The following is a 57,671-nucleotide window of genomic DNA, read 5'->3' on the forward strand; positions in this document are numbered from 1 at the left end:
GACACCTTAAACGGAGTGCCGGTAACACCAGAGAATACGGATGTAACACCAGTAATAGCAGGACCATTGAGTATTGATGCCGCAGGTGTATTGACCTTAGCACCAAATACTCCATCGGGAACTTACCCTATCACCTACACCATCTGTGAGGTAAATCCGATAACAGAATTGGCGGTAAGCCCTGCAAATTGTGCTTCGGTAACCGATACTGTAACAGTATTGAACCCGATAGATGCAAAAGATGATGGAACAGCAATTTCACCATTTGCAACCATTCAATCAGCTGCAAGTGCAACTATTGTTGGTGATGTTACAAAAAATGACACCTTGAATGGAGTGCCAGTTACAGGAAACAATACCGATGTAACACCGGTAACGGAAGGACCATTGAGTATTGATGCAACAGGTGTATTGAGCTTAGCGCCAAATACCCCTTCAGGAAACTACACCATCAACTATCAGTTATGTGAAGTAGATGCAGTACCGGGTAATTGTGATACAGCAACAGCTTATGTAAGAGTCGTTCTGATTGATGCAGCTAATGATACAGGAAATCCAATAACAGGTATAACAGGAGGTCAATCATTATCAAATGTATTAACTAACGATACTCTTAACGGTATTCCGGCAACATTAGCAACTGTGAATCTAACTCAGGTATCAACTACTAATACAGGAGTAACATTAAACCCTGTGAATGGAAGCGTGAATGTAGCGGCAGGAACAGCAGGAGGAAACTATTTAGTAACATATCAAATATGTGACAAAGCAAATCCTACTTTCTGTGATACTGCAACAGTGAGTGTCTTTGTAGAAGGACCATCAATTGCAATTGTGAAAACTGCTCATTTTAACGATGAACATGCCGACGGATATGCAGTAATAGGAGAAACCATAAGCTATAGTTTTACAATTACAAATACCGGAAATGTTCCTTTGAGCAATGTTAGGATTACGGATTTATTACCTGGTATAGTGATTACAGGTGAACCGATAACATTAGGAATAGGCGAATCTGACAGTACAACATTTACAGCGACTTACCCATTAACTAAAGAAGATCTCTTGCTAGGAAGTGTAACAAATCAAGCGACTGCTTTTGGAACAAGCCCATTGAATTATGTTGTTGAAGATTTATCTGATAGCAGTAGTGTTTTGACCGATGATTCTACTGTACTTGGTGTAACTGGATGTACAATAGAAGTGTTTAATGCGATATCTCCAAATGATGATGGAAATAACGATGTCTTTTACATACGAGGACTGGAATGTTACCCGGACAACACTGTTGAAATATACAATCGTTGGGGAGTATTAGTATTCGAAAGAAGCGGATATAACAATACAGACAAAGCTTTTAGAGGTATCTCCGAAGGTCGTGTAACAATAAAACAATCAGAAGGATTGCCTACAGGAACTTATTTCTATATCCTTAAATACAGAGATAGTGAATCTAAGGGACACGAAAAATCAGGGTACTTGTATTTAAATAGAAAATAAAATAATTTTTGAGGGAGAGAAATGAATTTCTCTCCCTCAAGATTAAAAATAAAAGAGATGAGAGCAAAAATCAAAATAGCAGTTTTACTAATGATGTCGATGGCAGGTTATTCCCAGCAAGACTCACAGTTCACACAGTACATGTATAACACCATCAATGTAAATCCGGCTTACGCAGGATCACGGGAAACGATGAGCATATTTGCCTTACACCGTACCCAATGGGTAGGACTTGATGGAGCGCCGGTGACTAATACCGCTTCGATCCACACACCCATCAACGGGAGCAATGTGGGTTTAGGTTTGTCTGTCATCAACGATCGTATCGGGCCATCAGACGAGAATAATATTGCGGTAGATTTCTCCTACACAATTCAAACTTCATACAAATACAAATTATCTTTTGGATTAAAAGCATCAGCAAATCTGCTTAATATAGATTTCACAAAATTGAATAAATACGATCAGAACGATTACGCATTTGATACAAATATTGACAACAAATTTTCACCTAACATAGGTGTGGGATTGTATTTGCATTCAGACAACAGCTATATTGGCCTATCTGCCCCCAACCTATTAGAAACCAAACACTTTGACAGGTATGCCAGCACAGGGGCTAACAGCCATGTTGCGACTGAAAAAATCCATTATTATTTAATCGCTGGCCATGTGTTTGATTTAAATCCAAATGTTAAGTTTAAGCCTTCCTTATTAACAAAAATGGTTGCAGGCGCACCGCTACAAGTAGATATTTCGGGTAATTTTATGATTAATGAGAAATTTGTAGCCGGTGTTGCCTATAGATGGAGTGCCGCCGTGAGTGCTTTGGCAGGCTTTCAGGTGAACGACAACTGGTTTATAGGATATGGTTATGACTTAGAAACCACAAGATTATCCAACTACAATTCAGGTTCCCACGAAATATTTTTGCGTTATGAATTGTTCTCACGCAACAGTAGAATAGTTACACCAAGATTCTTCTAAAAAAGACCCATTATGAAAAAAATTATATGTAGTATGCTGTTTTTCATTATAACAATGAACAACTATTCACAAAAAGCAAAAGAAGCTAAAGCCGACAAAGAATATGACCAATATGCTTATGTTGATGCCATAAAAACCTATGAACGTCTTTTCGAAAAAGGCTATAAGTCGGCTGATATGTTGCAAAAACTGGGCGATTCCTATTATTTCAAGGGTGAATTAGATAACGCTGCAAAATATTATGGAGAGTTATTTTCTTTGACACAAGAAGTAACTCCTGAATATTATTACCGTTATGCACAATCCCTTAAAGCCGTAAAAGAATACAAAAAGGCCGATGAAATGTTGATAATCTTCAATCAAAAAAGCGGTAACGACAGCAGAGCAGCATTAGCTGCTTCCCAAAAAGATTATTTGGCAGAAATTAAAAAAAATTCAGGACGTTATACTCTTGAAAACACCGGAATTAATTCGAACAAATCAGATTATGGAAGTACATTTTATAATAATAAAGTAATATTTGCTTCGGCAAGAGATACCATTGGCATATCCAAAAAACAACATACCTGGACAGGCGAAAGTTTTACCAATTTATACAGTGCCGACATAGGCGATCAGGGAAGTTTATCAAACCCAAATCCATTTGGAAAAAAATTAAATACTAAATTTCATGAGTCGACACCCGTATTTACTAAAGACGGAAAAACAGTTTACTTTACCAGAAATAATTTCCTGAATGGTAAAAAAGGTAAAGATGCCGATAAAACCACTTTGCTTAAAATATACAAAGCCACTCTAGATGGAGACGATTGGAAAGACATTATCGAGTTGCCGTTCAATAGCGATGAATACAATACAGCGCATCCGGCATTGAGTGCCGATGAGAAGACCTTGTATTTTGCGTCTAATATGCCCGGAACTATTGGGCAATCTGATATTTATAAAGTAGCTATAAACAGCGACGGAAGTTTTGGAACACCAACTAATTTAGGTCGGACTGTCAATACCGAGGGAAGAGAAACTTTCCCTATGATAACTCCTGACAATGAATTGTACTTTGCCTCTGATGGACACCCTGGCCTTGGAGGATTAGATATTTTTGTGACCAAAGAACAAGCAGACGGAAGATATAAAGAGGTACAAAATGTGGGAGAGCCATTAAACAGCTCCATGGATGATTTTGGGTTTTTAATCAACAATTCAACCCGATACGGCTATGTGACATCCAACAGAGATGGAGGCCAGGGAAATGATGATATCTACCGATTTGTAGAAACTAAAAAGCTGGAATGCGAGCAGTTGTTATCAGGAATTGTAACCGATAAAATTACAGGATTACCATTAACTAATAGCAAGGTGTCTTTGTCTGATTCTAAATATACAAAACTGCAAGAAACAATGACCGACAGTCAGGGAAAATTTGATTTCGGGAAAGTAGATTGTGGAAAAAAATACTATCTAAGGGCAGAAAAGGAAGAATACACTACCATAGAAATCGCTACAGTGACAGCAGAAGAATCAGGCAAAACTTTTGTGCCTATGGAACTCGAAAAAGAAGTTTGCAAATTGGCAATTGGTGATGATCTTTCCAAATGTTTTAAAATCAAAATTATTTACTTTGACTTAGATAAATCGTTTATTCGTACAGATGCCGCAATGGAATTGTCGAAAATACTGGATGTTTTAGAACAAAATCCAACGATGGAAATAGATGTACGCTCGCATACCGATTGCCGCCAAACAGCTAAATACAATATGGCTTTATCTGACCGAAGAGCCAAATCGACTATCGCCTGGTTAGTATCAAAAGATATTAACAAATCCAGAATTACCGGAAGAGGCTACGGAGAATCACAATTAGTGAACGATTGCGGTTGCGAACCAACCAATAAATCGGATTGTACCGAAGAACAACATCAAGCCAATAGAAGATCGGAATTTATTATTACAAAATTGTAGTTTTTAATATAATGATGATGATTGGTGATTTCACTCTACAATTTTGAAAATTAAAAACTAAAAGCAATAAAAAATTCAATTGTCAATTTGCATTACTAGCTGTTACTACACCATTTTGTAGCGATTTTAGATTTGTGTGTTTTGGGGTGATTGTGATTTAAAATAATTCGTTTATCCATACAAAAATCTGTTAGAGGAATTTCTTGTAGAAATAGTTCTACAAAGCCCTATTAAGCTTTCTACAGATTGTTCGTTTCGTTGGAATTAAATTTGAAATTAGATTACTAGCTCTTAATCTTTACAATTACAGGAAACGTAAAATAGTAGCACCATGAGTAAATCGATAAAATAAAAAATATGAAAAATAAAATTCTTTTAGCAATTATATGCTTAGTTTCAATAGGTGCTTTTGCACAAGGTTCATTAGAAAAAGGAGGCCTGCAATTAAACGCCGGATTTGGAACTTCCGGATGGGGTACTCCAGTTTATGTAGGTCTTGATTATGGAATTCATCAGGATATCACTTTAGGGGGTGAATTGTCTTATCGTTCCGATAGTCAAACATACGGATCAAACAAATATAAATCTTCGGTAATTGGGATAGGTGTTAACGGAAATTATCATTTCAATCGTGTTTTAAAAATGCCAAGTAAATGGGATTTGTATGCCGGTCTAGGTCTTAATTATTATGTGTGGAGTTATGATAATGACATGTATAAAGGAAATGACCATTCTGATATTGGACTTGGAGCACAGCTGGGTGCCAGGTATTTCTTTACGGATAAATTTGGAGTCAATTTAGAACTAGGAGGCGGAAATGCTACAAGTGGAGCAAAAATTGGAATTACTTACAAATTGTAATTCTATATAAAAAATGACTTTCTTACTTACATAGCTACTATAGTTTCCCTGTAATTGTGGGTTTGGGGTTTTAAATATCGAATGTGCAATATAAACAGCTTAGATAATTATTGAAAGCTGCAATGTGTTACTGATTTATATATAAATAAGTTGGATTACTTATATTCTTGTTGTTTCAGGTGGCTCAGATTTAAGCTTTTTTGGCAGTTTAGGTCGGATATGGAAGTTTTGGGGTCTTCCTGCCTCCTGATCAACATGAATTTAACTTTAGGAATAATCCAAACTCCTACTCATAACTGAATGTATCTAATCAAAAAATCCATTCTAGAATCAAATAAAAACATTTACAGTAAATTTTTAATAAAGGATGACTATTTTGAGGAGAGGTGATGCAAAAATTTTAAAAATGAAAATGAAAAATGAATAGAAAAACAATCTCCATAATCAGCTACTTTACCATTATAGGATGGATAATTGCTTTTGCTATGTATTATAATGGTGGGTATAGGTCTTTATTGGTTCAATATCATTTAAAACAATCATTTGGATTAGGTATTTTAAGCATATTTCTGAATGTCTTATTCTTTACTATATTTCCAATTATCTCTTCCCAGTTATTAGTATTTACCCTTTTAAATACTGGGATTATAACCTTTTTGATTTTAGGCATCATGAATGCTGCAAACCAAAAGAAACAGCCGGTTCCCTTAATTGGTTCCCTATTTGTAGATCGATTTTATTTTATTTGAATTTATCCTTTTAGTATTACATCACCCACTTTAACAATTAACAATAGTATTTAAGATTTTCTAATTGAGGCTAAAATCTCATCCTGACCAAACTAAACAAATCTAAATGAGCTAAAAATAGGGTTTATGATAAGTCCGGAAGTAAAACTGTATTGATAATAATAAAACATCAATGCCGGAATATCAAAAAAATCATTAAGTGGTGAAAATTCTAAGTTACCAGAATAGTAAAGAGACATGAGGTATGGATAAAAAAAAAGGTTTAATATACGATCCCCAGAAATATTTTTCAAGATTTATAAAATATAAATTCAAAACGAATTTCACTTTTGATGTCTATAGAAATTTCAATCATTTCAATACTGATTCATTAACAAACTATTCGATAATAATATTTGTAGTTTATTCAGAGAAAGAATTATCGGACTTAAAGAAAGTGCATAAAAAGGGAATCCCTTTGATTGTATGTACATTCAATGAAGAAATATTAAAAAAAATGAAAAAAGTTGATGACATATTTCTACTTGACACTTCTGTCATTCGATCTGAATTAACTAGAGAATTAGAATATTATTTTAATTCTTGCCTGCCTCCTACTCTAGCCAAAATAAACTAAAGGGATTAAAGACCGATTTTATAATTAATTCTACATAGTGTAAGGATTTGTTCTACTATATTTTAATTTTTATTTAAACAAATTTGTCATAACCATAACAAACAAAAAAATGAGAAAATTATTTTTATTATGTATTGCCTCAGCAATATCTACAGCTTCTTTTGCACAAGAAGTAACTTTAAAAAAAACAGGAAAATTAGAAGTAAATGCCTCGCCATCTGTTGAACAGTCTAAAGCGAAAGTTGCCGAAATAGATAAAAAAGCAAAAAGGCAAAAAGACGAATTTAATCGTAAAAAAAGAGAAAATCAGGGTTTTGTAAAAGGTAACGAAGGGAAAGCAAAATCAGCAATAAATAAAGCTGATGCTAAAATTAAGGATGAAGGTAAAGGAATTGGCAAAAGAGTAAAAGAAAATATCAGTAATGAAAAAGCGCCAAAAATAGCCGATAAAATTACCGGTAATTATAATGGTAAAAAGGTATATACTGGTGCCAAAGGCGGCAAGTATTACATCAATTCGAATGGAAACAAAACCTACATTCAGGACATACAACTAAAAACAAAATAAAAACAGATATTGATGTAGGTCTAAAATTAAACAACACTAATCAACCAAAATAAAGGTCGATTAGTGTGTTTAAAATGCTATCCTCATTAACCCCCGTTATAGGATAGCGATACAAAAACTAACCTAACTAAAAACTTAGTTATTGGATAGAAACAATAACAAACTCACTTCTTCTGTTAGCTTGATGTTCTTCTTCTGTACATTCAACTCCGTCAGCACATTTATTGACTAACTGAGATTCACCGTATCCTTTAGCTGTTAATCTGGATTGATTAACACCATTTTGAATCAACCATTCTTTAGTTGAAGCAGCTCTTCTTTCTGAAAGTTTTTCATTATATGCTGCTGTATTTCTACTGTCAGTATGGGAACGGATATCGATTTTAATTGTTGGATTTTGCACCATTACATCCAGAATTTTAGACAATTCCAAAGCTGCATCCGGACGAATATTGTATTTATTCAAATCAAAATAGATGATTTTGATTCCGAAAGCCTTAGCGATATCATCTCCAACAGTTACTTTTTTAAGTGTTTTTTCAATAGTTACAGGAACAATAGTTTTCCCCGTATTGTCAGCGATTGTGGTTGAAATTTCGTCAGTATTGTAAGCTTCTTTTTCTGTTTTGATATAATATTTAGCTTCGCAGTCCACTTCGCCAAAATCAAACTCCCCTTTAGCATTTGTAGTAGCTGATTTTAAAAGCTTATAACTACTATCGTATAAACTTACTTTAGCATTTTCGATCATTTCGCCGGTTTCTACGTCAGCAACAGTACCCGCTAAAAATTGTTCACAAGGATATTCAATGGGTCTGGTTTCTTTTGCTTTATAGATATCATCTCCTCCTAATCCTCCGTCTCTGTTAGAAGTAACATACCCTATTTTAGTATTTGTATTAAATAAAAAACCAAAATCATCCTTAGAGCTGTTTAAAGGCTCCCCTACATTTAAAACTTCTTTAAAGCTTCCGTCCTGTCTGGCTTTCGAAACAAAAACATCCAGCCCTCCTAAACCGGGATGACCGTCAGAAGCAAAATAAAGTTCGTTTTTTTCTGTACTAAAAGGAAAGGTTTCTCTACCCTCAGTATTGATTGTTTTTCCTAAATTTTCCGGAGTACCGAAAGTTCCATCTTCGTTGATACTCACTTGATAAATATCTGACTGACCTAAAGTTCCCGGCATATCCGAAGCAAAATACATGGTTTTTTCATCAAAACTCAAAGCAGGATGTGCCACACTGTAATTATTGCTGTTAAAAGGCAGTTCAGTAATAGCATCCCAACTTTCCCCTTTTAAAGTCGCTTTATAAACTTTTAGCAAAGTGGTTTCATTAGCATTTTTACCTCTTTTCCCATTGTTGTAGTTATTTCTGGTAAAGTAAACCGTAGTTCCGTCTTTAGTAAAAACAGGTGTTGACTCATGGAATTTAGTATTCAAATTTTTGAATGCTCTTTTTACGTCTTTTAAAGAACCATCAGCATCAATACTTGACTGATACAAATTAGTGAATCCTTCTCCTGTCCAGGGATCCATTCTTTTTACAAAATTTCCGGTATCACGGGCAGTTGTAAAAACTAAATTTTCCTTGTAATAAGAACTTCCGTAATCAGAATACTCCGAATTGATTCCGGCATTTTCAATTATATATCTGCCGGAATTCTTTTTGATCACTTCCAGATAATCCTTTTGGGTTAAGGCTAATTTGGCTCTTAGATCATTTCCATTTTCTTTATTAAAACGGGCCATCATTTCATCGGCTTTTTCATATTCCTTAATCGATTTTAAGGATTGAGCAAAACGATAATAAAATTCCGGTTTTACGATGGTTTCGGCAGCATAAAGCTCTTTATAATACTTGGCTGCATTTTCTAAATCCCCATTAAAATAATATGCGTTAGCTAACTTTAACAACATATCCGGCGACTTATACCCTCTTTCATACATACGTTCGTATGTCTTGATGGCATCAATGTAAGCGAATCTATCGTATTCTTTATCTGCTTTATTATCAGAATTAACCTGTGCTGAGAGTTGTAAAGCAAAAAAACCAAACAACAATATTGATATGTAATACTTTTTCATAAGCTATTTTTTTTAGAAAAATCTTGGAGTTATTATTCGTTTTTGAATGTTGAATAATTCAAAACGTAAAAATATTTCGTGAGAACCTGAATTATAATTTTCTAAACTAGTAGTGTCAAAATCATAGCTATATCCTATAAGCAATCCATCAGTAACCTGAATTCCTGCCATGGCTGTTGCAGCAGCACTCCATCGGTAAGAAAGCCCCAATGTAAACTTATCCTGTAACAACACATTAGCAGAAACATCCACCTGTAAAGGCGCTCCTGATACCATTTTTGTCAAAACACTTGGTTTTAATTTTACGGTAGGACTTACATCAAAAACATATCCTCCCATTAAATAATAATGCATTCTATCCTGAATAGCAGCCGAAGCATTGTCATCAAAATGTTTTACATCTAAGAAGTTTGGAACCGAAAAACCTACATATAATTTATCCGAATGATAGTAAACACCTGCTCCAATATTGGGAGAAAATTCATTATCAATATTGTTTTGAAACACCGGACTACCTCCATTATAGCGATCTAATTTTGTATAATCTACATTCAGTAAATTAGCTGTAGCTTTAATACCAAAAGACAAATTATACTTTTCAGAAGTTGGAATGGTATAAGATAAATCCGCCGAAATATTGTTTTGATCCGAAGCTCCAATTTTATCATTTACAAAAGACAGTCCAAGACCCAATTTTGAATTTCGTATAGGTGTATTTATAGAAAATGCATTTGTAGTGGGTGCGCCATCCAGCCCCACCCATTGTGTACGATGCAAGCCAAAAATACTTGTTACACCGCGGCTACCGGCATAAGCAGGATTGATATTGATGGTATTATACATATAATGTGTGTACTGTGAATCTTGTTGGGCAAAACCAGACACCGTTACTAACAACAGAAGTATTATTATAGAATTTGTTTTCATACTATTAATTTTAATTTTATTCTAAAAGAACCTTTCTTTCTCGTATTCTGCATTTATTAATCATTAATTAAATGCAGGTAGCCTGATTTATTAAACCCTTTGCCATCCTTATCTACATAATTAATTACATAGAAATAAGTTCCGTTTGGCAATCCTTTTGACTGATTCACTGTTACTCTTCCTTCAGATATTCCTCTAAAAGCTTTAGTATTGTTATCATAACCATCTACTTCAAACACCTTCACTCCCCAACGGTCAAATATTTGAACCGAATTATCCGGGTAACAATCTATACCTCTTATGTATAATACTTTTTCAAACTCTGATCCTGAATTTGGAGCAACTGCATTAAAGACATTTAATGCACATCCATCCACACCTACAACAGTAACTCCATCTTCCAGAGGATTTGTTTCATGTGATAAATCCTGAACGACTTTACCTAAAGGACTTGTACCAAAAACTATAGCCTGATTACTAACATTACCTGCAATAATATCTGCCTGAGTAAGAGTATAAGTTGAAGAGAAAGTACTATTATCAATAGCACCAACAGCTAAACTAATTGAACCTTCACTCATTCCGTGACCAACCATTTCATCTTCAATCCATATATTTGACAATGGAACATCTCCCATATTCATTACTGTATAACTATACTTAATAGTCTCTCCTATCTGAGCCTGACCATCTTGATTTTCATCCTGAAGTATACCTTTTAACAGTAAAGCGATTTGTGCATTTTCCGGTAAATCTGTGACTGTTGCATCATCATTATTAACTGCTGTTCCTGAGATATCCTGAACATCTGTTCCTTGAGGATCCTTACCGATTGCAATAGCAGTATTGGTTACTTTTTTGGCATTAATATCAGCCTGAGTAATCGTGTATTCCTGTGTTACCACTCCTGTAGCAGATGGTGCTAAAGTGGATGGAACCAATGCCAGTGCTGTTGCTCCTAATTTGGCATCATTGATTACAATATTATTTACCGTTACGTTTCCTGTATTGGTTACTGTAAAGGTGTAGGTAATCTTATCTCCCACAACAGCTTTGGTAGCATTACCATTATAAACCGCTGTTTTAACGAAGGCTAATGATCCTGATTTTGGAATAGTCGTCTCGGTGCTGTTGTCATTATCAACTGCTGTTCCGGAGATATCCTGAACATTCACTCCTTGCGGATCCTTACCAATGGCAATAGCTGTATTGGTTACTTTTCCTGCATCAATATCTGCCTGAGTAATCGTGTATTCCTGTGTAACCACTCCTTCTCCTAAAGGTCCTAGAGTGGATGGAGCCAATGCCAATCCTGTTGCTCCTAATTTGGCATCATTGATTACAATATTGCTTACGGTTACATTTCCTGTATTAGTTACTCTAAACGTGTAGGTAATCTTATCTCCTACAACAGCTTTAGTCGCATTACCATTATAAACTGCTGTTTTAACGAAGGCTAATGATCCTGATTTTGGAATAGTAGTCTCAGTGTTGGTGTCATTGTCAACTGCTGTTCCGGAGATGTCCTGAATATTCACTCCTTGCGGATCCTGACCAATAGCAATTGCGGTATTGCTAACCACTCCTGCATCAATATCAGCCTGAGTAATCGTGTATTCCTGTGTAACCACTCCTTCTCCTAAAGGTGCTAGAGTCGATGGAACCAGTGCCAATCCTGTTGTTCCTAATTTGGCATCATTGATTACAATATTACTTACGGTTACATTTCCTGTATTAGTTACTCTAAAGGTGTAGGTAATCTTATCTCCTACAACAGCTTTAGTAGCATTACCATTATAAACCGCTGTTTTAACAAAGGCTAATGATCCTGATTTTGGAATCGTCGTCTCGGTGCTGGTGTCATTATCAACTGCTGTTCCGGAGATGTCCTGAACATTTACTCCTTGCGGATCCTGACCAATAGCAATTGCGGTATTGCTAACCACTCCTGCATCAATATCTGCCTGAGTAATCGTGTATTCCTGTGTAACCACTCCTGTAGCAGATGGCGCTAAAGTGGATGGAACTAGTGCCAATCCTGTTGTTCCTAATTTGGCATCATTGATTACAATATTACTTACTGTTACATTTCCTGTATTGGTTACTGTAAAGGTGTAGGTAATCTTATCTCCTACAACAGCTTTAGTAGGATCACCATTGTAAACCGCTGTTTTAACAAAGGCTAATGATCCTGATTTTGGAATCGTCGTCTCCGTGTTGGTGTCATTATCAACTGCTGTTCCCGATATATCCTGAACATTCACTCCTTGCGGATCCTGACCAATGGCGATTGCAGTATTGCTAACCACTCCTGCATCAATATCTGCCTGAGTAATCGTGTATTCCTGTGTAACCACTCCTTCTCCTAAAGGTCCTAGAGTGGATGGAGCCAATGCCAATCCTGTTGCTCCTAATTTGGCATCATTGATTACAATATTGCTTACGGTTACATTTCCTGTATTGGTTACTCTAAACGTGTAGGTAATCTTATCTCCTACAACAGCTTTAGTAGCATCACCATTATAAACCGCTGTTTTAACAAAGGCTAATGATGCTGATTTTGGAATAGTAGTCTCAGTGTTGGTGTCATTATCAACTGCTGTTCCGGAGATATCCTGAACATTTACTCCTTGCGGATCCTGACCAATGGCGATTGCGGTATTGCTAACCACTCCTGCATCAATATCAGCCTGAGTAATCGTGTATTCTTGTGTAATCACTCCTTCTCCTAAAGGTGCTAGAGTCGATGGAACCAGTGCCAATCCTGTTACTCCTAATTTGGCATCATTAATTACAATATTACTTACGGTTACATTTCCTGTATTGGTTACTCTAAATGTGTAGGTTATCTTATCTCCTACAACAGCTTTAGTCGCATTACCATTATAAACTGCTGTTTTAACAAAGGCTAATGATCCTGATTTCGGAATCGTCGTCTCGGTGCTGTTGTCATTATCAACTGCTGTTCCGGAGATGTCCTGAACATTCACTCCTTGCGGATCCTGACCAATAGCAATTGCAGTATTGCTAACCACTCCTGCATCAATATCTGCCTGTGTAATCGTGTATTCCTGTGTAATCACTCCCTCTCCTAAAGGTGCTAGAGTGGATGGAACCAGCGCCAATCCTGTTACTCCTAATTTGGCATCATTAATTACAATATTATTTACCGTTACATTTCCTGTATTGGTTACTGTAAAGGTGTAAGTAATCTTATCTCCTACAACAGCTTTAGTAGCATCACCATTGTAAACCGCTGTTTTAACGAAGGCTAGCGAAGCAGATTTTTGTAAAATTGTTACCGTATCATCATTATTATCAACCGCTGTTCCAGAGGTGTCCTGAACATTATCATTTTGCGGATCCTGAGCTAATACAGTAGCTGTATTGGTTACACTTCCTGCATCGATATCAGCTTGTGTAATTGTATATGTTCCTTTAATGGTTGCATTTGAAACTCCAACTCCTAAAGTAGCTATCGGATTACCTGTAATTACCAATCCTGACATTGGGTCAGTCACTACAACATTACTTAATGTTGTATTACCAGTATTGGTAACTCTAAAAGTATAGGTAACTGTATCACCTACTGCTGCTTTCGTAGCATTGCCATTATAAACTCCTGATTTTACTAAGGCGATGGCCGGAGTTTGTGTTACCGGAGTTTCTGTAGCATCATTATTATCAACCGCTGTTCCAGAAGTATCCTGAACATTATTATTCTGTGGATCTTTTGCAATTACTGTTGCTGAGTTTGTTACATTTCCTGCATCAATATCTGCCTGAGTAATTACATACGTTCCTGTGATACTTGTATTGTTAGTAAGTCCTGGTGCTAAAGTAGGTATTGAATTTCCTGTTATAGTTAAACCAACCATTGGATCGCTTACTACAATGTTCTTCAATGTTGTAGTTCCTGTATTAGTAATACTAAAATTATAAGTTATTACATCTCCTAAATTTCTTATTCCTCCTGGAACAGCAACCGCTGTTTTAACTAAAGCAACTGAATTGGTTTGATTAACCGGCGTTTCAGTACTGTCATTTGTACCAATTGTAGTTCCAGAAATATCAGTAACCGGATTATTTAACGGATCATTGGCAGTTACGGTTGCCTGATTAATTACTTTCCCGGCATCAACATCAGCCTGAGTAATAGTATACTCTCCTGTGATAGTTGTATCTTCAACTCCTGGTGCTAATGTAGCTATTGGGTTTCCAGTTATAGTTAAACCTGACATTGGGTCAGTTACTATGATATCTGTTAAGGTTGTAGTTCCTGTATTGGTTACTGCAAAAGTATACGTAATAACATCACCTAAAACTCCTGTTCCGCCTACTGAGGCAGTTTTGACCAAAGCAATTGTTGATCTTTGACCCACTGGCGTTTCAGTAGCATCATCTGTAATTAAAGTGGTTCCGGATATATCTGTAACATTATTATTCTGTGGATCCTGTGCGGTTACTAATGCTGAGTTAGTTACTTTTCCTGCATCAACATCAGCTTGCGTAATAACATAAGTTCCTTTAATACTTATATTAGTAGCTCCCGGTGCTAAAGTTGCTATTGGGTTTCCTGTTATAGTCAAACCAACTAATGGATCCGTTACAACTACATTTGTAAGTGTTGTTGTTCCTGTATTTTTTACTGCAAAAGTATAAGTAATGGTTTCACCCAATCCCCCGGATCCAACAACACTTCCGGTTTTAACCAGAGCAATTGAATGGGTTTGATTTACCGGTGTTTCTGTATTATCATCAGTTGTAATAGTTGTCCCTGAAATATCAGTTACATTATTATTTTGCGGATCCTTAGCAGTTACTAAAGCCGAGTTAGTTACCTTTCCAGCATCAACATCAGCTTGTGTTATGATATAAGTTCCTGTGATACTTGTGTTCACAGCTCCCGGAGCTAATGTAGCTATTGGGTTTCCAGTTATAGTTAATCCTGGCATTGGGTCAGTTACTACAACATTAGTTAATGTTGTATTTCCTGTATTGGTTACACTAAAAGTATAGGTAATAACATCACCTAAAACTCCTGTTCCGCCTACTGAGGCAGTTTTGATCAAAGCAATAGTATTAGTTTGGTCTATTGGTGTAGCGGTACAATCAGTACAGCCTGGATTTATCGGACAAGTCGCACAAGGTGTAGGATCTGTAGAAGTGGCGGTAATAGTAGTTCCCACATTAGTTGTGGCAGTAACTGTTGCTAAATTATACACCACTCCTGCATCAATATCAGCCTGAGTAATCATATAAGTAGCTGTATAACTTGTGGTATCATTAGCACCGGCAGCCAGACTGGCTATCGGAGTTCCTGTTACTGTGGCATTATTATCCGTCACAGTTACATTTGTTAAAGTCTCAAAACCGGTATTTCTTACATCAAAAACATAATCAATTCGGTCTCCCACATTTGCAATTCCATCATTGTTAGCATCTACATAAGTTCCGTCTTTAGTAATTGTAACTGCTGAAGAATTACATTCTAAACCACTTCCCGGTCCTCCGTCACTTTCTGAAGTATTTACAAATGCTCCATATACATCAATCGAATTAATAACACTGGCTACAGAATTCAAAGTCAGCCTTATTTCATCAAAAGCTAAACTTGTTTTAAAACCTATATTATATACTCCCGGTGTTGAACCTAAAATATCAATACCTAAAAGAGACAAATCAATTAATTGACCTGCAGTTCTGGATTCTTGTAAAACATTATCATTATAAGTACTGATGGTCAATGACTGAAGCAAATTAACCTGTGCTAAAGTTCCAAGGTCTCTGATAACATATCCTGCAAAAGTTCCTTGAGGATAAGTAAACAACTGATCTTTTACGGCAACAGATCCGGAACCAACCACTCCTGCAATCAAAGTGATATTAGCAAAATCTGTTTGATCGGCTGTCAATAAGTTATCGGTATTATTTACTGCACATGAAACGCAGGCAACTCCGTCAATTCCTGTTCTGTCTCCATTAATTACAACCGGAAAATCAGGATTTGATAAAACATAATCTTCATTACATTCAACAACAGGGTCACATAATCTCTGGAAAACAGCATTATAGACTCTTACCTGTCCTAAATTTACAGAAGCTAAATTTTCAAAAGTAATCTGAACTTCGTCAAAAGGCATTGTAGAAACAAAACCTACAGTGTTTTTTCCCGTACCAACTAACAAATCAGTACCAACAGACACTAAAGGTCCGTTTCCTGTTTTTGTTTCCTGCTGAACTCCGTTTAAATAAGTTGTTATTCTTACGGCATCCAGAGCACCTACAGTTAATAAATTGGGATTTTCTATGGTATAACCTGCAAAAGTTCCTGCCGGATAATCTGTAATTTGTTCTTTAACAGATAAACTTCCGGTTGTCCCTACTCCTACTGACAAATTCACTTCGGCATAATTAGTAAGATCAGCATCTATTAAATTATCCTGATTCACAACGGTACATAAAGCGCAAAGCACCCCATCAATACCGGTGTTATCACTATTAATATATACCGGATAGGTTGGCGAAGTCAAAGCTGTTTTTGTATTACAATCTAAAGCCGGTCCCGCACAAAATCTTTCAAATACAGCATTATAAACTCTAACCACTCCTAAATTGACTGAAACTAAATTTTCAAAAGTAATCTGAACTTCATCAAAAGCTGTTGTAGATACAAAACCAATCGTTGTTCTTCCTGATCCTCCCAGTAAGTCACTACCAATAGCCACTAATGGACCATTACCTGTTTTTGTCTCCTGTTGAACACCATTTAAAAAAGTGGTTACTCGTACCGCACCCAATGCATCAACATCAAGCAAATTTGGATTCTCTACCATATAACCTGCAAAAGTTCCTGCCGGATAATCTGTAATTTGTTCTTTTACAGATAAACTTCCGGTTGTTCCTAATCCTACTGCCAGATTAACTTCTGCATAATTATCAGGGTCAGCATCTATTAAATTATCCTGATTAACGACATCACATAAAGCACAAAGCACCCCATTAATCCCTGAATTTACATTGTTTACATAAACCGGAAATGTTGGTGCTGTTAAAGCTGTTTTTGTATTACAATCTAAAGCTGGTCCTGCACAAAATTTTTGAAAAACAGCTCCATACACTCTCGTTGTTCCAAGATTTAAACCCACAGTTTGATTCAACGATAATTTTACTTCATCAAAATCCAGAGTACTAACAAATCCTAATTTAAAACGACCTGCCGAAGGGAGTAATCCAACATTGGCAACCAAATCACTACCGCTAAATTGTTCCTGAAAAGTTCCGTTTAAATAAGTAGCAACCACAACATTCCCTAAAGCAGCTATATTTAAAAGACCCGTATTTTCTATTTCAAAACCGGCATAGGTTCCTGCAGCATAATCCGTAATCTGATCTTTGATAGCAATACTTCCTGAACCGGCCACAGCAAGTGTTAAATTAATGGTTGCATAATCAGCATCATTAGAGTTAATCGCATTTTCAACATTCGCAACACTACCCACACTTACTCCTGACATTCCTGTATTAGCCTGACTGATAGCTACAGGATAAGTAGGCAAACTCATTCTTGCAACCGTATTACAATCTAAAGCCGGACCTGCACAATATTCTCTTACTACCGCATGATATACATTAGTAGTAGTCAATAATCCTACTCCGGCATTTAATACTATTTCTACTGCATCAAAAGCTGTAGTCGTATTAAAACCTACTATATACTGACCCGGACTAGATAATAATGACAATCCTAATAAGGAAGCACCTGAAAAAGACTCTTGCTCCACACCATTGTTATAGGTTTTAATGACTGTACCATTTAATAAATCTAAACTGAGTAAGCCACCATTAGGACCAATTTTAAATCCCGCAAAAGTTCCTGCAGCATAAGTAGTCGTATTATTAGCAGTCACTCTCAATGAATGGCTGTAATTAACCGTTAACAGTCCAAAACTGGCTGTAGCTGAATTTGTTAAATCGGCGTCGATTAAATTAGATTCACCGGTTAAACTACATCCTACACAAAGAGCCAAAGGACCATTTGCAAAAGTGTTTTTTGAAACGGTAAAATCACCAGGGGAAACTGAGATTAACGGTGTCGGTTCTTCAACATTACATTGTCCGTAAGAATTAAAAGACAATAATATAAAACCAATAAACAACAAAAGAGAACGAAATACGTTTCTTGTTTTTTTAATATCGGTAAAGGTTTGATTAGATAAATCTGGGTAGTTTTTTCTCATAATCCAAAGAGTTTAATTTTGATTGAAATCTATATTTTAGGTTTATTTAATCCGAATAATAGGATTACAGAAATTATAAAACCGAACAGTAATAAAGATTTAGTGACAAAATTAAAGGATAGTATAGAGATAAATGCCTATTTTGGCTAGACATAAAACTATAAGTTAACAAAATAAAAACTATTAAAAAATCGCTAAAAATCAACTTCAAAACAGATTTATTCTTACAAAAAATACTTGATTATAGTGCTATCTTTGTAAAGAACTACAATCACATCGATAAAAATTGCTATCCATGTCATTGGATTTCTTACATTAACACCAATTAATCAAACCAACTTATTTTTTTTGAAAATTGAAACAGGGAAAAGCAAATACTATTACTTTTTTAATTATAATACTCACCGCTTGCTCAATGTTAATAGTTATCAATTTTTATACTATAAAAACATTATCAGCCGCCAGAGCCTATGTCAATGGAGAATCCCACTATTCTAAAGGACACAACATTGCTACAAACAACTTAATTAATTACATTTTTACATCCAAAGAAGCATATTGGACCAATTTTAAATCAAATCTTGCTGTCCCAATTGGAGATGCCAAAGCACGAATTGCATTAGAAGGCAAATTAGATAATGAAACCATAAAACAAGGATTCAGAGAAGGGAAAAATACCGAAGAAGACTTAGATGATATGGTCTGGCTCTATAAAAATTTTAAACATTTCTCTTTTTTTAAAGAAGCCATACAGGAATGGAAAGGTGCCGATGAACTAAATCTGGAGTTGTATCAGGTAGCTCATAAATTAAAGAAAAAAGTAGACAACAACGAAATTGATATCGCCACCAAAATTAAAACACTGGAAATACTGGACAATATCAATAAAAAAATAGCAATCAAAGAAGATAATTTTTCTAACTCTCTGGGAAAAGGAACACGGACAGTAAAATACTACCTGCTTTTAACAAACATATTCTTCATTTGTATTATAATAGGTTCCATAAGTATTTATTACAGCGCCATGCTACGCAAAATAATAAAATCCAAACAGCAGCTGAACCAGCAAAAGGAACAACTGGAAGCTATAATTAATGACTTAGAAAAAACAAAACAAGATTTACACTCTGAAATTATCCAACATAAAAAAATAATAGGAACGATAAGCCACGATATTAGAAGTCCGTTAAAATACATTCAGTTAATTGCAAAGCACCTGAGCAGCAATACTAAGAAATCCAAAGACACAACGTTAACTAAATATATAAATTCCATCTACAAATCCTCCTCACAACTCTATGAATTTACTAAAACGCTAATAGAATATTCGAAAATATACATTGAGGATCGGGATTACAATCAGACGCTTTATTCTGTTTATGATTTAATTGAAAATAAAAGAAGCTTTTTTGAAGAAATAGCCGCTAATAATGGTACCAAAATCATCAATAAAACAGATTTGAATTTAAAATCAGACCTCAACATCAGAATTATTTCTATAATCATTCATAATTTAATAGACAATGCAGTAAAAAATACTTTTTCAGGCATTATAGAAATAGGTGCTCATATCAATTCCGAAAATATAAGCTATTGGGTCAAAGATACCGGATCAGGAATGAGTCAGGATATTATCGATTATTATAATAATCTGTTTAAAAACAGAGATACTGAAAAACTAATTCTAAGCACTTATGGTATCGGTTTGCATCTTGTTTTAGAATTATTAATTATCCTTAAAGGAGATATTTCATTTTTTTCAAACCCTGACAACAAAGGAACAACCGTTACCATTGATATCAATTTAAAACAAAACAAGTCTTTAACTTAACTATTTAAGCTATGCAAAAAGAAATCCTTATAGTTGACGACCATTTAGTTGTAAGAACTGGTGTCTCCATCATATTAGAAGAGAAATTCAAAAATATTTCTATCACAACCGCCGAAAATTACAATGAAACCTTAACCGTATTAAAAGAGAAAAAATTTGATTTAATCATATTAGACATCAATATTCCGGGCGGTCGTAATACTGCTATGATTGAACAAATAAGAGATATACAGGATGGAGTTAAGATACTCATTTTTTCAGTATATGAGGAAGAAACACACGCCTGTCCCTATGTTATTGCCGGAGCAAATGGCTATCTCAATAAACTGAGTGACAAAAAAAAATTGACTAATGCGGTAGATTCTATTTTAAAAACAGGCAATTATTTAACTCCTGATATTATAAAAGATTTAGTAAAAGCTTCTACAAATAAAGAAAGTATTAATCCTTTAGACAAACTGTCCAAACGGGAAAGAGAAATATCAGAATTGCTGGTTCAGGGCGACGGAAATATTGAGATAGCGAACAAACTCAGTATTCAGCTCACCACTGTAAGTACTCATAAAAACAAGATTTTCAATAAATTACACATCAAAAATATTGTAGAACTCATTACTTTATTCAACAAATCCTTAGGATTAGACAATTAAAAAAAGCCAGGCTTCTTTATCGAAAAACCTGGCTTAAATAGTATACTAAATCCATTTATTATTGTCTGTCATCAAATTTTTCATGTTTGATGATCTTCGCTTTAATCATAAAATGAACATGCTCAGCAATGTTAGTACAATGCTCTGAAATGCGTTCTAAATGTTTTAAAACCATCACTAAATTCATTCCTGAAACAACAGCCTTTGAATTGGATTTCATTTCGTTCATTAAATTATGAATGGTATCATCAGTGCCTTTTTTAATGCTGTTATTAAGAACAAAAATCTCCCCTATTGTGGTTTCACTTCTGTCCAGAAAACACTGATTCATTTTTACAGTAATCTGTTCTACCTGCTTAGCTAATTCAGACACATTAAATTTTATTATTAAATCATGCTTGTCTTTAATATTTTTTGAGTTTTTGATAACACTCATTGCTAAATCCCCTATTCTTTCAATCTCATTACTAATTTGCATAGAAGCCATAATAAATCGTAAATCAGAAGCTACAGGCTGTTGCAGGGCAAAGATAGTCTGACAAATCTCATCTATTTTCACATCCAGTTTATCGATTTTTTCTTCTGTTTTCTTTACCTCTTTCTTTTCGGCCATAGGCTCAGAAAGCAAGGCTTTTACAGCTTCGCTCAATTGAGACTCGGCAAGATTACCTATCTTGATGATTACATTTTTAAGCTTTTCTAATTCTATTTCGAAGTGTGATGCCATTGTATTAAATTTAAAAGTTGCTAACTGATGGTAATATATAAAAATTAACCAAATCTTCCTGTTATATAATCTTCAGTTTGCTTTATTGCCGGTTTTGTAAAAATTGTTTTTGTCTTATCGTATTCAATCAGTTTCCCCATATAGAAAAAAGCAGTGTTATCACTCACACGGGCTGCTTGTTGCATATTATGCGTTACAATAACAATGGTATATTGATTTTTTAATTCGTGAATTAATTCTTCAATTTTAGAAGTCGAAATAGGATCTAATGCCGAAGTAGGTTCATCCATCAATAAAACAGAAGGCTGAATAGCTAATGCACGGGCAATACATAAACGCTGTTGCTGCCCACCGGATAATTCAAATGCCGATTTTTTTAATTTATCTTTTACCTCATCCCATAGCGCTACCTGCTCAATAGAAGTAACGACTCTTTCTTCGATAATTTTTTTATCCTCAATACCGTTTACTCTTAAACCGTATGCAACATTTTCATAGATGGTTTTAGGAAAAGGATTTGGCTTTTGAAAAACCATTCCTACGTTCTTTCTCAAATCATCTACATTCGTATTTTTAAGATAAATATCTTTCTGATCAATCAGGATACTTCCTTCCATTCGGGTATTATCAATCAAATCGTTCATTCGATTCAATAAACGCAGGTAAGTAGATTTCCCACATCCCGAAGGACCAATAAGCGCCGTAACGGTATTTTCCTTCATCGACAAAGAGATATCGTGTAAGGCCTGAGTTTCTCCGTAAAAAAAGTCTACGTTTCTGGATTCTATTTTGTGCATGTTATACTTTTTACTTTTACTTTATAAACCAGCTAATCCTGGTATAATGCCGTTGTATTATTTATTTGTTTCAATATGCTGTTGCCTTTTCTAACAAACAGTATTAATTCATTTTTACTTTTTTTCCGTAATATTTACGAAGTGCATTTGCTAATAAATTAGAAATTAATACAATTAAAATTAAGATAAGAGCTGTTCCATAAGCCATTGCACGGGACTTTTCAATATTAGTTCCACTGGTTGCAATTACATATAAATGGTACGGCAATGCCATAGCCTGATCAAAAATAGAAGAAGGTAATTTAGGCAAAAAATAAGCTGCTACGGTGAATAAAATAGGAGCTGTTTCTCCCGAAACCCTTCCAATTGAAAGAATCAGACCGGTAATGATATTAGGAAACGCAATGGGTAAAACTACTTTACTGGTAGTTTGCCATTTAGAAGCTCCTAAACCTAAACTGGCTTGTCTAAAAGTAGCATCTACTGCTTTCAAAGATTCTTCAGTTGTTCTTATCACTACTGGAAGTACCAGCAATCCTAAGGTTAAACCACCCGCCAGAATAGAATCTCCAAAACCAAGTTGATTCACAAACAATGACATCCCGAATAACCCAAAAACAATCGATGGAACTCCGGCAAGATTATTAGTCATTTGCTTAATTATTTTTTTGATCCAACCGTCTTTTACATATTCATTCATATAAATAGCGGCTAAAACACCTACCGGAAAAGCAAAAACCATACTGGCAAAAACCAGACAAAGTGTACCCACAATAGCCGGAAAAATTCCGCCTTCGGTCATTCCTTCACTTGGCATTGCTGTAATAAACTCCCAGCTGATTACACTGATTCCTTTTATAACAATAAAAGCTAATATAACAAATAAAAGAGCGACAATAGCATAACTGATAGCAGTAAAAATCCCAAAAGCAATGTTTTGACTGATTCTTTTTTTACGGGCTAATTTATTATTTTTTGAATTCATTATTAATGTTTTTTGTGTGATTTTCTGTTAGTGACTAATTCGACTAACATATTAATCCCAAAGGTGATTAAGAATAAAATACAACCTAAAGCAAACAAAGCTTCGTAATGCAAACCACCATTTGGCGCTTCACCCAGTTCGGCAGCAATAGTTGCAGGAATAGTTCGTACCGGTGCTAAAAGAGTATGCGGAATCACTGCTGCGTTTCCGGTAACCATTAAAACAGCCATTGTTTCTCCTATAGCCCTTCCGATTCCTAAAATTGCTCCGGCTGTAATTCCCGAAGCCGAATAAGGCATTACCACTTTATAAATAGTTTGCCACTTACTGGCTCCAAGTGCTAAACTGGCTTCTTTCATAGCACGTGGCGTATTACGCATGGCATCTTCAGAAATGGTAATAATGGTAGGCAAAGCCATAATGGCCAAGACCACACTTCCTGCTAAAGCTGTTTCGCCTACAGGCAAATTAAAAGTACTTTGTATTAAAGGAACAATAACTACTAATCCAAAAAAACCATAGACTACCGATGGAATTCCTGCTAATAATTCGATTAAAGGTTTTAATAAACTACGGGTTCTTTTTGTAGCAATTTCACTAAGGTAAATTGCGGCCGCTAATCCAATAGGCAAAGCCAATAAAATAGCACCAAAACTCACCCACAAAGTTCCGTAAATCAAAGGCTTGACACCCATTTGAGCAATAGGCTGGGCAGTAGGAAACCACTCTTCGCCAGACAAAAATTCCCAAACCTTGATTTTATCAATATCTAACTCTTTTCCAACAAATTGATCCGACTTATATTTATCAGAAAAAAAGGCAATTATCCCGGGTTGTTTCTGGATTAACTCGTTGATTTTTTCAGGGAAATATTCAAAATCAGGACCTAATTCTTCTTCCGTATAATAATCGGTAATATCACTTGTTCGAAACAGAACAATAGGTCTGTCATCCCCTCCTACCTGATTCCAATTCGTTATTTTTTTATCAAAAATATCTTTAATCTGTGACGGATGAAGTCCTTTAACCTGATTCGTAGCATTTACTGCTAATATAAATCCGTCATCAATTGGTTTTCTGTTAAAAACACCGGCACCTTCAATAAATAAAAAAAAGACAATCAAAACTACTGTTATACTCGTAGCTGCACCGCTCAGCATTAAAATCGTTTCAATGATTTTTTCTTTTAGCTGTTTCAAATTTGTTTTCAAATCAGTATCTTTTATTTTTCGCAAAACTACAGCGGCTTTAAGCAAACAACGTTCTGTAGTGATTATGTTTAGGTTAACTTAATGTTAAGCGATTGTATTTTTAGAAAATAATCAATAAAAAAGGCTACCGATAATGATAACCTTTTTTAATACAGAATAACAACCTTTATTAGTTTAATGGAATATATCCAATATCAGAAACTGTTTTTTGACCTTGCTCAGAAAGTGCATAATCAACAATTGATTTTACTTTAGCAGCATTGGTTTTATCAAACATGTAAAACAAAGGTCTTGAAATAGGATAGGTTTTATCTTTAGCACTTGCTACAGATGGCTCGATAAAAGTTTTACCCTGATCATAAGAAACTCCTAATTGTTTTACTTCTTTAGTTTCATAAGCTAAACCAATATAACCAATAGCACCTTTAGTCTGACTAACTGCCTGAACAATCGCACCCGTAGCCGGTAAGCTCAATACATCAGTTGCATAGTTTTTCTTTTCCATTACTTCTTCTTTAAAAAACTCATACGTTCCTGAAGATGATTCTCTTGAATAGGCTACGATTTTTTCATCAGCGCCACCTACTTCTTTCCAGTTTTTAATTTCACCCGTGAAAATTTTCTCTAATTGTTCACGTGTTAACTGTGATACTTTATTAGCCGGATTAACAATAACTGTTAATGCATCAAAAGCAATGATTACTTGTTCGATTTCTTTTTTCTCCTCAGAAAATTTTAATTTTTCTTCGGTTTTTAAATCTCTCGACGCCATAGCAATATCTGTAGTTCCGTCAACAAGGGCAGTAATTCCTACTCCTGATCCACCACCTACAACTGTAATACTTACGTTTTTGTCTGATTTCATCAAATCTTCAGCTTCTTTTTGAGCTAATGGCAAAACAGTATCACTTCCTTTTATAGTTACCGAAACAGCTGCTGCATTATCCTCTGAAGCTTTGTCTTCAGTTTTAGCCTTACCACAACTCAACATACCTATTAAAGGTAAAATCAAAAATAATTTTGTTTTTTTCATTTTGTTTTAAATTAATTTTGTTGCAAAAGTAACCTCCTAATATTAAGTCTGTGTTAATTCATTATTAAGCAATTACGCTCCATTATGGACAAACCAACTTTTATAAGGCTACTTTTTTATTTATTTATTTTTTTGATCAATTAAAAATTAAACTGTGCCTGTAAACGCAATAGATTTCCTCTTTGTCTGTTGTCCGGTCTCGCGCTGTCTTCAAAAGTTCTGTCGGCAATTACCCACTCAGCAACTAATTCAAAAGCTTTGAAAGGAGCCCATTCTATCCCTAATTCATAATCTCTTACTACATAACTTCTGGCATCTTTTTCATGTTTTTTACCTCCGTCATAATATTGAAACTTTGCAAAAGGATATATCATTTGGTGTTTTGGTAAATCCAGTTTGTAATTCAACATTACATATCCTCCTTCTAAGTCTGATACATCAACTGTATTGGTAGTTTTATTGTAACGAGGTCCTTTACCAAAGTTATATTCTGCCTGAATTCCAAATGGTTTTGGATACAAAATAAAAGAAGCAGCCACACGTTGATCTAATGTATTTTGCTTATTAGCAGTAGTAACTCCTGTAGACAATTCGTTTGTAAAAGCCCATCTTCCGGTATAAGCCTGAATTCCAGGCTCGATAATCTGGTTTCCAACAACAAAAGGATAACTGAAACGGCTTACAATATGTAAATTTCTATTGGCTTCTGATTTATTAGCCGTTTGTCCGTTGTATGCTCCAAAAGCAAATACTCCGTAATCTCCGGAACCTTTGTAACCTTCTTTAATCAACATAGCAAAACGTTCTCTAACCGCAGCAGGTGCCCAGTAGAAAAAAGCTCCTAAATCACGCTCGTTTACAACAGCACTATTCAAACCATCGTTACGATCTAATGTCAATCTGTTTTGACTGGATTGCATGTTTTCAAAACCATAAGGTACCTTACTTTGCCCCAAACGTATTCTAAACTCTCTTTTTTTATCAAATGATAAATCAAAATACGCATCTCTTAACTGCACAAAATTATTCACTCCGGAACCGGGAGAACTGGCAAAATCAGGTTGAATATACAAATACACATTCGGATGAATTTGGCCCGAAAATACGATACGGGCTCGTCTTAAAAAAAGTCCGTTATTGGATTTTGCATCCGGATCTGTAGAAGTGGTTCCCCAGGACTTATCACATTGTTCACAAGCAACCTTATCATTACTGGATAACAATCCATTGTATCTTACCTGCACATAACCTCTTAATCCAATATTATCATACCAATGTTCTTTTTTCTCGGTTTTTTCCGGTTTATCGGCAATCATTGGTTTTTCTTCTTCACTCGGTTTTTGTTTATTAGCCGAATTGATAGAGTCTAAAATACGAACTACTTCTTTTTTAATTTCGTCTTTCTTCACATCTTGCGCATTCACTAAAGCCGAAACAAAAAGTAAAGCTGTAAATAAAATTTTTTTCATTTTAACTAAAAATCAATATTATATTATTTTTGCGCAAAATTAATGTTAAACTTCTTTTTTAATATTAACCCTGAGTTATCGTTAAGAGAATATAACGTAAACTTTTGTTCACATTAGAATCCAATTAGATAAGAAAGACTTTATACAAAAATTAAAAGTTCAGTAAAATCAATACTTCGCAAGCTTTTTTTAGTTAACATTTACTTAACATTGGAACAAATAACAAAACTTTCAGAACTAAAAAAATCATGATTTTTGATTAAAAAGCATAAAAAAAGGTGTAGCTGAATGAACAACTACACCTTTTTGTAAATTATTTTTTAAGAAAATTATTTAAGCTCTTGCTTTTTTCTGGTATTTGCTTTTTCTATGGTAAAAGAAAATTCAGAACCTATACCAAATTCACTTTCCACATATATTTTCTCTTTATGTGCTTCTATTATATGTTTAACAATAGCTAATCCTAATCCGGAACCTCCTTCTGCCCGGGAACCACTTTTATTAACACGATAAAAACGTTCAAAAAGTCTTGGGATATTTTGCTTTTCAATTCCTTCACCATTATCACTGATACGGACTAATACTTTCTCTTTAGTGAGATTCACGACCGCTACTTCGGTAGTTCCGTCTTTTTTACCGTATTTAATCGAATTTACAATTAGGTTTTCAATCACCTGCTGAATCCTGTCTTTATCTGCTTTAACAAAATTAGGACGAATGTATTCATTTTCGAATGCCAGCGTGATTTTCTTTCTATCCGCTTTCATTTCTAACAACTCAAAAACATTCCGAATCAATTCGACTATATCAAATTCAGTAATGTCTAAATTTAAATCACCTGATTCTAATTTAGTAATCATATCTAAATCTTCTACAATATATATTAAACGCTCGACACCTTTATCGGCACGTTTTAAATATTTTTTTCTGATAGTCTTATCTTCCATTGCTCCGTCCAGCAAAGTAGAAATATAGCCCTGAACCGTAAACAAAGGCGTTTTTAATTCATGCGAAATATTTCCCAGAAACTCTCTTCGGTATTCTTCACGCACTTGCAGCATTTCTATTTCCAACTTTTTATCCGTAGCAAATTTTTTAACTTCTCTGGTTAAAGTCTCCATATCAGTCGTGATAGGCTGATTGATTAGCGTGCTGGATTCTAACAGGGAAACATCATCGTAGATTTTTTTTACTCTTCTGTAAATAAAACGCTCTACCCGATATTGCAAAACCAAAAAAGAAAAAAGATAGATTACACAAACAAAAAATAACCCAAAAAGCCACAAACTCTGCGTTGTAGCTTTAAAGATAACCGTGGCCAGAAAAAGGACAAAAGCAGTAGAGAAAAGACTAATGTAAAATGCCGACTTTATAGCAAACTTATATGTTTTTTTAAAACTAATTTTCATTTATTCATCTTTCTTATATAATAACAACCCTGTCTTTTTTTAACCATATAAGTCAGATAAGTTTTTTGTCTTTGGTTATTTACAAAAATAGGAATTTAAATAAGAGCACATAAGCACAAGAACAAAAAGAAAATAGTATCACCTTAATTGGACATTCCTACTGAATATAGAATGCTTAATTACCAGATAATCAAATTCAACTTATATGACTTATATGGTTTAAAAAACCAATATTATACTTCAAATTTATAACCTACTCCTTTTATAGTTTTAAAAAGTTCGTCACCTATTTTCTCACGAAGTTTTCTAATGTGTACGTCGATAGTTCTTCCTCCTACCACTACTTCATTACCCCAGACTTTATCTAAAATTTCGTCTCTTTTAAATACTTTTCCAGGTTTAGAAGCCAGCAGATAGAACAATTCAAATTCTTTTCGGGGTAAAGCGATTTCGATATCGTCTTTTATAATTTTGTATTCTTCCCTGTTAATTTCGATTCCGCCTACATTAAGTGTTTCACTATCCTGCTCGCCGGATTCTTTTAATCTGCGTAATAACGCTTTTACTTTACTCACAAGCAATTTTGGCTTAATCGGTTTTGTGATGTAATCATCGGCTCCCGCATCAAAACCGGCAACCTGAGAATAATCCTCACTTCTGGCAGTTAAGAAAGTAATGATTACGTTACTTAGTTCAGGAATGTTTCGGATGTTTTCACAAGCTTCCATCCCATCCATTTCCGGCATCATCACATCCATGATAATAAGATCCGGTAATTCTTTTTTTGCTTTAGCAATAGCATCTTTTCCATTAGAAGCAGTAACAATCTGATAGCCTTCCTGAGATAAGTTATAACCTACGATTTCTAAAATATCCGGTTCATCATCAACCAGTAAAATTTTTGTGTTTTTCTTTTTCATATATAGCAAATTTTCTTTTGCGATGGTAAATGTAATAATAAAAAAACAGCATAAAACTCGTGTTAACCGTAATTTAAAGAGATAACAATTTAGTAATACTACAGCAACATAATCGTAACAGCTGATTAACGTCAACTTTACAAAGCTAGCATTTCTTTGCAAAAAATTTAATCAATTATGAAACTTAGATTATTTATTCTAACACTTTTTATTACGACACTTAGCTTTGCTCAGAGTAAAGGCACGATATCAGGAGTAATAACGGACAAAGATGCTAACAATGAAACATTGCCTTTTGCGAATGTTTTTGTAAAAGGAACTCAAATTAATACTACTACAGATATTGACGGTAAATATACTATCAGTATTGCCCCTGGAGATTATATTATTCAATATACTTTCATAGGCTACGAACCTAAAGAAGTTCCTGTAAAAGTAACAAATGGCGCTAAACTTGTCATCAATCAGGCATTATCTTCAGGAGCTTATGCACTGGATGATGTAGTGATTAAAACGGTTGTAAACAGACAAAAAGAAACAGCCTTGTTATTAGAACAAAAAAATGCTGTTGAAATTAAACAAAGTATCGGAGCACAGGAAATGACACGAAAAGGTGTTAGCGATGCCGCAGCAGCTGTGACTAAAGTAACCGGTATTTCAAAACAGGATGGAACGGCTGGTATTTTTGTACGCGGATTGGGAGATCGTTACAACAGTACCACTTTTAATGGACTACCTTTACCATCAAATGAGCCTACAAATAAAAACGTTGCTCTGGATTTGTTTTCAACCGATGTAATTCAATCCATTGGCGTTAGCAAAACATATTATCCTGATTCATATGGAGATGTTGGAGGAGCAAATATCAACATCGTATCAAAAGAACATATTGGAAAAGGAACATTAAACATCGAAATTGGAAGCGGTTTAAACAACAATGCTTTTAATGCCGATTTTAAAATGGCAGACGGAGTTCAAAAATTAGGATTCTATAATGTAAAAAAGCCAAACAACATCAGTGTTTATCAATTCGAAAACAGATGGTCACCTACTAAAAAAAGCAATCCTATTGATGCTAACTTTGGTATTTCAGGAGGTAAAAATTTCAACATTGGAGAAAATGGAAAGTTAAGTTTCTTTGGAACAGCTTCTTTTGAAAATGGCTACAACCTGAAAAAAGGATATCAAAGAAACATTGGAAACACAAATAATAATGTTATTGAGGATTTTTATGATGTTGATAAATATGAATATGTAACAAAGTCAACAGGAATGGCTAATGTTGCTTACAAAATCAATTCGAACAATTCTGTAAAATGGAATAGCGTTTTTGTAAACTCTTCAAAAAGCGATGTAAACGAATATGGATTTATTAATGAAAACGGATCAGATAGTTTTACAAGACAAACTATTACGGAGCAAAATAAATTATTCTTAAACCAGCTTTTAGGAAAACACGAACTTTCAGAGAGATTAACATTAAACTGGGGTGGTTCTTTTGGAATCGTAAACTCGGATATGCCTGACAGGATTACAAGTACGTTAGTAGAAAGCACAAATGGCTATATTTTTAATACCAACTCACAATCAACTAACAACCGATATTTTCAGTCTTTGAAAGAAAATGAAGCTGCAGCAAAAGCAGTTTTTGATTATAAGCTATTTAAAGGTGATGGTGAAGAAGATTACAAAGGAAAATTAACTTTTGGTTATAACGGAAGAGTTAAATCCAGAGATTTTGAAGCTACACAATTCAATTTCAGAATTAACGGAGGAATAGAAACAAGTCCGGATACTATCGACGATTTCCTAAATGCTGAAAACCAGTCTGAGTCAACAAACGTCAACAATACGTTTAAGATTCTGACTTCAAGAAACGCAGGTAGTTTAAAACCTTTTACTTACAATGCTGATGTAAATATTCACTCAGGACTTGCAAATCTTGAATATTCTCCATCAGAGAAATTAACCTATACAGTAGGTGTAAGAGCAGAAAAGGTTTTACAGGAAATGGAATGGGATACCAATATTTCGTTACCAAATGTAAATTTTGATGATGCAAAAATTGACAAACTTTACATTCTACCGGTTGCAACATTAAAATATACTTTAAACGATAAACAAAATTTAAGAGTAGCTGCAAGCAAGACCTATACTTTACCTCAATTTATTGAAAAAGCACCTTTCCGTTTTGAAGTTGTTGGAGAAAGCACCGTGGGTAATGCATTCTTAAATCCATCTGACAATTATAATTTTGATATTAAATGGGAATTGTTTCCAAGTAGTGACGAATTAATTTCGGTAACTGGTTTTGGAAAATACATTATGGATCCTATTAGTAAAGCCCGATTAAATTCTGCGCTAAATGATAACACTTTTGTAAATGCCGGAGATAATGCATTTGTTGCAGGTGTTGAATTTGAAATTAGAAAAAATCTATGGAATATAGAAGATAAATCAAACCTTTCGGCAGGATTTAATTTCACTTATATGTATTCTGAACAAAAGTTAGATTCACAAAAAGTAGCAGTAGAAACAAACAACACAATTAGTGTGAGTTTCAATGATTCTAAAGACGGTTTACAAGGCGCATCTCCCCTTTTACTAAATGCGGATCTGACCTACAGAATTGAAGCAGGTAGTTTTAAACCAACTATCTCATTAGTTGGGAATTATTTCCATGACAGAATTTATTCTCTTGGAAATATCCAAACCGGAGGAAATGTTATGGAAAAAGGAATTCCAACACTTAACTTTATTTCCAGTGCAGCTATCGGAGAACGTTTAAATATCAGTTTCAATGTAAAAAATCTTTTGGATAGCAAAATCGAAAGATACCAAGAAAACGCTGAGGGCAATGCCACAACCTATTCATACAAGACAGGACTTGATTTCAGTCTAGGAATTAAATACAGTTTATTCTAAACTTAAAATATTATCAAAAAATCAAAGCAGTTTTCGGACTGCTTTTTTTGGCACCATACAGTACTGAACGCAACAAAATCAGTAACATTAAATTTACAATTACTCAATTTTAAAATAAAGATTAGATAACTCTTAGGTAACTTACGTCTAAGTAATTCATTCCATATTTGCAGTACTAAATATAAACAAAAAAATCACATTAAGAAGATGAAAAAATTAGTATTGACTCTAGCTATTTTAGGTGCAATTGTTACAGGTTGTTCAAATGACGATAACAATAATGGCCCTGAAGTTCCGGAAACAGGAGTTTTATCTGGAAACATTACAGAAAATATGACATTAAACGCTGAGACACTTTATACATTGAAAGGTGCTACGTATGTTAAATCAGGTGTAACTTTAACTATTCCTGCAGGAACAAGAATCGAAGCAGATAGCCAATTTGAAGAAGTTGCATTTTTAGGAATTGAAAAAGGAGCTAAAATAATAGCTCAGGGAACTGCAGCTAAACCGATTGTTTTTACATCAAACGCAGCATCTCCTGCACCACAGGACTGGGGAGGATTAGTAATTTGTGGAAATGCAGTTACAAACCTTGGAACAAACGTTACTGCAGAGGTTACAGGTTTAACTTATGGAGGAACAAATTCAGCTGATAATTCAGGAGTTCTTTCTCATATTATCGTTGAATATTCAGGTAACTTAATCAATGATGATGCTGAATTTAATGGTGTTACTTTTTATGCTGTAGGTTCAGGAACAACTGTTAACAACATCTTAGTTTACCAAGGTTCTGATGACGGATTTGAGTGGTTTGGAGGATCAGTAAATGCTACAAATCTTGCTGCTATTGGATGTCAGGATGATTCTTTTGACTGGACAGAAGGATGGAACGGAACTGTAACTAATTTATATTCTGATCAATCTTCTGCTACTGGTTTTTCTGCTGACAGCCGTGGAATCGAAGCTGATAACAATCAAAACAATGCTTTATTAGCTCCAATTTCTAACCCAACATTATCTAATGTAACACTTATAGGTAGAAATAATCCTGCAGTTACAAAAGAAGCCGGAGCCTGGTTAAGAAGAGGAACTCATGCTACAATCACAAACTTGTATATCACTGGTTTTAAAAGTACTCAATCTGGATCTGGATTTGGAATCAACTTTGACGGAACTGATTCTCAAACTTATTTTACAGCTAATAAATTAAACAATGTAACAATTGTAAATTCAACTACTGCAAGTAATATGATTTTAGGATTCAATGCTACAACTACTGCAACTGGTGCCGGAAATGGTGCTTCAAAAGCAACTTGGATGGATTGGATGGGACTATAATCCACAATAAATAACACTAAAAAATGCCTTCCTTTTTCAGGAGGGCATTTTTTTTGGTACAGTATTTGATTTTTCGTATATTTACTACTCAAAATCAAGCTAATGAAAAAAAACTACTTGTATAGTATCATTTTAATGGTTTTTCTTTTCTCCCTGAACACTAATGCTCAGGCAGCGAAGTCGCAAATAAACCAAAGTGCTCCTTCAGTAATTGAGGGCTTGAATTTGTATCCTAATCCTGTAAGTGACGGCCATGTATACATAACCACTAAAAATGATGCCGATAAAGAAATTATGATTTTTGATCTTCTGGGAAAAAAAGTACTTCAAACCAGAATCAGTTCCAAAGAATTGAATATTTCAAATCTGGCACCCGGTGTATACATTATTAAAATTAATGAACAAAATGCTTCGGCAACCCGTAAACTTATTGTAAGATAACAAATTCGGAAAAACAATCATAAAAGCTTCAATATTCAAATTGGAGCTTTTTTTATACCTTAGAAAAAACATTAATTTATACCTTTGCTAAAAAAAATTCTTGATCACAGCTACTGATATATTTACGATTTCGAGCCAAAAGCAATTTGAAAAAATAGCATTAAAAGTGTTTCGTTTTCAATATGAAAACAATTTAGTGTACAAAGAATTTTGCGACTTCTTAAAAACAGATGTGCAACGTGTAAAAACGATACAACAAATCCCTTTTTTACCCATTCAGTTTTTTAAAAGTCATGATGTAGTTTCGAATACCAATCCTGTTCATACCATTTTTAGCAGTAGCGGAACCACAGGAATGATTACCAGCAAGCATCTTGTAACCGATGTAACACTTTATGAAGAAAGTTACCGCAAAGGATTTTCGGAATTTTATGGTAATATCGAAAACTATGTCATTCTGGCTTTGCTTCCTTCCTATCTGGAAAGAGAAGGTTCTTCATTAATTTATATGGTCGAAGATTTGATAAAACTTTCTAATCATCCTGAAAGCGGTTTCTACCTGCACAATCATGAGGATTTAATTAAAAAATTAATCGAATTAGACGAATCAGGACAAAACGTAATCCTGATTGGAGTTACGTATGCTTTATTAGATTTAATCGAAAAGCAGCAGTTTGAGTTACAAAACACCATTATTATGGAAACCGGCGGCATGAAAGGCAAACGCAAAGAAATGATTCGCGAAGAACTACACGAACAATTATGCAATGGTTTTGGCGTTCCAGCAATCCATTCAGAATACGGCATGACCGAACTCCTTTCGCAGGCGTATTCAATGGGTGAAGGTATATTTGAATGTCCTTCGTGGATGCAAATCTTAATTCGCGATCCTGAAGACGCTTTGACTTATATTCCGCAAGGAAAAACAGGTGGAATCAACGTAATTGATCTGGCTAATATTAATTCCTGCTCTTTTATTGCCACTCAGGATTTAGGTAAAAAATATCCCAACAACTCTTTTGAGGTATTGGGACGTTTTGATAATTCGGATATTCGGGGTTGTAATTTGATGGTGCTTTAATTTTCCTCTATTACACCTATACTTTCAATTCCTTCTTTTTTTATTAGTTCTCTTTCCTTTTGTCCTTTTTTCTCTAAAAATTTATAAACTCCATAACATCCTAAACCTCCACAAAGTACAAAAAACAAACTCCAGCCGGTACCGTCATAATTTTCATTAGCAACAGCATCAAAACCATACACAATTCCAAACAAAATAGCTCCAAAAAACCCAGCTATCATCTGTCCTCCATAGTACGACCCAATCCCGATAAAGAAATAAGTCCATTTATTTTTACCATATTCAATAGCTAAATTGCTAAATGATTTCCAGATCCAGTAAATAAATAAAAGTCCAATCATAGTTTATTCTTTATATAAGCACTAACTTACAAAATAATATTAAATTTATTTAGAAAAAGTTTTCTTGAAATTAAATAAAAAAACGTCCCAACCACCTTCGAGGTATTGGGACGTTTTTGATAAATTAGGATATTTGAGGTTATAAACGGTTAAACAACCCTTACCACAAAATAGTTTTTCTTTCCGCTTTGTAATAACACAAATTGATTGTTGATTAAATCATTGGCTGAAAGCACAAAATCTTCTTTTACTTTTTCTCTGTTTACCGAAATAGAATTAGCCGTCAAAGCTCTTCTTGCTTCTCCATTCGATTTAAAAAAACCTGTTTTTTCATTTAAAACGTCGACAATGTTGATTCCTGCTTCGATTTCAGTTCTGGCAATTTCAGCCTGTGGAACACCGTCAAAAACTTCTAAGAAAGTAGCTTCATCCAGTTGTTTCAAATCATCGGCAGTTGCATTTCCAAAAAGAATTCCTGATGCTTTGATAGCATTTTCCAAATCTTCCTTAGAATGAACCATTATAGTAATTTCTTCCGCCAGACGCTTTTGTAACAAACGCAAATGCGGTGCTTCTCTATGTTGGATAGTCAACGCTTCAATTTCTTCTTTCGATAAAAATGTAAAAATTTTGATGTATTTCTCTGCATCAACATCCGAGGTATTCAACCAATATTGGTAAAATTTATAGGGTGAAGTTCTGGCAGCATCTAACCAAATATTTCCTCCTTCGGATTTACCAAATTTGGTTCCATCGGCTTTTGTAATTAACGGACAAGTCAAAGCATAGGCTTTTCCGCTCGCTATTCGGCGAACTAATTCGGTTCCCGTAGTGATATTTCCCCATTGGTCACTTCCTCCCATTTGCAACGTACAACTTTTATCTCTGTACAAATGCAAAAAGTCGTATCCTTGAACCAATTGATACGTAAACTCTGTAAACGACATTCCTTCGGCAGCTTCTGACGACAAACGTTTCTTTACCGAATCTTTAGCCATCATGTAGTTCACCGTAATGTGCTTTCCTACATCACGAATGAATTCCAGAAATGAAAAATTCTTCATCCAATCGTAATTGTTTACTAATTCAGCTGCATTTGCCGCATCCGAAGTAAAATCTAAAAAACGAGCCAATTGTCCTTTTATCGCTTCCTGATTGTGACGCAAAGTGGCTTCATCCAGCAAATTTCTTTCATTCGATTTCCCTGACGGATCTCCAATCATTCCGGTTGCTCCGCCCACTAAAGCTAATGGTTTATGTCCCGCAAGTTGAAAATGTTTCAATAACATTACGCCAACTAAGTGTCCTATATGTAATGAATCTGCAGTTGGGTCAATACCCACATACGCCACACGCATTTGTTCCATCAAATGTTCTTCGGTGCCTGGCATAACATCGTGGAGCATTCCTCTCCAAGTTACTTCTTCAATAAAATTTTTCATCTTTTTTAATCAATTTACTTCGTCAGTTCAGCCATTCCGGCTTCGAGTGCGCAAATATAACAATATCAATGGCAAAATTCAATAGCAATAGCAATGACAAAATCCATATTAGTTTTAATAATCACCGCTAAGATGAATATTTTCCTTTAAATTATTACTGTTTTTAATTTTTATAAGTTTCATTAAATTTTATTTTTTGATGTGGCAAAATTCAATAACAATACCAATGACAAAATCAATATTAGTTTTAATAATCACCGCTAAGATGAATATTTTCCTTTAAATTATTACTGTTTTTAATTTTTATAAGTTTCATTAAATTTTATTTTTTGATGTGGCAAAATTCAATAACAATACCAATGACAAAATCAATATTAGTTTTAATGATCACCGCTAAGATGAATATTTCCCTTTAAATTATTACTGTTTTAATTTTTATAAGTGCCTATAAATTTGATTTTGCCATTGAAATTGATTTTTGATATTGATATTGTTATATTTACAAAATGATTTTAGTTACAGGAGGTACAGGTTTAGTTGGCGCACATTTACTGATTCATTTAGTAGAAAATGGAGAACAGGTTCGTGCTATTTATCGGAAGAAAAACAAAATTCAAAAAACAAAATTGCTATTTGAGCATTACAATAAATCAGCACTCTTTGATGCTATCGAATGGGTTCAGGCAGATATTCTTGATATTCCGTCTTTAGAACATGCTTTTGTAAATATTTCTAAAGTGTACCATTGTGCCGCAGTGATTTCTTTTGATCCAAGAGACGAAAATTTACTTCGAAAAACAAATATTGAAGGCACTGCCAATATCGTTAATTTTTGCCTGGCCAAAGGAGTTCAGAAATTATGTTATGTGAGTTCTGTGGCAGCTCTTGGCGACTTAGCCTCACACGAAACTATCATTACCGAAGAAACCGAATGGAATCCTGAGAAACATCATAATGATTATGCTATTTCAAAATATGGCGCCGAAATGGAAATCTGGCGCGGTCAGCAAGAAGGTTTAAATGTTATTATTGTAAATCCCGGAGTCATTTTAGGACCTGGATTTGAAGATCAGGGCAGCGGACAACTGATTAAAAAAATAGCCACAGGACTATTGTTTTACACTAAAGGAACCACCGGATTTGTCACGGTTAATGACGTAGTGAGAATTATGCGCCAATTAATGGAAAGCGCCATCAATAATGAACGCTATATTCTAATTGCTGAAAACATTGTTTTTCAGGATCTTTTTAACACCATTGCCGATAGTGTAAAAGCAAAAAGGCCCAGCATTGAAGCTAAGCCTTATATAATGGAAATAACCTGGCGATTATACTGGTTTTTAAGCCTTTTTTCCGGAAAAACGAATAATTTATCCAAAGATACTGTTCGCTCTTTTTTGAGTAAAACCAAATTCTCTAATGAGAAAATTAAAACCGCAATAAATGTTTCTTTTACTGATGTACATCAATACATCAAAGAAAATTTCAGCATTAATTAATTTTAACTCCGTTTTTAATCACTGTTGATTTTATTCCGGTAGAAGTTGGCGTAGCTTTTTTAGGCTTTTTCTTTAACAATTTCAAGCTGTCTTTTTTCCTGATTTTTTGTAAAGAATCTTTCTTAGCCAAAGCCACTTTTTTTACCTCAGCAATAGAATCTAATCGTTTCTTTTTAGCTGCAATCAGGGAATCTTTTTTGGCTTCTTTTTTTATTAACGAATCCAAAACTATTTTTTTTCTGTCAATACGCTTAATAACACTGTCATACATTTGTTTGTAATCATCGTATTGAGACGCATAATAGATATTATTTTGAGCAAATTGTGCACTGTCTACCTTGTATTTTCTAAAAATAAACTCCTTAGGATTCACTTTATAATTTTCGGTAGTATTGGGATCATTGTATTTTATAGCTTCCAGAAGCGCTAAATCATAGATAATATTTTCCATTACTTCTTTGTCAATAAGAGCATCCGGTTCCTTAACACCTTCTTCCTTACAGCTAAAAAACAATAGTATAATTACTAATAATGAAACCGTTTTTTTCATTCCTTATCTTTCAAATAATAGTCTTTTTCCAGCGCGAATATCTTTTACCTTAAAAGCATTATAAACTAATTGTCCGTTTACAAAAGTATGCGTAATTCTCGATTTAAAGGTGAATCCTTCAAATGGAGACCAACCGCATTTAGCAAAAATATTTTCTTTTTTTACACCCCATGGTAAGCCTGAGTTTACAATTACTAAATCGGCATGATAGCCTTCTTTAATAAATCCACGTTTCTCTATTTTGAAAATCTTAGCCGGATTATGGCACATTTTTTCCACAATTTTCTCAATGCTGATTTTTCCCTGATGGTATGCTTCAAACATCGCCACCACTGCGTGTTGTACTAATGGTCCTCCTGATGGTGCTTTTAAATAGGATTGTTTTTTTTCTTCCAGTGTATGCGGAGCATGATCTGTAGCAATAACATCTATTCGATCATCATTCAAAGCCTTCCATAAAGCGTCTCTGTCGTGAGCCGTTTTCACTGCCGGATTCCATTTGATAAAATTCCCTTTGGTTGCATAATCATCATTGGTAAACCATAAATGATGTACACAAACCTCAGCAGTAATTTTCTTTTCTTCTAATGGAATTTTATTGGTAAACAAATCCATTTCTTTAGCCGTAGACAAGTGAAAAATATGCAAACGGGCTCCTGTTTTTTTAGCCAATTCAATCGCTTTTGAAGAAGATAAATAACAAGCTTCTTCGCTTCTTATTAAATGATGCACAGTCACCGGAACATCATCGCCATATTCAGCAATATATTTTTCAGTATTGGCTTTAATAGTCGCCTCATCCTCACAATGTACCGCAATTAAAAGCGGCGTACTTGAAAATATTTTTTCCAGTGTAGCTTCGTTATCCACCAGCATATTCCCTGTTGAGGAACCTAAGAATATCTTGATTCCGGCAACATTTTTAGGATTGGTTTTTAGAACTTCTTCCAGATTATCATTGGTTGCTCCCATCATAAACGAATAGTTCGCATAGGATTTTTGAGCAGCAAGCTGGTATTTTTCTTCTAAAATTTCCTGAGTAACCGCATTAGGCACCGTATTAGGCTGCTCTATAAACGAAGTAATCCCGCCGGCAACAGCAGCTCTGGATTCTGATTCAATATCCCCTTTGTGCGTTAAACCCGGCTCTCTAAAATGTACCTGATCATCTATAGCACCCGGAATTAAATAATTTCCTTCGGCGTCTATAATTTTACAATCGGAGGATTTTGCACTAATGCTTTCTGAAATTTCAACAATTAAGTCATTCTCAATTAAAACATCGCCCTCAAAAATTACTCCTTCATTTACTATTTTGGCATTCTTAATTAAAACCCTGTTCATTGTCTTTATATTATAATCTATTAACTATTTTTTTTAATCGCAGCGAAATCACGCCAAAAACGGCTTCCACTATTATGGAATTACTCATTTTAGACTGCCCTTTAGTTCGGTCTGTAAAAATAATAGGCACTTCGGCAATATTAAATTTATTACAAAAAGTACGGTATTTCATTTCTATCTGAAAAGCATAACCCACAAATTTTATCTTATCAAGATTTATTTTCTCCAAAACAGATCGTTTATAACAAACAAAACCAGCAGTCGCATCATGAATCATCATCCCGGTAATCATTCGTACATAAACCGAAGCAAAATAAGACATCAGCACACGGCTTAACGGCCAGTTCACAACATTTACACCAGTAACATAACGGGAACCAATGGCTAAATCAGCATCACCAAAATGACAGGCATTGTATAATTTTTCTAAATCATTTGGATTATGTGAAAAATCGGCATCCATCTCAAAAATAAATTCATAATTGTGAGCCAGTGCCCATTTAAATCCATGTACATAAGCGGTGCCCAGACCTGATTTTTGCTTTCTGTTCTCCAGAAATAAACGCCCTTCAAACTCCGTTTGCAACAACCGAACCTTGTCAGCCGTATGATCCGGAGAATTATCATCTACTATAAGAACATGAAAAACCTTATGTTGTGAAAGTACCGCTCTAATGATACTTTCGATATTTTCAATTTCGTTATAGGTGGGAATTATAACAATACAATTATTCATGTTTCTGGAAATTTCAACGCAAAAGTAACCTTTTTATAGCATTTCATTCATAATAATATTATAATAAAAATATTGATATAAAATTTTACTAATTTTGCTTTCGCTATGACAGACTACCTTTTACATCCGAGAATTATCGAAAACAAAGACTGGGCCACCTTTTTATTTGTTTTGGCTTTTGCTATTATTGCTTTCACCAGATCGGCTTACGGAAATCGGTTTGGTGATTTCATCAATCTCATCTTTTCGGATAAATATTCTAAAGTGTATCGCGACAGCAGTCAGTTAAAAAGCAGCTTTACCATATCCTTATTTTTTGTACAGGTGATTTCTTTTGCTTTTTTCATCCAGATATCTTTAAGTATTTTTGGTTATGCCTCAAAAACCGACTGGTTACTTTACATTCAGATTATTACTTTCCTTCTATTTTTTATTTTATCAAAGTTTTTAATCGAAAAAATTATTGCCACTACTTTCAATATTGAAGAGTTTGTAGAGCAATTTAACCTTCAAAAAATCACTTATCGCACCTATATAGGTATAATTATTTTACCTGTAAATATTATTTTATTTTACTACAACGCTGTTTCACAGAATATTCCTATAGCAATAATTGCATTAATAGTAATGTTGAGTGTTCTGACTTATTCCCTTTCAATAAAAAAATATCAAAAATTAATATTCAGCAAGTTGTTTTATTTTATTTTATATCTTTGCACTCTCGAAATAGCTCCCTACTTTTTCATGTATTATTTGTTTACAAAAGGGAGCGCTTAGAAAATGTTAAAATATGAAAGTCAAAACAATTTTGGTATCGCAACCAGAGCCTAAAGTAGAGAATTCGCCTTACTTTGAACTCCAACAAAAACATAAAATCAAAATTGATTTCCGCCCTTTTATCCATATAGAAGGAGTTAGCGCAAAAGAAATTAGACTTCAAAAAATTGATCTCAACAACTATTCGGCTATCATTTTAACCAGTAGAAATGCTGTTGACCACTTTTTTAGAGTGGCTGAGGAAATGCGTTTTAAAATTCCCGAAGGTTTGAAATACTTTTGCCAGTCTGAAGCAGTAGCTTTTTACCTTCAAAAATATGTGGTTTACAGGAAACGTAAAATTTATGTGGGAGCAAAAGATTTTGCCGACCTATCTCCTTTGATTAAAAAATACAAAGACGAGAAATTCTTATTACCGGCTTCTGATCAGTTAAATGCAGACGCTCCAATCACTTTAGACAATCTAAAAGTAGACTGGACGCAGGCCACTTTTTACAGAACGGTTATGAGTGATTTATCCGATTTAGCAGATGTATATTACGATGTTCTGGCTTTCTTTAGCCCAACAGGAATAAAATCTTTATACAAAAACTTCCCGGATTTCCAGCAAAACAACACCAGAATTGCTGTTTTTGGAAGTACCACTCAAAAAGAAGCCTTAGACCACGGATTAAGAGTAGACATTATGGCTCCTGCTCCCGGAACACCTTCTATGACTATGGCGTTAGAAAAATACGTATCAGAAGCTAATAAAGGAAAATAAACTTAATTAGACACCATATTACAAAGCCTTCTCAATAAAAAGAGAGGGCTTTTTTTATGCTATTTATTCTCAGATGAGTTTTTTGAGTATTTTTGATTCATCACAATCAAAAAATAAATAAAAAAATGAAAAGAAAAATTCAATTAATGGCACTGATGCTTCCATTTTCCCTGTTACTCATCAATTGCAGCAGTACCCGAAAAGGAAATTCAGGATATGTTGACATTAAAAAAATAAGTTACACCAGCGACATCAAACCTCTTATTGAAAATAGCTGTACGCCATGCCACATTCCGCCACAAGGAAAAAAAGAAGCTTTTGACAGCTATGAACATGTAAAAGAAAATATCGGCGCTATAATTTCGCGTGTAAAACTACCACAAGACGACCGAAAATTTATGCCTCCTGTAAATAAAAAACCGGCTTTGACTGATGCTCAGGTAGCGGTTTTAACGGAATGGCAACAACAAAATATGCCGGAATAAAATACTCAATGGCTATTTCAAAATTCAATGACAATGGCAATGACAATGAAAGCTGTTGAAAGTTAGATCAATTCCATCCCGAAGTATCGGGATAAAATTCCAAATCCAATTAATCACTAATCATCGGAATTTGGAATTTTTATTTTTTTGAAGTTGACTTTTGAAATTGCTATTGCTATTGCTATTGCCATTGCTATTGAATTCCTTAATCCCTTCTGTTTCCTCCCATAAAAATAGAAAGATAATACAGTAAGGTTGCTATAGAGCCCAAAGCTGCTACCAGATAAGTACGCGCTGCCCATTTTAAAGAATCCTCAGCACCCGCATATTCAGCAGGATTAAGCATGTTTTTTGTTTTAAGCCAGGCCAAAGCACGGTTACTTGCATCATACTCTACCGGCAAGGTAACAACTGAAAACACTGTTGTTGCAGCAAATAAAATAATCCCGAACAACAATAATCCCGGAAACGTTTTTAACATCAGGATTCCTGCCAGTAAAATCCATTGCATGTAAGTTGAAGCCACATTTACAAACGGAACCAACTTAGAACGCATTTTCAGCCACTCATATCCCACCGCATGTTGCACAGCATGTCCACATTCATGAGCCGCTACTGCAGCCGCGGCCGCATTACGCTCATTGTACACCGCCTCACTTAAATTCACCGTTTTATCTGCCGGATTATAATGATCCGTCAATCGTCCCGGAGTCGAAATCACGCGTACATCATAAATTCCGTTATCCGATAACATTTTCTGAGCAATCTCAGCACCACTCATGTTATTTTGCAAATGCAATTGTGAATAATGTTCAAACTTGCTCTTTAATCTCGAACTTACTAACCAGCTGAACAACATAATTGCTCCCGCCAGAATTAAATAACCACTTCCCATATCTTTTGTATTTAGTTTTTTAGTTTTCCAATGTAAACAGCAAATTGTACACCAAATTACAAAAATGCCAATTTGACATCTGTTAAAAAAAATACAATTTCAATGGCAATAGCAATTACAAAATTCAATGGCAAAAAAAAAATCCAAATCCCAATTAACTTATTGTCATTGGAATTTGGAATTTAATTATCAACTTCATATTACTATTGAAATTGATTTTTGAAATTGCTATTGATTTGGTTAGCCAACCAAATTGATGATTTTACCCGGAACAATAATCACCTTGTTTGGTGTTCTACCGTCCAGTTGTTTTTGGGTTCTTTCGTCCTTCATTACGATTTCTTCAATTTGTTCCTTGGTTAAATCCAAAGGCAACTTGATGGTAAAACGCATTTTTCCGTTGAACGAAACCGGATATTCTTTCTCTGATTCTACCAGATGTTTTTCTTCGAATTTTGGAAAAGGAACTGTTGCAATCGAACCTTCATGTCCTAAAGCATTCCATAATTCCTCAGCAATATGTGGCGCATAAGAAGATATTACAATCGCTAACGGCTCTAAAATAGCTCTTGAATGACAGTTTTGAGCTGACAATTCATTTACACAAATCATAAACTGAGAAACTGAAGTATTAAAAGAGAAATTCTCAATATCTTCTGAAACTTTCTTGATGGTTTTATGCAATGATTTTAAGTTATCTTTTGTGGGTTCATCATTGTTTACTATTAAACCAGACTCATCAAAATACAAACGCCATAATTTTTTAAGGAATCCAAAAACTCCCGAAATACCTGCCGTGTTCCAAGGTTTTGCCTGTTCCAATGGTCCTAAAAACATTTCATACAAACGCAAAGTATCGGCACCGTATTCAGCACAAATATTGTCCGGCGTAACTACATTGTATTTCGATTTTGACATTTTTTCGACTTCGCGTCCGACAATAAATTTTCCATTTTCTAAAATAAATTCACCATTCTCGAATTGAGGTTGCCATCTTTTTAATCTTTCAACATCTATTTCATCTGCAGCATTTACCATATTTACATCAATATGTAAAGCATCTGTTTCATAATCATTTTTAAGATTTTTAGAAACATATTTATTTGTTCCTGAAATCCTATAAACCAAAGCACTCGTCCCCAAAATCATTCCCTGATTAATCAGTTTTTTGAACGGTTCTTCTGTTGGAGCAAAACCTTTGTCTTTTAAGAATTTGTTCCAAAAACGGGAATACAATAAATGTCCGGTTGCATGTTCGCTTCCGCCAATGTATAAATCCACAGATTCCCAATATTTCAAGGCGTCTTTGCTGGAAAATTCGTTTTCATTCCCCGCATCCATATAACGCATCCAGTACCATGAACTTCCCGCCCAACCTGGCATGGTGTTCAATTCTAAAGGAAAAACAGTTTTATTATCAACTAAATCTGTATTGACAACTTTATTATTTACACTGTCCCAAGCCCAAACCGCAGCGTTTCCTAATGGAGGCAAACCGTCTTCGGTTGGTAAATATTTCTCTACTTCCGGCAAAATAATTGGCAAATGTTGCGCATCAATCATCTGCGGCAAACCATTTACATAATAAACAGGAAATGGTTCTCCCCAATAACGCTGACGGGAGAAAACTGCATCACGCAAACGGTAATTTACCTTACCATAACCCTGAGCCAGTTTTTCTAATTCGGTGATAACTTTTTGAGTTGCTTCTTTGTAACCCATACCGTTTAAGAAGTCAGAATTTTTTAAGGTAAAGCCACTTTTTTCTGCAAAAGCAAAATCCACCCCGCCCTGCGGGCACCCCTCCAACGGAGGGGAATTGAGAGCAAAAATATTTTTGATATCCTGCATTCCCTCAGTTCCTTTAAAGAAATTGGCGAAAGCATAATCTCTTTCATCACCACAAGGAACCGCCATTACAGCACCTGTTCCGTAACCAGCCAACACATAATCTCCAATCCAAACCGGAATCGCTTCCTTAGTAAACGGATGTTCGGCATAAGCTCCGGTAAATACACCCGAAATGGTTTTTACATCCGCCATACGCTCTCTTTCGGAACGTTTTGCTGTTTTTTCGATATAAGCCTCAACAGCTGCTTTTTGTTCCGGTGTTGTAATTTGAGCTACCAATTCGTGTTCCGGTGCTAATGTCATAAACGTCACTCCGAAAATAGTATCAGGTCTTGTCGTGAAAACGTCAATCTTAAGTTCCTCACTTCCAACTTCTGACTTCTGACTTCTAACTTTGAAAGAAACCATCGCTCCAACACTCTTCCCAATCCAGTTTCTTTGACTTTCCTTGATACTTTCGCTCCAGTCAATATCATTTAAACCTTGCAACAAACGCTCTGCATAAGCCGAAATACGCATGCTCCATTGGGTCATTTTTTTACGAATAACAGGGAATCCACCACGTTCCGAAACACCATTTACGATTTCGTCATTTGCTAAAACCGTTCCTAATCCCGGACACCAGTTTACTTCCGTTTCTGCCAGATACGTTAATCGGTATTGCAACAAAATTTTCTGCTGATTTCCTTTTGCGAAAGCGTTCCATTCGTCAGCTGAAAAAGCATTAATATTATCATCACAAACAGCGTTGACCTTTGAATTTCCTTCTTTTTCGAAAAGGGCAATTAAAGTCGAAATATCCTCTGCTTTATCAGCATCTTTATTGTACCAGGAATTGAACAATTGGATAAAAATCCATTGCGTATGTTTGTAATAATCCGGATTTGAAGTACGTACTTCTCTGTCCCAGTCAAATGAAAATCCTATTTTATCTAATTGCTTTCTATAACCTGCAATCTGGTTTCCTTCTTTATCTACGCCACCGTCAATGTTTACGCGGGTAGTATCTTCCGGACGTTGTCCAGTTTGAATAGCATACTGCTCAGCCGGCAACCCAAAACTATCATAACCCATTGGGTGCAAAACGTTAAATCCTTGGTGTCTTTTAAAACGAGAATACACATCCGAAGCAATATATCCCAGCGGATGCCCTACGTGCAATCCCGCTCCTGACGGATAAGGAAACATATCTAAAACATAATGCTTTGGTTTTTCAGAAGTATTGGATGCTGCAAAAGTTTTGTTATCAGCCCAGTATTTTTGCCATTTGGCTTCTATTTCGTTCGGATTGTATTTCATTTTTCGAGTTGCTAAGCTATAAAGTAGCTAAGTTTCTAAGTTTTAGTAAATAAAATTATGAGGTCGCAAATTTACGTTTATTGTACGGGCTATAAAAATTATTTTATTTAGAATAAAAAATTTTAAAAAATACGTATAAAGTACGTAAAAATACTTATGTTTGCACTGTGTTTTAAAAAACATATCCATGAAGACTACTAAAAAATACAAAATTAAGGTTCGCCTCTGGATTGAAGAAACCGAAGGTCCGTTTCTGGGTATTGGTAAAATATGGCTTTTAGAAAATATTCGAAAAACAGGTTCGATAACCAATGCCGCCAAAGAGATGAAAATGGCTTATAGGCAAGCCTGGCAATTAGTAAAAGAGATGAATCAGCGAGCCGAAAATCCGCTGGTAGAAAAAATTCTGGGAGGAAAAGGCGGCGGTGGAGCCAGATTGACCCCCGCAGGAGAAAAAGCGATTGCAACTTTTTATGAAATAGAAAAACGTATTAACGATTTTGCCGAAAAAGAAACTCAAAATTTAAAATTCTAGCTTTATAAACAGTACTATTCCTTTGAAAACACAGTGATAAAAACATATTATTTAACAGAGTTATTGCATTTAAAAACTGACGCGTGAAATAACCAAAAGTCCCTCTATATTTGCCAAAAAAATTAAAACAGAAAAAACAGTCTAATCGCAAAGACCATCATCATAAAAATTACTTATCAGTTATCCAAATGAGAAGCATCGCTAAAAAATTTCACCCCATTTTATTAATCATCCTCACACTATTTTGCTGTGATACTATATGGGCACAAATTGATAAAAACATCACTAATTTATTATTAGAAAAAAAGATTATCACGCAACGTGAAGCGGACTCTCTACTGGTTTTAGACGCTTTTAACCAAAAAGCAAATTCGGAGAATAAAGATTTCAGCATCGGATTAGAATTCAGACCACGTGCTGAATATCGTGACGGCTACAAACAATTGCCAACTAAAGATACCAAAGCCGCTTTTTTCGTTACGCAAAGAAGCCGATTGAACTTTAATTACGAACAGCCAAAATTCAAATTCCATACTTCGATTCAGGATTTAAGAGTTTGGGGACAATACGGTCAAACTTCCACATCAGGTTCCTTAAATGTTTTTGAAGCTTATGTAGAAACTGGAATTTCAGATCATTTTTCAGTAAAATTAGGTCGCCAAAAAGTAGAATTGGACAATGGTAGAATTTTTTCGGCAGCCAACTGGAGTCAGGCAGCCAGAGCACATGACGGAATTAACCTGATTTATAACAACAACAGCATTCATTCGGAATTGATAACTTCTTTTAACCAAACATCCGAACGCATTTTTGACACTGATTTTTCTCCCACTACATTTACGAATTATAAATTACTGAATGTTCATTATCTAAAAGCAAAATTAAATGAGCATTTTAGCCTGACTACGATTAATGCTACTGATAGTTATCAGAGTAAAACTAATGCAAACACCTTATACACAAGAGCAACTTCGGGTGGACGACTGGATTTTGAAAAAGGAAAACTGCATTTAACATTTAGTGGTTACTACCAATACGGACAATTGCAATCAGGCAACCAAATCTCCGCATATTACCTGCAACCCGAAATACAATTGAAAAGCAACAAACTCACCACCCGCTTAGGAGCAGAATTTATGAGTGGTGACAATGCCGATAAAACAACTGCTATTTCAAAATCATTTGTGCCGCTTTATGGCGTGGCCTGGCGTTTTATGGGAAATATGGATTATTTTACTTTTTTTCCCAGCGATGTAAAAAACGGCGGACTGTTTAATCCGTACTTATTTCTGATTTACGATTTTAATAAAAAATTCAGCCTGCGTTCTGATTTCCATTTATTTTATTCAGGAAATAAAGTAAAAAACGATGCCAATCAGACTATTAATTCTTATCTGGGTTTTGAAAACGATTTATCATTGCATTACCAATGCAATTCTTTTACGTTAATTGACTTTGGATTTTCGTATATGGCTGCCGAAAAAAGCATGGAAACGCTTAAATCCGGAAACAGCAACATCACTCCTGTTTGGAGTTATGTGATGGTAACTTTTAAACCCGAATTATTTCACTTTAAAAAATAATCTTCATGGATTACAGCTCTGTTTTAATATTATTTCTATTAGCATTTGTTGCTTTTTTATATTCATCCGTAGGTCATGGCGGTGCTAGTGGATACCTGGCTATTATGGTAATGGCAGGTGTAGCTCCGCTGATGATGAAACAATCGGCATTAGTGATGAATTTAGCAGTATCCCTGTTCTCTTTTATTGGTTTTTACAGAGGAGGTTTTTTTAAGTTAAAATTATTCCTCCCCTTTGTGATTGCGAGTATTCCAATGGCTTTTTTAGGAGGTACAATGAGCCTGCCTGATACTATCTACAAAAAAATACTAGGCATTTGTATCTTCATTTCAATTATCAGACTGGTATATCAATTTGAAGAAAAAAACGAACCCAATAAGGAAATCCCATTGTGGGCAGGACTTTTTTCAGGTGCATGTATCGGATTACTTTCCGGACTTTTAGGTATTGGTGGCGGTATTATTCTTAGTCCGTTAATGCTCTTAATGCGTTGGTCCAAATTAAAAGAAACCGCAGCAGTTTCGGCTTTATTTATTTTTGTCAATTCGCTTTCCGGACTTTATGGGCAAATTCAAAAAGGAGGTTTCTATTTATCTGAAGATTTACAAATAGCCGTTCTCGCTACCATCATTGGAGGATTATTAGGCTCTTATTTTGGAAGCCAAAAATTCAATACTAAAACATTAAAATACCTGCTAGCTCTTGGACTGACAATTGCAGGCTTGAAATTACTTTTTACTTAAGAATTCTCTTTTTGAAAGCTATTTAAATTAAAAAGAAATTTTCTTTTCTACAAACTCTAAAGAGCGGAGAATTTCTTGAAAATTCATCAAAATCACACCCTTTAGGGATTGGGGGATTAATTTTGATGAATTTTAAAGAAGCTCTGGCAAAATTATTTTTAAAATCCCGGTTTAATTACAAGAAAATTAAACTTTGAACGTTATTAACTTCATATTAAAGAAATACTTTATTATTTTTACCCCATAATTAAAGTAAGCTATGAGTTCTTCATTTGATAAGTTTCAAAAACGCAGGTTAATTTCCTCTTATTTTTCGGTAGTATTAAGCATCTTCTTAGTGTTATTCCTACTGGGAACACTAGGGCTTTTTATCATTAATTCTAAAAAATTAGCAGACGACTTTAAAGAAAAAATTGCTATGACTGTTTTCTTTAAAAACGAAGCCAATGATACAATTTTAAAGAATTTTGGAGCCGAATTAAAAAAAGCACCTTACGCAAAATCAATAACGTATGTCAGCAAGGATGCCGCTGCTAAACAGCATACAGATATTATTGGTGAGGATTTTTTAACTTTCTTAGGCGAAAATCCATTGCAAAATTCCTATGACATTCATATTAAAGCTGCTTATGTTGAAAAAGACAGTGTGGCTAAAATAGAGCAAAAACTACGCACTAACCCAATGATTTCGGACATTGTTTATGACAAACAATTAGTAAATCTGGTGAATGACAATATCAGGAAAGTAAGTATGTGGATTTTAATCATCAGCGGATTCCTGACTTTTATTGCTGTATTACTAATCAACAGTTCTCTTAGACTTTCTATTTATTCGAACCGATTCATCATTAAAACCATGCAAATGGTGGGTGCAACCAAATCTTTTATCAGAAAACCATTTGTAATGCGAAGTATAAAACTGGGAATGCTTGGAGCAGCATTAGCTATATTAGCCTTAATTGGGCTTTTATCTTATGTAAATGCTCATTTTCCTGAATTTGGAATCGTAGAAGACAAAACTTTAATCATATTAGTTTTTGCAGCGGTTTTTGGATTTGGCGTTTTAATCACTTGGTTAAGCACACATTTTGCTACCCAACGATTCTTAAACCTGAGAACTGACGATCTTTATTAATTTTAAGATTGCAGAATAAAATATAAAAAACATGAAAGACGATAAACAGGAATTTTTATTTGACAAAATAAACTACAAGATTCTTTTAATAGGGATAGGAGTAATCACACTTGGATTCATTTTAATGGCCGGTGGTGGCAGTGATGACCCAAAAGTATATAGTGATGCTATTTTTAACTTTAGAAGAATTCGATTAGCACCCACAACTGTTTTAATTGGTTTTGGAATTACTATTTATGCCATTTTAAAAAATCCGAAGAAATAGTATTTAGCATTTAGTGATTAGTTAGTAACAACTAAAAACTGAATCCTAAAATCAAAATCTAAATTAAATGAATACATTACAAGCTATTGTTCTTGCTATAATCGAAGGAATTACTGAGTTCCTTCCTGTTTCTTCTACCGGACACATGATTATCGCATCTTCCTTTTACGGAATTGCACAGGATGATTTTACAAAACTTTTTACCATTGTCATCCAGTTAGGAGCTATACTTTCAGTTGTAATTCTTTATTTCAAACGCTTTTTCCAATCCTTTGATTTTTATTTCAAATTATTAGTTGCCTTTATCCCTGCGGTAGTTTTAGGCTTATTATTAAGTGATTTTATTGATGGTTTATTAGAAAATCCGGTAACGGTTGCTGTTTCGCTTTTAATTGGAGGGATTATTTTATTAAAAGTAGACGACTGGTTCAATAAACCTGAGACTGCCGAAACTTCACAGGAAATCACTTATTCACAAGCCATCAAAATTGGTTTATTCCAATGTTTAGCAATGATTCCGGGAGTTTCCCGTAGCGGAGCCAGTATTGTGGGAGGAATGTCTCAAAAATTATCCCGAACATCCGCAGCCGAATTCTCTTTCTTTTTAGCCGTTCCTACCATGTTTGGTGCTACCGCTAAAAAATGTTATGATTATTATAAAGCAGGTTTTGAACTCTCTCAGGACCACATCAACTTATTGATTATTGGTAATATTGTGGCTTTTATTGTAGCTCTTTTAGCCATTAAAACTTTCATTGGTTTTTTAACTAAAAATGGTTTTAAAGTCTTTGGTTATTATCGTATCGCAGCCGGAATAATCTTATTGATTATCCATTACTGTATTCATCCTCTGACTATTATATAATGACGCCTCAGGAATATTTAGAAGGACAGGTTTTATTAATTGACAAACCATTGAAATGGAGTTCCTTTCAAGCGGTGAATAAATTAAAATACCTGCTGATTAACAAAGTAGGATTGCCTAAAAAATTCAAAATTGGTCATGCCGGAACTTTAGATCCATTAGCGACAGGATTGCTTTTAATTTGTACCGGAAAATTCACTAAACGAATTGCAGAACTTCAGGGTCAGGCCAAAGAATATACGGGAACTTTTTATATAGGAGCCACTACGCCATCCTATGATTTAGAAACCGAAATTGACGCTACTTTCCCAACCGCACATATCGATGAAGCTTTAATTCACGAAACGGTGAAGCAATTTTTAGGCGAAATTGATCAAAAACCGCCTATTTTTTCTGCTATAAAAAAAGATGGCAAACGCTTGTACGAACATGCTCGTGCCGGTGAAGAAATTGAAATTGCCAGCAGAAAAACCACCATCCACGAATTTGAAATCACCCGGATTGCACTTCCTGAAATCGATTTTAGAGTAGTTTGCAGCAAAGGAACTTATATCCGTTCACTGGCTTTCGATTTTGGAAAAGCGATGACTTCCGGTTCGCACCTAACTGCGTTGAGACGAACAAAAATTGGCGATTTCGACGTAAAAAACGCCATTGATGTTACGTTGTTTGAGGAAAGTTTAGGTTTGGATTCTGAGTAAATATTATTTTCCACAACAAAATACAGAAAGCTATGATTCAATTCATGGCTTTTTTCATTTTCGAAAAATACTACAAAAAAGATTATTGATTCTGTTTTTTTGTTAGATTTGTTAAGACGTATTTTCTATTATATACCATAAAAACATGAATGTCAAATTACTTACGCTATTGATTTTTTTTTGTTTTGGTTTAAACACTTATGCTCAAATAGAAGGCGTCAAAGTTAGATTTGTTCATAATGCTGACAATTCTTGCGATTTTTTTTATGAAAAAAGCAATCCTGGAACTTATCATCTCATCATAAAATTTGAATCCATAAAAAACACTCCTAAATATTTCTATGAAGGAAATATCAAAGAAAATTCAGGATTTTTATTCAAGTTAATGCCTATAAAACCAGAGAAGAAAATTAAATTCATTTGCGAACCTTATTACATAAAAGGAAATCCAAAACCTGATATTGATAAAAACTTTACATATTTATTACCATTTAAAAAAGGTAAAAATATTAGTATATGGTCAATTATGACTATTGCGAGCGCACTTACAGAGGGAGATAATTATTATGGCGGATATATCAATTTTACTGAATCATCTCAAAATCAAACTATACACGCTATGAGAAAAGGTATTGTTATTGAAATAGAAAATGAATACGATTTTGATCCCAAAAGTTTTGACATATATTATGAAAAAAGAAATTTCATTATCATAGAACATGAAGACGGAACTTATGCCAAATATGCAGGTTTTAAAAAAGACGCTATCAAAGTAAATATTGGACAAACCATTTTACCAACAGACTATTTAGGCTTTTTAGAAAAAAGTGTAGATAATCAATACCATCTTTTTTTTGACATTTACTATAAAGCCTACATGAAAGATGTTTTTCCAGATAAAACAAAAGATTTAGACAAACGAATCATAAAAAAATTAAACCCATTTTTCCAAACTAATAAAGGCCTTATTGCTTTAGATGATAAAATCTACGAATCGCAAAATTACATTGTAACAACTCCTGAAGAAATTATTTGTAAGGAACTCACAAAAAAAGAATTGGAAGCAAAAACTAAAATATTAAATAATGTACATGAAAAATTAAGCAACTAATACTTTAATCCCAATTTTACTCATCCTCACCCATCTCCTGATCTAAATCCAGCATCATATCCATAATTTCTGCCTGAGTAGTCATTCCTTTATCATGCAAATACCATAACTGTAATTCGGTTTTTATGGTTTCATCCAGAACTTTGTGTGTGTTTTTATAATTAGCAATAAGATCAGCCGCTTCTTTTGGTCTTGGTCCCCAATGCGCTAATGCAACCGATGTTTTTTTGTTAATAACAATCAGTTTAGGAATAGCCCTGCCTTTATTCGTTAAAAAATGATCCATTAAATCTAAATTCTCATCTCTTAAAACAATTTTCATTTCAATTTTTCCATTGGAAGCATGAACCATTTTATCAAAAATAGGCAACAACTGAGCCGCATCTCCGCACCAGCCTTCAGAAATTACGATCCAGATAAATTCGTTATTTAAAGTACTCAGCTTATTGCTGTAATCATCGGAAATTTTCATTGTTTTTTCTAAACGATTCATACGGGTTTCGTTGAGACTGCTATAATGTGTCAATTCTTCTGATTGTTCGTTTCCGGTAGATTTTCCCTCTTTTAGTAAATCGGTTATTAATTTTCTGTATTCTGAATAAGAGTAACTATTGAATAAGGCGCGGGCAATTGACTGTATCATGTTTATTAATGTTTGGAGTAAAGTTAAGCTAAATCTAATTAATGAAAAATGAAAAAAATCATTTCTTAAAACACTAAAAAGTGTATTTTTATAAAAATTGGAAAAAGAAATGAACTTAAATTCAAAATCAATTGGTTTGGCACTTTCGGGTGGCGGAACAAAAGGTTTGGCCCATGCGGGTGCTATCAAATTTTTAGAAGAAAAAAACATTCGCCCTAATGAAATTGCAGGAACCAGTGCCGGTTCTATTGTTGGCGCTATGTATGCCTGGGGGAAAACACCCGAAGAAATTTTAGACTTTTTCAAATCTATATATTTGTTTCACTGGAGACACATTACTTTTACAAAGGCAGGATTGATTGATTCAGAAGCTTTCAGGGATTATTTTCAGGTTGTTTTTGAAGATGCTACACTTGCTGATTTAAGAATTCCAACTCAAATCACCGCCACTGATATGATTAAAGGCACATTAAAAATATTTGAACCCGAAACTAAAATTGTTGATGCCCTGATTGCATCTTCCTCTTTTCCGGGAATTATTTCGCCCTATGAAATTCAGGAAAACTATTATAGTGATGGTGGTATCCTAAACCATTTCCCAACCGACTTAATACGAGAGAACTGTGACATGATTATAGGTGTATATGTCAGCCCTATAAACATGATAACGGCTAAAGATTTAAGCTCTATCAGAGCCGTAACCACCCGGGCTTTTGATATTCTTTCTGAAAATTCTAATACTACTAAATTTGCCCAGTGTGACTGGATTATTCAGCCTACTGAACTGAGTATTTACAGTACATTTGAAACGAATAAAGTTAAAATGGATACAATTTTCAACCTGGGCTATCAGGCGGCAAAATACAGTTACGAAAACAAAATTTATAAAATTTAAGTCGGCCTATTTCAGAAAAAAAGAATATCCCTATATTTGCACCAATCAACGCAACAAAGACATGAAATACAAAAGAATTCTTCTAAAATTAAGCGGAGAAGCATTAATGGGAGAACGTCAATACGGAATAGATCCTGTAAGATTAGCTGAATATGCTGAAGAAATCAAAAAAGTTCACGCCAAAGGTGTAGAAATTGCCATCGTAATAGGCGGAGGAAACATCTTTAGAGGAGTTGCAGGAGCCAGCAACGGAATGGACAGAGTGCAGGGAGATTATATGGGAATGCTTGCTACCGTGATTAACGGAATGGCTTTGCAAGGCGCTCTTGAAGAAAAAGGTATGAAAACCCGCTTGCAGACCGCCTTAAAAATGGAATCTATTGCAGAACCTTATATCAAAAGAAGAGCCGACAGACACCTTGAAAAAGGAAGAATCGTAATTTTTGGTGCCGGAACAGGAAACCCTTACTTCACCACTGACACAGCCGCTGTTTTACGCGGAATTGAAATCAATGCGGATGTTATCCTGAAAGGAACCCGTGTAGACGGAGTTTATGATTCTGATCCGGAAAAAAATGCTTCGGCAGTAAAATTTGACTATATCTCTTTTGATGATGTAATCAAAAAAGGATTAAATGTAATGGACACTACCGCTTTTACATTAAGCCAGGAAAATAAATTACCTATTTTAATTTTTGATATGAACCAAAACGGAAATTTAGAAAAAATCTGTGACGGAGAAAATATCGGAACTGTAGTAAATATATAAATAGCAGACAGCAGTTTACAGATAGCAGGAAACCTGAAATCTGAAATCTGAAATCTAAAATCTGAAATAAAATGACTGAAGAAATTGAATTTATATTAGATAGCACACAAGAATCAATGGAAGGTTCTATAGCTCATTTAGAAAAAGAATTTCTAAATATTCGTGCCGGAAAAGCATCTCCTGCTATGCTAGGAAGTGTTTTTGTAGATTATTATGGTTCTTCAACTCCGTTAAATCAGGTAGCTAAAATTAGCGTTCCTGATGCCCGAACCATTACCTTACAGCCTTTTGAAAAAAACATGCTGCAAACTATTGAAAAAGTCATTATGATTGCTAATCTTGGGTTTAACCCCATGAATAATGGAGATTTAATTATCATCAGCGTACCGCCTTTGACAGAGGATCGCCGTCGTGAGCTGGCAAAACAAGCCAAAGCCGAAGCCGAAGATGCTAAAATAGGAATTAGAAACGCCAGAAAAGATGCTAATACTGACATCAAAAAACTGGAAAAAGAAGGAACATCAGAAGACATTTGTAAAAGTGCCGAAGAAGAAGTTCAGACTTTAACAAATACTTACATTAAAAAAATAGACGAACTTCTTGCTCTTAAAGAAGCTGAAATCATGAAAGTATAACTTTCTAAAAAAATAACTTTATAATCCGTTTGCATTTTTTGTAAGCGGATTTTTTTTTAGGAGCACAACGATTAGTTCACATAACAAAGTGAAGTCCTGCTGTACGCTATATCTCTTGTCTCGTCAAAAAGGACGAGACAAGAGGATGCCGCTTCCATCAGGGCTAAAATTCAGAATAAAAATCTAAATTTTCATCTAGCCATTTGGTTTTTTAAAATGCATATCAATTTGTGGAAAAGGAATATTAAGACCGTAATCAGCAAATTTAGTATATGCTTTTTCATTCATATCAAAAAACACATCCCAGTAATCAGGTCCATCCACCCAGACTCTCACGGTAAAATTAACAGAACTGTCGGCAAGTGCTGAAAGTCCCATGAAAGGAGCAGGATCTTTTAGAATCCGACTGTCTTCTGCAATAAAAGTAGTAATGGCTCTTTTAAAATTTTCGACATCATCACCATACGCAATCCCAAATGTCCAGTCCACTCTTCGC

General features: G+C 34.6%; 47 protein-coding genes (1 of these 47 running past the window's edge). 27 read left to right on the plus strand and 20 right to left on the minus strand.

Annotation, left to right across the window (positions count from 1 at the left end; all coding sequences use genetic code 11):
- From BUB89_RS03220 to BUB89_RS03250, 6 genes are all read left to right on the plus strand, one after another.
- Window positions 1–1,500 (plus strand): T9SS type B sorting domain-containing protein (locus tag BUB89_RS03220; protein ID WP_143161157.1); only part of this gene is annotated, 1,500 nt, incomplete at its 5' end.
- A gap of 57 nt (window positions 1,501–1,557) precedes the next feature.
- The gene (locus BUB89_RS03225; RefSeq protein WP_073242954.1) at window positions 1,558–2,487 is read left to right on the plus strand and encodes a PorP/SprF family type IX secretion system membrane protein; all 930 of its coding nucleotides are present in this window, start codon (window positions 1,558–1,560) and stop codon (window positions 2,485–2,487) included.
- Window positions 2,488–2,499: 12 nt separating this feature from the next.
- Entirely contained in the window at window positions 2,500–4,446 is a 1,947-nt protein-coding gene (locus BUB89_RS03230; RefSeq protein ID WP_073241895.1) for an OmpA family protein, read from the plus strand.
- A 357-nt stretch (window positions 4,447–4,803) separates the two neighbouring features.
- Window positions 4,804–5,307, plus strand: coding sequence for an outer membrane beta-barrel protein (locus tag BUB89_RS03235; protein ID WP_073241897.1), 504 nt, complete (start codon window positions 4,804–4,806; stop codon window positions 5,305–5,307).
- 993 nt (window positions 5,308–6,300) lie between these two features.
- On the plus strand, window positions 6,301–6,672 hold the full coding sequence (locus BUB89_RS03245; protein ID WP_073241901.1) for a hypothetical protein: 372 nt from the start codon (window positions 6,301–6,303) through the stop codon (window positions 6,670–6,672).
- A gap of 109 nt (window positions 6,673–6,781) precedes the next feature.
- Complete coding sequence (locus tag BUB89_RS03250) at window positions 6,782–7,240, plus strand: hypothetical protein (RefSeq protein WP_073241903.1); 459 nt, start codon at window positions 6,782–6,784, stop codon at window positions 7,238–7,240.
- 139 nt (window positions 7,241–7,379) lie between these two features.
- Here the strand turns inward: BUB89_RS03250 and BUB89_RS03255 are convergent, their stop codons facing one another.
- The 3 genes from BUB89_RS03255 to BUB89_RS03265 are packed head-to-tail and all read right to left on the minus strand — an operon-like array spanning window position 7,380 to window position 18,493.
- A complete protein-coding gene (locus BUB89_RS03255; protein WP_073241905.1) occupies window positions 7,380–9,326 on the minus strand; it encodes an OmpA family protein in 1,947 nt (648 codons plus the stop codon).
- Window positions 9,327–9,338: 12 nt separating this feature from the next.
- The gene (locus BUB89_RS03260) at window positions 9,339–10,253 is read right to left on the minus strand and encodes a PorP/SprF family type IX secretion system membrane protein (RefSeq protein WP_073241907.1); all 915 of its coding nucleotides are present in this window, start codon (window positions 10,251–10,253) and stop codon (window positions 9,339–9,341) included.
- Between the two features lie 56 nt (window positions 10,254–10,309).
- Window positions 10,310–18,493, minus strand: a complete 8,184-nt coding sequence (locus tag BUB89_RS03265; protein WP_073241909.1) for a DUF7507 domain-containing protein — start codon at window positions 18,491–18,493, stop codon at window positions 10,310–10,312.
- 415 nt (window positions 18,494–18,908) lie between these two features.
- On the opposite strand from BUB89_RS03265, the gene BUB89_RS03270 reads away from it, so the two are divergent.
- Together BUB89_RS03270 and BUB89_RS03275 are read left to right on the plus strand one after the other, a co-directional pair.
- A complete protein-coding gene (locus BUB89_RS03270) occupies window positions 18,909–20,324 on the plus strand; it encodes a sensor histidine kinase (RefSeq protein WP_073241911.1) in 1,416 nt (471 codons plus the stop codon).
- 11 nt (window positions 20,325–20,335) lie between these two features.
- A complete protein-coding gene (locus BUB89_RS03275) occupies window positions 20,336–20,974 on the plus strand; it encodes a response regulator transcription factor (RefSeq protein WP_073241912.1) in 639 nt (212 codons plus the stop codon).
- Window positions 20,975–21,032: 58 nt separating this feature from the next.
- Here the strand turns inward: BUB89_RS03275 and phoU are convergent, their stop codons facing one another.
- The 8 genes from phoU to BUB89_RS03315 form a co-directional block, all read right to left on the minus strand.
- The gene (gene phoU, locus BUB89_RS03280; RefSeq protein ID WP_073241914.1) at window positions 21,033–21,701 is read right to left on the minus strand and encodes a phosphate signaling complex protein PhoU; all 669 of its coding nucleotides are present in this window, start codon (window positions 21,699–21,701) and stop codon (window positions 21,033–21,035) included.
- A 44-nt stretch (window positions 21,702–21,745) separates the two neighbouring features.
- Complete coding sequence (gene pstB, locus BUB89_RS03285; RefSeq protein ID WP_073241916.1) at window positions 21,746–22,498, minus strand: phosphate ABC transporter ATP-binding protein PstB; 753 nt, start codon at window positions 22,496–22,498, stop codon at window positions 21,746–21,748.
- Window positions 22,499–22,601: 103 nt separating this feature from the next.
- Complete coding sequence (gene pstA, locus BUB89_RS03290; protein ID WP_073241918.1) at window positions 22,602–23,483, minus strand: phosphate ABC transporter permease PstA; 882 nt, start codon at window positions 23,481–23,483, stop codon at window positions 22,602–22,604.
- A gap of 2 nt (window positions 23,484–23,485) precedes the next feature.
- The gene (pstC, locus tag BUB89_RS03295; protein WP_234982513.1) at window positions 23,486–24,694 is read right to left on the minus strand and encodes a phosphate ABC transporter permease subunit PstC; all 1,209 of its coding nucleotides are present in this window, start codon (window positions 24,692–24,694) and stop codon (window positions 23,486–23,488) included.
- A 169-nt stretch (window positions 24,695–24,863) separates the two neighbouring features.
- Window positions 24,864–25,727 carry a PstS family phosphate ABC transporter substrate-binding protein gene (locus BUB89_RS03300; RefSeq protein WP_073241949.1) on the minus strand — a complete coding sequence of 288 codons (864 nt, stop codon included), beginning with the start codon at window positions 25,725–25,727 and terminating at the stop codon, window positions 24,864–24,866.
- A gap of 140 nt (window positions 25,728–25,867) precedes the next feature.
- Entirely contained in the window at window positions 25,868–27,196 is a 1,329-nt protein-coding gene (locus BUB89_RS03305) for a porin (RefSeq protein ID WP_073241951.1), read from the minus strand.
- 329 nt (window positions 27,197–27,525) lie between these two features.
- Window positions 27,526–28,605 (minus strand): sensor histidine kinase, encoded by a 1,080-nt coding sequence (locus BUB89_RS03310; RefSeq protein ID WP_073241960.1) that lies wholly within the window; start codon window positions 28,603–28,605, stop codon window positions 27,526–27,528.
- A 233-nt stretch (window positions 28,606–28,838) separates the two neighbouring features.
- Window positions 28,839–29,525: a response regulator transcription factor gene (locus BUB89_RS03315; protein WP_073241962.1), complete on the minus strand. Its 687-nt coding sequence runs from the start codon at window positions 29,523–29,525 to the stop codon at window positions 28,839–28,841.
- 177 nt (window positions 29,526–29,702) lie between these two features.
- Here BUB89_RS03315 and BUB89_RS03320 point away from each other — a divergent pair, with 177 nt between their 5' ends.
- From BUB89_RS03320 to BUB89_RS03335, 4 genes are all read left to right on the plus strand, one after another.
- Complete coding sequence (locus BUB89_RS03320; protein WP_073241964.1) at window positions 29,703–32,450, plus strand: TonB-dependent receptor; 2,748 nt, start codon at window positions 29,703–29,705, stop codon at window positions 32,448–32,450.
- A 207-nt stretch (window positions 32,451–32,657) separates the two neighbouring features.
- Window positions 32,658–33,791 (plus strand): hypothetical protein, encoded by a 1,134-nt coding sequence (locus BUB89_RS03325; RefSeq protein ID WP_073241966.1) that lies wholly within the window; start codon window positions 32,658–32,660, stop codon window positions 33,789–33,791.
- A 102-nt stretch (window positions 33,792–33,893) separates the two neighbouring features.
- Window positions 33,894–34,232, plus strand: coding sequence for a T9SS type A sorting domain-containing protein (locus tag BUB89_RS03330; RefSeq protein ID WP_073241968.1), 339 nt, complete (start codon window positions 33,894–33,896; stop codon window positions 34,230–34,232).
- Window positions 34,233–34,332: 100 nt separating this feature from the next.
- The gene (locus BUB89_RS03335; protein WP_073241970.1) at window positions 34,333–35,313 is read left to right on the plus strand and encodes a LuxE/PaaK family acyltransferase; all 981 of its coding nucleotides are present in this window, start codon (window positions 34,333–34,335) and stop codon (window positions 35,311–35,313) included.
- On the opposite strand, the gene BUB89_RS03340 is transcribed toward BUB89_RS03335, so the two are convergent.
- Together BUB89_RS03340 and tyrS are read right to left on the minus strand one after the other, a co-directional pair.
- Window positions 35,310–35,654, minus strand: a complete 345-nt coding sequence (locus tag BUB89_RS03340) for a hypothetical protein (RefSeq protein ID WP_073241972.1) — start codon at window positions 35,652–35,654, stop codon at window positions 35,310–35,312. The two genes, BUB89_RS03335 and BUB89_RS03340, sit on opposite strands and share 4 nt — an antisense overlap.
- A 149-nt stretch (window positions 35,655–35,803) precedes the next feature.
- Window positions 35,804–37,096 carry a tyrosine--tRNA ligase gene (gene tyrS, locus BUB89_RS03345; RefSeq protein WP_073241974.1) on the minus strand — a complete coding sequence of 431 codons (1,293 nt, stop codon included), beginning with the start codon at window positions 37,094–37,096 and terminating at the stop codon, window positions 35,804–35,806.
- Window positions 37,097–37,602: 506 nt separating this feature from the next.
- Between tyrS and BUB89_RS03350 the strand changes: the two genes are divergently transcribed.
- On the plus strand, window positions 37,603–38,595 hold the full coding sequence (locus BUB89_RS03350) for an NAD-dependent epimerase/dehydratase family protein (protein WP_073241976.1): 993 nt from the start codon (window positions 37,603–37,605) through the stop codon (window positions 38,593–38,595).
- Here the strand turns inward: BUB89_RS03350 and BUB89_RS03355 are convergent.
- From BUB89_RS03355 to BUB89_RS03365, 3 genes are read right to left on the minus strand one after another with little or no spacing between them, the layout of a single operon-like run.
- A complete protein-coding gene (locus BUB89_RS03355; protein ID WP_073241978.1) occupies window positions 38,588–39,145 on the minus strand; it encodes a DUF4296 domain-containing protein in 558 nt (185 codons plus the stop codon). The two genes, BUB89_RS03350 and BUB89_RS03355, sit on opposite strands and share 8 nt — an antisense overlap.
- 3 nt (window positions 39,146–39,148) lie before the next feature.
- Window positions 39,149–40,489, minus strand: a complete 1,341-nt coding sequence (locus BUB89_RS03360) for a dihydroorotase (RefSeq protein WP_073241980.1) — start codon at window positions 40,487–40,489, stop codon at window positions 39,149–39,151.
- Between the two features lie 10 nt (window positions 40,490–40,499).
- Window positions 40,500–41,225 carry a polyprenol monophosphomannose synthase gene (locus BUB89_RS03365; protein WP_073241982.1) on the minus strand — a complete coding sequence of 242 codons (726 nt, stop codon included), beginning with the start codon at window positions 41,223–41,225 and terminating at the stop codon, window positions 40,500–40,502.
- A 105-nt stretch (window positions 41,226–41,330) separates the two neighbouring features.
- On the opposite strand from BUB89_RS03365, the gene BUB89_RS03370 reads away from it, so the two are divergent.
- The 3 genes from BUB89_RS03370 (at window position 41,331) to BUB89_RS03380 (ending at window position 43,250) form a co-directional block, all read left to right on the plus strand.
- Window positions 41,331–42,002: a DUF4271 domain-containing protein gene (locus BUB89_RS03370; RefSeq protein ID WP_073241984.1), complete on the plus strand. Its 672-nt coding sequence runs from the start codon at window positions 41,331–41,333 to the stop codon at window positions 42,000–42,002.
- Between the two features lie 13 nt (window positions 42,003–42,015).
- Window positions 42,016–42,765: a uroporphyrinogen-III synthase gene (locus BUB89_RS03375; protein WP_073241986.1), complete on the plus strand. Its 750-nt coding sequence runs from the start codon at window positions 42,016–42,018 to the stop codon at window positions 42,763–42,765.
- Window positions 42,766–42,890: 125 nt separating this feature from the next.
- On the plus strand, window positions 42,891–43,250 hold the full coding sequence (locus tag BUB89_RS03380; protein WP_073241988.1) for a hypothetical protein: 360 nt from the start codon (window positions 42,891–42,893) through the stop codon (window positions 43,248–43,250).
- Window positions 43,251–43,455: 205 nt separating this feature from the next.
- Here BUB89_RS03380 and BUB89_RS03385 read toward each other — a convergent pair whose 3' ends face one another.
- Both BUB89_RS03385 and leuS read right to left on the minus strand, forming a co-directional pair.
- Window positions 43,456–44,145 (minus strand): zinc metallopeptidase, encoded by a 690-nt coding sequence (locus BUB89_RS03385; RefSeq protein ID WP_073241990.1) that lies wholly within the window; start codon window positions 44,143–44,145, stop codon window positions 43,456–43,458.
- A gap of 240 nt (window positions 44,146–44,385) precedes the next feature.
- Entirely contained in the window at window positions 44,386–47,295 is a 2,910-nt protein-coding gene (gene leuS, locus BUB89_RS03390; RefSeq protein WP_073241992.1) for a leucine--tRNA ligase, read from the minus strand.
- A 187-nt stretch (window positions 47,296–47,482) separates the two neighbouring features.
- Between leuS and BUB89_RS03395 the strand changes: the two genes are divergently transcribed.
- The 8 genes from BUB89_RS03395 to BUB89_RS03430 all read left to right on the plus strand — a co-directional run bounded on the left by BUB89_RS03395 (window position 47,483) and on the right by BUB89_RS03430 (window position 54,233).
- Window positions 47,483–47,830 (plus strand): winged helix-turn-helix domain-containing protein, encoded by a 348-nt coding sequence (locus tag BUB89_RS03395; protein ID WP_073241994.1) that lies wholly within the window; start codon window positions 47,483–47,485, stop codon window positions 47,828–47,830.
- Between the two features lie 110 nt (window positions 47,831–47,940).
- A complete protein-coding gene (locus BUB89_RS03400; protein WP_083552478.1) occupies window positions 47,941–49,413 on the plus strand; it encodes an alginate export family protein in 1,473 nt (490 codons plus the stop codon).
- Between the two features lie 5 nt (window positions 49,414–49,418).
- On the plus strand, window positions 49,419–50,156 hold the full coding sequence (locus BUB89_RS03405; RefSeq protein ID WP_073241996.1) for a sulfite exporter TauE/SafE family protein: 738 nt from the start codon (window positions 49,419–49,421) through the stop codon (window positions 50,154–50,156).
- A 259-nt stretch (window positions 50,157–50,415) separates the two neighbouring features.
- Window positions 50,416–51,291 (plus strand): cell division protein FtsX, encoded by an 876-nt coding sequence (locus BUB89_RS03410; protein ID WP_073241998.1) that lies wholly within the window; start codon window positions 50,416–50,418, stop codon window positions 51,289–51,291.
- Window positions 51,292–51,322: 31 nt separating this feature from the next.
- Window positions 51,323–51,556 (plus strand): DUF3098 domain-containing protein, encoded by a 234-nt coding sequence (locus BUB89_RS03415; protein WP_073242000.1) that lies wholly within the window; start codon window positions 51,323–51,325, stop codon window positions 51,554–51,556.
- Between the two features lie 67 nt (window positions 51,557–51,623).
- Window positions 51,624–52,421 (plus strand): undecaprenyl-diphosphate phosphatase, encoded by a 798-nt coding sequence (locus tag BUB89_RS03420; RefSeq protein ID WP_073242002.1) that lies wholly within the window; start codon window positions 51,624–51,626, stop codon window positions 52,419–52,421.
- Window positions 52,421–53,122: a tRNA pseudouridine(55) synthase TruB gene (gene truB, locus BUB89_RS03425; protein WP_073242004.1), complete on the plus strand. Its 702-nt coding sequence runs from the start codon at window positions 52,421–52,423 to the stop codon at window positions 53,120–53,122. Before BUB89_RS03420 ends, truB begins: the two co-directional genes overlap by 1 nt.
- Window positions 53,123–53,267: 145 nt before the next feature.
- Window positions 53,268–54,233 carry a peptidoglycan DD-metalloendopeptidase family protein gene (locus tag BUB89_RS03430; RefSeq protein WP_073242006.1) on the plus strand — a complete coding sequence of 322 codons (966 nt, stop codon included), beginning with the start codon at window positions 53,268–53,270 and terminating at the stop codon, window positions 54,231–54,233.
- A gap of 16 nt (window positions 54,234–54,249) precedes the next feature.
- On the opposite strand, the gene BUB89_RS03435 is transcribed toward BUB89_RS03430, so the two are convergent.
- The gene (locus tag BUB89_RS03435; protein WP_073242008.1) at window positions 54,250–54,876 is read right to left on the minus strand and encodes a thioredoxin family protein; all 627 of its coding nucleotides are present in this window, start codon (window positions 54,874–54,876) and stop codon (window positions 54,250–54,252) included.
- Window positions 54,877–54,985: 109 nt separating this feature from the next.
- On the opposite strand from BUB89_RS03435, the gene BUB89_RS03440 reads away from it, so the two are divergent.
- The 3 genes from BUB89_RS03440 to frr all read left to right on the plus strand — a co-directional run bounded on the left by BUB89_RS03440 (window position 54,986) and on the right by frr (window position 57,175).
- Window positions 54,986–55,771, plus strand: coding sequence for a patatin-like phospholipase family protein (locus tag BUB89_RS03440; RefSeq protein ID WP_073242960.1), 786 nt, complete (start codon window positions 54,986–54,988; stop codon window positions 55,769–55,771).
- 61 nt (window positions 55,772–55,832) lie between these two features.
- On the plus strand, window positions 55,833–56,540 hold the full coding sequence (pyrH, locus tag BUB89_RS03445; RefSeq protein ID WP_073242010.1) for a UMP kinase: 708 nt from the start codon (window positions 55,833–55,835) through the stop codon (window positions 56,538–56,540).
- Between the two features lie 71 nt (window positions 56,541–56,611).
- The gene (gene frr / locus BUB89_RS03450) at window positions 56,612–57,175 is read left to right on the plus strand and encodes a ribosome recycling factor (protein WP_073242012.1); all 564 of its coding nucleotides are present in this window, start codon (window positions 56,612–56,614) and stop codon (window positions 57,173–57,175) included.
- Window positions 57,176–57,370: 195 nt separating this feature from the next.
- Here frr and BUB89_RS03455 read toward each other — a convergent pair whose 3' ends face one another.
- Window positions 57,371–57,671, minus strand: the 3' portion of a protein-coding gene (locus tag BUB89_RS03455) for a mechanosensitive ion channel family protein (protein WP_073242014.1). 539 nt of this gene lie beyond the right edge of the window; only the last 301 of its 840 coding nucleotides appear in the window; its start codon lies beyond the right edge, outside the window; it ends in the stop codon at window positions 57,371–57,373.

This window comes from Flavobacterium flevense, from assembly GCF_900142775.1.
GTDB lineage: Bacteria > Bacteroidota > Bacteroidia > Flavobacteriales > Flavobacteriaceae > Flavobacterium > Flavobacterium flevense.

Coding starts and splice junctions, on each gene's coding strand:
- BUB89_RS03225 (WP_073242954.1), top strand. CDS start 1,558: ATGAGAGCAAAAATCAAAATAGCAGTTTTACTAATGATGTCGATGGCA.
- BUB89_RS03230 (WP_073241895.1), top strand. CDS start 2,500: ATGAAAAAAATTATATGTAGTATGCTGTTTTTCATTATAACAATGAAC.
- BUB89_RS03235 (WP_073241897.1), top strand. CDS start 4,804: ATGAAAAATAAAATTCTTTTAGCAATTATATGCTTAGTTTCAATAGGT.
- BUB89_RS03245 (WP_073241901.1), top strand. CDS start 6,301: ATGGATAAAAAAAAAGGTTTAATATACGATCCCCAGAAATATTTTTCA.
- BUB89_RS03250 (WP_073241903.1), top strand. CDS start 6,782: ATGAGAAAATTATTTTTATTATGTATTGCCTCAGCAATATCTACAGCT.
- BUB89_RS03255 (WP_073241905.1), bottom strand. CDS start 9,326: ATGAAAAAGTATTACATATCAATATTGTTGTTTGGTTTTTTTGCTTTA.
- BUB89_RS03260 (WP_073241907.1), bottom strand. CDS start 10,253: ATGAAAACAAATTCTATAATAATACTTCTGTTGTTAGTAACGGTGTCT.
- BUB89_RS03265 (WP_073241909.1), bottom strand. CDS start 18,493: ATGAGAAAAAACTACCCAGATTTATCTAATCAAACCTTTACCGATATT.
- BUB89_RS03270 (WP_073241911.1), top strand. CDS start 18,909: ATGTTAATAGTTATCAATTTTTATACTATAAAAACATTATCAGCCGCC.
- BUB89_RS03275 (WP_073241912.1), top strand. CDS start 20,336: ATGCAAAAAGAAATCCTTATAGTTGACGACCATTTAGTTGTAAGAACT.
- phoU (WP_073241914.1), bottom strand. CDS start 21,701: ATGGCATCACACTTCGAAATAGAATTAGAAAAGCTTAAAAATGTAATC.
- pstB (WP_073241916.1), bottom strand. CDS start 22,498: ATGCACAAAATAGAATCCAGAAACGTAGACTTTTTTTACGGAGAAACT.
- pstA (WP_073241918.1), bottom strand. CDS start 23,483: ATGAATTCAAAAAATAATAAATTAGCCCGTAAAAAAAGAATCAGTCAA.
- BUB89_RS03300 (WP_073241949.1), bottom strand. CDS start 25,727: ATGAAAAAAACAAAATTATTTTTGATTTTACCTTTAATAGGTATGTTG.
- BUB89_RS03305 (WP_073241951.1), bottom strand. CDS start 27,196: ATGAAAAAAATTTTATTTACAGCTTTACTTTTTGTTTCGGCTTTAGTG.
- BUB89_RS03310 (WP_073241960.1), bottom strand. CDS start 28,605: ATGAAAATTAGTTTTAAAAAAACATATAAGTTTGCTATAAAGTCGGCA.
- BUB89_RS03315 (WP_073241962.1), bottom strand. CDS start 29,525: ATGAAAAAGAAAAACACAAAAATTTTACTGGTTGATGATGAACCGGAT.
- BUB89_RS03320 (WP_073241964.1), top strand. CDS start 29,703: ATGAAACTTAGATTATTTATTCTAACACTTTTTATTACGACACTTAGC.
- BUB89_RS03325 (WP_073241966.1), top strand. CDS start 32,658: ATGAAAAAATTAGTATTGACTCTAGCTATTTTAGGTGCAATTGTTACA.
- BUB89_RS03330 (WP_073241968.1), top strand. CDS start 33,894: ATGAAAAAAAACTACTTGTATAGTATCATTTTAATGGTTTTTCTTTTC.
- BUB89_RS03340 (WP_073241972.1), bottom strand. CDS start 35,654: ATGATTGGACTTTTATTTATTTACTGGATCTGGAAATCATTTAGCAAT.
- tyrS (WP_073241974.1), bottom strand. CDS start 37,096: ATGAAAAATTTTATTGAAGAAGTAACTTGGAGAGGAATGCTCCACGAT.
- BUB89_RS03350 (WP_073241976.1), top strand. CDS start 37,603: ATGATTTTAGTTACAGGAGGTACAGGTTTAGTTGGCGCACATTTACTG.
- BUB89_RS03355 (WP_073241978.1), bottom strand. CDS start 39,145: ATGAAAAAAACGGTTTCATTATTAGTAATTATACTATTGTTTTTTAGC.
- BUB89_RS03360 (WP_073241980.1), bottom strand. CDS start 40,489: ATGAACAGGGTTTTAATTAAGAATGCCAAAATAGTAAATGAAGGAGTA.
- BUB89_RS03365 (WP_073241982.1), bottom strand. CDS start 41,225: ATGAATAATTGTATTGTTATAATTCCCACCTATAACGAAATTGAAAAT.
- BUB89_RS03370 (WP_073241984.1), top strand. CDS start 41,331: ATGACAGACTACCTTTTACATCCGAGAATTATCGAAAACAAAGACTGG.
- BUB89_RS03375 (WP_073241986.1), top strand. CDS start 42,016: ATGAAAGTCAAAACAATTTTGGTATCGCAACCAGAGCCTAAAGTAGAG.
- BUB89_RS03380 (WP_073241988.1), top strand. CDS start 42,891: ATGAAAAGAAAAATTCAATTAATGGCACTGATGCTTCCATTTTCCCTG.
- BUB89_RS03385 (WP_073241990.1), bottom strand. CDS start 44,145: ATGGGAAGTGGTTATTTAATTCTGGCGGGAGCAATTATGTTGTTCAGC.
- leuS (WP_073241992.1), bottom strand. CDS start 47,295: ATGAAATACAATCCGAACGAAATAGAAGCCAAATGGCAAAAATACTGG.
- BUB89_RS03395 (WP_073241994.1), top strand. CDS start 47,483: ATGAAGACTACTAAAAAATACAAAATTAAGGTTCGCCTCTGGATTGAA.
- BUB89_RS03405 (WP_073241996.1), top strand. CDS start 49,419: ATGGATTACAGCTCTGTTTTAATATTATTTCTATTAGCATTTGTTGCT.
- BUB89_RS03410 (WP_073241998.1), top strand. CDS start 50,416: ATGAGTTCTTCATTTGATAAGTTTCAAAAACGCAGGTTAATTTCCTCT.
- BUB89_RS03415 (WP_073242000.1), top strand. CDS start 51,323: ATGAAAGACGATAAACAGGAATTTTTATTTGACAAAATAAACTACAAG.
- BUB89_RS03420 (WP_073242002.1), top strand. CDS start 51,624: ATGAATACATTACAAGCTATTGTTCTTGCTATAATCGAAGGAATTACT.
- truB (WP_073242004.1), top strand. CDS start 52,421: ATGACGCCTCAGGAATATTTAGAAGGACAGGTTTTATTAATTGACAAA.
- BUB89_RS03430 (WP_073242006.1), top strand. CDS start 53,268: ATGAATGTCAAATTACTTACGCTATTGATTTTTTTTTGTTTTGGTTTA.
- BUB89_RS03435 (WP_073242008.1), bottom strand. CDS start 54,876: ATGATACAGTCAATTGCCCGCGCCTTATTCAATAGTTACTCTTATTCA.
- BUB89_RS03440 (WP_073242960.1), top strand. CDS start 54,986: ATGAACTTAAATTCAAAATCAATTGGTTTGGCACTTTCGGGTGGCGGA.
- pyrH (WP_073242010.1), top strand. CDS start 55,833: ATGAAATACAAAAGAATTCTTCTAAAATTAAGCGGAGAAGCATTAATG.
- frr (WP_073242012.1), top strand. CDS start 56,612: ATGACTGAAGAAATTGAATTTATATTAGATAGCACACAAGAATCAATG.